Consider the following 55,992-nt stretch of genomic DNA (forward strand, 5'->3'; position numbering starts at 1 on the left):
GGGTTGGTTGCTGCTCCTGTATCTGTCATGGACACGGCACCTTAGGTAAGGATTCTGTTCGTCGGCTGTGTGATCGGCAAAGTGACGGATCGTCAAGTTCCTTGCAGGACAGCGCATATGGCCACTGCCGATACCTGCTTCCCGTCGGCGTGATGGCTCGGGAGAGGATCGCGGGGTGAACGACTTCGACTTCCGCCGCGCCGAACCCGGCGAGTTCCCGCGCCTGGGCGCCGCGCTCGACACGGTCAACCGCGACTTCGCGGCGATCTTCCCGGACCGGGAGCCGCTGGTCCTGATGGTCTGGGGCGGGGACGAGGACCTCGGCGAGCAGGTCTACGTCGCGCTGTCCGACGGCACCTCCCAGGGCAACGGTCTGTCCGAACCCGAGGAGGGCGACGCCGATCCTCTCGTCCATGTCGCGGATGCGGCGCAGGAGACCGTGGTCGAACTGCTCTGGCAGGTCTGGCCGGTGTGCCCGTTCCACAAGCTCGGCACGCATCCGCGTCCCGAGGGGACGACCGCCGACTGGGAGTACGGGGAGAGCTGGGGCCCCGGAGCGGTGTGGTGGTGCCGCGGCCATCGCGGCGATGACTGCCACGACCTCGCGCCGGTGGGCGAACTCGCCGGTGCCCTGCCGGGCAAGCAGCGGCGGGAGGCGCGGCGCAGGGAACGGAAGCGGGGCAGGGCCGGCTGATGCCGCGGCCCCGCTTCACCCCCACGTCAGGGAGCCAGGCGGCGTTCGGCCGAGACGGAGTAGGCGTGGCGGCGGAAGGTCGCCATGGTGTCGTCGGAGAGGTCCACGCCGGGGGCGAGCCGGGTGGGGTCGAACACCTGCTGCTGCCGGTGGTCCTCGCGGGCCGAGCGGGCCGTGATGTGCAGCTGCCCGGCCGGGATCAGGGGCCGCTGCTCGGGTTGGACCGAGCAGCGGCCCCCTCCGCCCTGTTCGCCGTCGGCCTCAGGCCAGTGAGAGGAAGAGCTTCTCCAGGCGGGCGCGCATCTGCTCGCGGCTCTCGTCGGACGTGGCGTCGCCGTTGGCATCCGTCAGGCACTGCTGGAGACCGGTGGCGATGATGGCGAACCCGGCCCGGTCGAGCGCACGGGAGGCCGCGGACAGCTGTGTCACCACGTCCTCGCAGTCCCGCCCTTCCTCGATCATCCGGATCACCCCGGAGATCTGGCCCTGGGCCCTGCGCAGCCGGTTCAGCACGGACTTCAGCTCCGCGCCCGCGAGTTCCAGATCCACCATCGCTCCTCACCGATACCCCTAGGGGTAATGTAACAAATCCGGCCATCGCGCAGGAGACGGCCGAGGCCGGCCTCAGTCGTGCGAGAAGCGGATCGCGGGCAGCGTCCGGCGCAGCCAGGCCGGGGACCACCAGGCGGCCCGGCCGGTCAGGCGCAGCAGGACCGGCAGCAGGAGAAGCCGGATGAGGAAGGCGTCGAGCAGGACCGCGACGCCGAGGACGATGCCCATTTCCTTGGGCGGCAGCGGATCGGCGAGCGCGAAGGTGAAGAACACGGCGACCATCACCGCGGCCGCCGCGAAGACGACCCGGCCGGAGTGGGTGAGCGCGCCGACGACCGCCTGCTTCGGGTCACCCGTCCTCTCGTAGTGCTCCTTGGCCGAGGAGAGCAGGAAGACCGTGTAGTCCATGGCGATGGCGAAGATCATCGCGAAGAAGAACACCGGCCCCCATCCGTCGAGGAAACCCTGCGGTTCGAAGCCGAGCAGGCCCGAGAGCCGGCCGTCCTGGAAGATCAGCCTGGCGACGCCGAAGGCGGCGGCGGTCGCGAGCAGGTTCGTCAGTACGCCGATGGCGGCGACCAGCGGGGCCTGGAGCGCGACCAGCAGCAGGAGGAAACCGAGCACCAGGATGACTCCGATCACCAGAGGCGCCTTGTCGTCGAGGGCCTGCTTGAGGTCGAGGTTCTCCACGGCCGCGCCGCCGACCAGCGCGTCGGCGGGGAGTTCCGCACGCAGCGTGCCGACGGTCCTCGTCAGCGAGGGGTCGGACGGATCGACGGACGGCATGGCCTGGACGAGACTCCACCCGGATCCGTCGGCCGCCCGCTGGGCGGGCAGGACACCCGCGATGCCGTCGGTGGACTTGAGCGCCGTGAGCGTGGCGGTGACCGACGTGTCGGGTACGGCGACCTGGAGCATGCCCGGCGCACCCTTGCCGAAGCTCTCCTGCACCAGGGCGTAGCCCTGACGTGAACTGTCGTTCGCGGGGACCACCTTGATGGACGGCATCGCGGTCTTCAGCCCGAACACCGGCACGGCCAGCGCGATGAGTACGGCCAGTGCGAGGGCCCCGAAACGCAGCGGCTGCCGCCACAGGCGCACACCCCACGCACCGAACCGCGACGACCGCGTCCGTTCGCCACGGGCACGGGCACGGGCGCGGCTGGGCAGGGCCCACTTGTTGACGTTCGGCCCGAGCTTGGCGAGCACCGCGGGCAGCAGCGTGAGGGTGGCGGCGAGGACGAACAGGACGGAGAGCATGATGCCGACCGCCATGGTCCGCACGGCGGGCGCCGGCACCAGCATGACCGCGGACAGGCTGACCAGCACGGTCAGCCCGGACAGCAGGACCGCCTTGCCCGCCGTGTCCATCGTCTCCTCGACGGCCCGCCGCGGGTCGCGGCTGTGCCCCAGGGCGGCGCGGAACCGGATCACCAGGAACAGCGCGTAGTCGATGCCGAGCGCGAGCGCGAACATCAGGGCGAAGTCCATGGCCCAGATGGAGATCGGCGTGACATGGCTGATGAGGACGAGGGAGCCGACCGAGGCGGCCAGGCCCGCCATGGTGAGCAGCAACGGCAGTCCCGCGGCGATCAGCGAACCGAACGCCACGACCAGGACGGCGAGGGTCACCGGCCAGGACAGGATCTCCGCGTGGATCATCGCCTTGAGGTTGGCGGTGTTGAAGTCGCTCCACATCACCGAGGATCCGGTGGCGCGTACGGTCACGTCGGCGGTCGACAGCTTGCGCAGCGGATCCTTGAGATCCTCCGCGGCCCGCACCATGTCGTCGGTGTCGGCCGCGGCTCCGCCCAGGACGACGGCGGTCCTGCCGTCACGGCTGATGCTCGCGCCGGGCTGCGGCGCCACGACCTCACCGACCCGGTCGTCGGCCTTCAGTTCCTCGGTGACCTCGGCGATGACCCGCCGCACCGAGGCATCGCCGACCTGGTGACTCCTCGACGACACGACCACCTGGATCGCGGAGGAACCGGTCCCGCCGAAGTGCTTCTCGGCCAGCTCCCGGACCTTCACCGACTCCGAACCGTTGCTCTGCCAGCCCGCGCCCGAGAGCGCGGAGGTCACCTGCGGGGCGAACGCTCCGAGGGCGGCGACGACCACCAGCCAGCCGACGAGTACGTGCCTGAAGTGTCCGGCGGTCCAGGCCCCGAGCCGCCCCAGCGGACCCACCCGGCCGGGCGGCGGGGGACCTCCTTCGGCGCTCCTGCCGGTGATGTCGGTGACGGCTGCGGACATGGCTCCTCCTGCGCATTGATACCCCTGGGGGTATAGTTGTGCTCAGGAGAGTACCCCCTGGGGTATCCGGGAGAACAGACCGGTATACCCATAGGGGTATTACGGAAAGGGATTCGCGCCATGCGCTACGACCGCACCGTGCACGTCAGGACCGACTTCGCCACCACGGTGACGGCGGTACGGGAGGCTCTCGCCGAGCAGGGGTTCGGGATCCTCACCGAGATCGACGTCGCCGCCACGCTCAAGGCGAAGCTCGGTCAGGACATGGAGGACTACCTGATCCTCGGCGCCTGCAACCCGCCCCTGGCCCACCGGGCCCTTGAGATCGACCGCACCGTCGGGCTGCTGCTGCCCTGCAACGTCGTCGTGCGCGGAGACGCCGAGGGGACGGTCGTCCAGGCGCTGGATCCCGACACGATGACCGCCTTCACCGGCCTCGAAGCGCTGCGCCCCATGGCCGAGGAGGCGGGACGCCGGCTCGACGCGGCTCTGGAAGCCCTTGAGCGACCCTGAAGGCGGAGAGGCGGGTGCGCTTCGGACGACCCGGTCACCGACACCCGCAGCGGGCCCCGTTGCGGAAGACCGTGTGCGTGGAGGTCGACGTGCCGCGCTGGTTGTCCCGTTTCCAACCAGCCCCACCGGTGCGATGATTGGCCAGTGCTCATAGCCCTGAACGTGCTGCTCTTCGCCGCCGCCTTCTTCTCCCTCGCCGTGGGCATCACGGCCGTCGTGTCGTCCCGGATGCTTCCCTGGCTGGCCCGCAAGGTCGTCAGGCCTCGGCTGTGGGGCGCCGGATACACGCTGTTCGGACTCGTTGTCCTGTACCACGCGGTGGTCGACCTGGTGCATGTCGACCCGGACGTCGAAATGGTGCTGACGGCCGTCACCACGGCGACGGCTCTCGGCGGCCTCGGGATGATGCTGTTCGCGCAGCGGGCCGGCCGGGAACCCCGACCGCTCGCGTAACTCCGGCCGGGGGTCGGAGCCTTCTCCTCACAGGTTCCCGACAAGAACGCTTCAGGTTCGGCGTGGACGCTGATCCCCATGCATGGACACCGACCCCACACCCCCGCATCCGAGCGCAGCCGCCGCTGGTTCATGAACAAGGCGCTGCTCGCCGGCGGAGTCGCCGCCGTGGCGACCATGACGGGATGCTCCAACGACTCGTCGGACACGGCGAGTTCGTCCTCCGCCGCACAGTCCGGCGCCCCGAGCGGTATGCCCTCGGGCGGGCCCGGAGCCGGCGGCGGGGGTGCCGGTGGCGGCATGGGCCCCGGGGTCTCCCAGGTCAAGTACAAGGATCTCAAGGGCGTCACCACCGACGGCACGGTCGTCGACGACCTCTTCACGATCCACTCGACCGGCGTCTCCACGGACGGACTGGTCAAGGCGGCGCAGGCGTTCCTGGACGGGCTCTCCGCGAAGGAGCGCAAGTCCTGCACGTTCGACGTCGACGCCGACGAATGGACGGCCTGGAGCAACGTCGACGGCTACGCCCGCAAGGGCGTCCGCATGGGCGACCTGACCGAGAAGAAGCGCAACCTCGGGTTCGCGCTGCTCGGCGTCGCGCTCTCCGCCGACGGGCTCACCCAGACCCGCAACATCATGAAGCTCAACCAGTTCCTCGGCGACTCCAACGGCGGCAACCAGAAGACCCTGACCGAGGGCCACTACTTCTTCACCTTCATGGGCACCCCGTCGACCACCAAGCCGTGGGGCTTCCAGTACGAGGGCCACCACGTCGCCATCAACTACTTCGTGCTCGGCGACCAGGTCGTGATGACCCCGACCTTCATGGGCTCCGAGCCGACCACGGCCACGTACAAGGGCGAGAAGATCACCCTGTTCCGGCCGGAGACGACGACCGGCCTGGCGATGATCCGCTCGCTCACGAAGGCGCAGCTCGCCAAGGCCGTCTCCTCGCAGGACAACGGCAACGAGGACATGAAGGCCGGCGCCGGCTCGGACAACCTCAAGCTCGCCTACGAGGGTCTGCGCGGCTCCGAACTCACCGCCGCACAGCGGAAGAAGCTGCTGGCCGTGGCCCAGGTGTACATCGGCTACATCAACGAGGGGCACGCCGAGGTCAAGATGACCGAGGTCGAGAAGCACCTCGACGACACGTACTTCTACTGGATGGGCGAGACGAAGGACGACTCCGCCTTCTACTACCGCATCCACAGCCCGGTCGTCCTCATCGAGTACGACGCCCAGGCCCCGCTCTTCTACCACGAGGCGTCCTCGGCCAGCCCGAGCGCCAGTGCCAGTGCGAGCCCGAGCTCGAACGGCGGCGGCCCTCCCGGCGGCGGCATGGGCATGGGCGGCGGCACCCCGTCCCAGGAGCACATCCACACCATCATCCGCACCCCCAACGGCGGCGACTACGGGGTGGACCTGCTGAAGCTGCACCTGGAGAACGACCACTGACGACAACGACCACTGACGACAACGACCACTGACATATGCCCAATTGGGCCTTAAGCGCTATTTAGTCATTATGAATTCCTCACCGCCGCGATCTTGCTGATATGAAACCCCTTGGCCGAAAAAGCAAGATCAGGGGTGTTTGTGGGGAAACGATTCGACTCCGGGACACGGACCGGGGTGGTGATCGTCGGGGCTGGCCCGGCGGGGCTGGTCCTGGGGAACCTGCTCCTGGGCCAGGGCATCGACTGCGTGATCCTGGAACGGCGCGGACGCGAGGCGGTGGAGGGGCGGGCCAGGGCAGGGTTCCTGGCCGCCCACTCCGTCCGCGTACTCGCCCGACACGGCCTCGACACCGGCCTGTTGGCCAGGGGCCGCACCCACCGGACCTGCCTCTTCCGTAGCGAGCAGGGTGAATTCACCCTGGACTACGGTGAGTTGGGGCGCGGCGAGGTCCACACGGTCTACCCCCAGCAGGAGTTGGTACGGGACCTGCTCGCCGAATACCTCCGACGCGGCGGCGAGCTCCGCTTCGGCGCCGAGGTCGAGGAGATCTCCGAGGGCCGGGTCCGGACCCGCGACGGCGCCGAGATCACCGGACGCTACGTCGCCGGCTGCGACGGACACCGGGGAGTGGGCCGCGCCGCCCTCGCGGCACTGGGCACCCGGACCGCCCGCTGGGACCACGGGGTGAGCTGGCTGGCGGTGCTGGCCGAGGCCCCGCCCAGCCTCTCCGCCGTCGGATACGCCCTGCACACCCGCGGATTCGCCGGCCACATGGCCCGAACGGCGACCGTCACCCGCTACTACCTCCAGTGCCCGCGTGGCACGGATGCCGCCGACTGGAGCGAGGACCGGATCTGGACCGAGCTGGAAATCCGGCTCAGGACAGCCGAGTTCGGCCCGCTCAAGGACGGTGCCGTCCTGGAGACGGCGGTCGTCGACCTGCGCTCCGACGTACTGGACCGGCCGGGCACCGGACGACTCTGGCTGGCCGGTGACGCCGCCGGGCTCATCAGCCCCTCCGCCGCCAAGGGCGCCAACCTCGCCGTACTGCAGGCGGAACGTCTTGCCGAGGCGTTCGCGCGGGTGCTCACCCGCGACGACGACAGCGGTCTCGCCCGCTACGCCGCCGACTGCCTGCCCCGCGTCTGGCGGGCCCACGAGTTCTCCCACTGGATGAGCACACTCCTGCACGGCCCGACCGCCGAGGACGCCGAGGCCCGCTACGGCCGCGCGCTCCAGTACGCCCGCCTCGACAGCCTGCGCACCTCCCGCACGCACCAGGACTTCTTCGCCGAGAACTACACCGGCATCTGACCCTCCCCACGATCACCGGGACCCCACATGAACCTCCCCGTCGTACAGGCGCGCCTTGCCGAGGCCGACGTACACCGCATCCGGCGCGCGGCGGCCTACGTCGAGGCCCACGACACGGACACCGTCCTGGCCGAACTCCTCCCCGACCTCACCCCGGCCGAACGGGCCGACGTGGCCCGCCACTTGGTCTTCGACCACACCGCGGTGCTCGTCTTCCCCGACTCCCTCGACGGCCTCTGCGAAGAACTCCGCCGCCAGGGCTTCGAACCCGGCTCCGTCACCCCGAGCGTCGTGGTCCGCGAACGCCTCGCCCGCCGCTACGGCCCCACCCTCGCCGAAACCCCGGTCGCCATCGTGCACGTCACGGTGGGCACCCGCAGCGTGGAGATCTTCGCGCTCCCCGTCCCTCCCGACTCCCCCCTGGAGGCCGTGGCGGCGGACGAACGCGCCGCCGAGCACGAGTCCCATCACGCCTTCGCGGTCACGGCCCCCGGCCCGGTGGTCCCCGCGGGCCTACGGCTCCTCCTCCAGGAGCGGGGCGGCGCGGTCCCCGACGGCGGCGGCTACAACGGCCACGAGAACGTCACCGTCCTCTACCACCGCACCCGGACCCACCGCCGCTTCGAACTCCGCCTCCCCGGCCGCCACACCCCCCTCCCCGACCCCACGACCTCACTCCTCGGCGTGATGACAGGAGCCTGGGCCACCCAAGCGGTCGCCACGATGGCCGAGTTGGGCATCGCGGACCACCTGACCGACCACCCGGGCACGGACGCCGACACCCTGGCCCACCTCACGGCCACCCACCCGGAGGCCCTGCGCCGCCTGCTCCGCTACCTGACGTCGCTGGGCCTGCTCACCTCGTCCGACGGCACGTACCACCTCACCGCCACGGGCCAACCCCTGCGCACGGGAACGGAGTTCAGCCTCCACCCCCTGGCCCGCCTCTACGCGGGCCCGTTCTACGACTCCTTCTCGGGCCTGACCCACTCCGTACGCACCGGCGAGGAATCCTTCGCCCACCGCTACGGCCGGCACCACTTCCCGTACTTCGCCCAACACCCGGAACTCGGCGACCTGTTCCACCGCGCGATGGCGGCCAGCTCCGAGATGTTCGCCCCGGTACCAACGCTCATCGACTTCTCGACCGCACGACGCGTGGTCGACGTAGGCGGCGGAAACGGCGCCCTGCTGTCCCGACTCCTGCGCACCCACGTCCACTTGGAGGGCGTCCTGCTGGAGCGCCCCGAGGCCCTGGAAGCGGCTCGCCCCCAACTCCCCGAACGCTGCACCTTCGTGGCGGGCGACTTCACCGAGTCCGTACCGGCCGACGGCGACATCTACCTCCTGTCCCGAGTCCTCCACGACTGGGACGACGACCGCTGCCTGACCATCCTCGACAACTGCGCCAGGGCAATGCGCCCAGGAGCACAACTGCTGGTCGTGGAACGACTGTTGCCGACTCCGACGGCGGTGGCATGGGACATCCACATGCTGTGCAACGTAGGGGGACGGGAGAGGGACGAGGACCACTACCGCTTGCTACTGGAGAAGACGGGCTTCGAGGTGCAGGCTTGTCATGCGTTGCCGCTAGGGGCCTCGCTACTAAACGCCGTTCGCTGTAGTTAGGGGCGCGGGGAACTGCGCGCCCAGCCACAACGCACCCGCACCCGGCAACGACCCCTCAGCCCGCCTGCCCCATCCCCGCAGCATTGGGCCAACTCTGCGCGTTGGGCCACCCGGTGGCGGGCGCAGGCGCGAGATTCTGCATCCCGTTGGGACTGGTGGCCCCGCGAACCTGTGCAGCCGTAAGCCCGTTACGAGCAGGAACTCCAGTAGGCGTAGGCCCTTGAGGAGCCGCCGCAGGCGTCCCGTACGGCTGCTGCTGGGGCTGCTGCATGACCGGCATCTGCTGCGACACCTGGGCCAACTGCTCCGGCATCTGCGCGACGGGCTGCATCGGCATCTGCGGAGCCTGCGCCGCGGCCACCATCGGCTGGTACTGCGGCTGGGGTTGGGGCTGCGGCACGGGCTGGGGCACAGGCTGCGGCTGAGGCACCGCGGCGGCCGGTGCCTGCATGGGCACGGGCTGCGGCTGCATCTGCGTGATCGCGGCGGGCATCTGCATGCCGGCGCCGTTGGTCGCGCCGACGAGGCGGTCCACGGCCGCCGTACCCGAGCTGTAGCTGGTCCCTGTGCTCAGCTCGGGTACGGCGGCTCCCCTCCTGGTCCCGTAGAGCACCTGTTCCAGGCCGGACACCAGGCGACGCACGTCCACCTGGGGGCGCACCACGAGCCGCAGGAAGCGGCTGGACGAACCGATCTTGTTGCCGCACTCGCGGACCAGGATGCGGTGCTCGGTGAGCATCCGGTCCCGGACCACGGTCCCCTCGGCGCCGACGGGAAGGCGTACGAAGAGGAAGTTGCCCTGCGACGGATAGACCGTCAGGCCGGGCAGCGCGGAGAGATGGCTCGCCATGTCGAGCCGGTCGCGGCGCACCTGCTGGAGGCTCTGCGCGTACTCCGCGCCGTGCTCCTTGAGGATGAACACCACGTGTTCGGCGAAGGCGTTGAGGTTCCACTTGGGCAGCATCGAGCGGATGCGCCCGGCGAGGGCGGGGTTGGCGACGAGGTAGCCGAACCGTATGCCGTGCAGACCGAAGTTCTTGCCGAGGCTGCGCAGGACGACCACGTTGGGGCGGATCATCGCCTCTTGTACGACGCTGGGTTCGACCTCGGCGTCGGCGAACTCCAGGAACGACTCGTCGATGACGATGAGGTCGAGGTCGGCCATCGCGTCCATGAACTGGACGAGCGCCTGCTTGTGCTGGAAGCCGCCGTCGGGGTTGTTCGGGTTGCAGATGACGGCGACCTTGGTGTTGCGCTTGCGGATGAACTCGGCGTACTGCGCGAGGTCCAGGGCGAAGCCGTTGGACTCCTGGAGCGGGAACATGTCGACCCGCTTGCCGGTCTCCATGGGCTGGTCGGTCCAGCGGCCGAAGGTGGGGACGGGGATGGCGAGGGACTCGCGGACGAGCAAGTGGTCGATCCAGGTGATCAGTTCGGTGGAACCGTTGCCCATCGCGACGCAGCTCGGCGGGAGTTGGAGCAGATTGCAGAGCTCGGCCGTGATGGTGTCGGCGCTGCTCGGGTAGTACGTGATGATCTCGCGCAGCCGGGCCGCCATCTGGTCGAACATGGCGGGCGTGGGGAAGTACGGGTTGCACGGGATGCAGAAGTCCACGGGGCCGGTGCCGTCGCTCTCACGCGCCAGCGCTGCCATCGACGGGCTGTGCGCCGCCGTACTGCGGAACAGCGAGGTGACGTTGGAGTCGGCCAATGGAACCTCCGTATGAAGGCGGGCCCGGCGGGGACGACCGGGCCCGTCGTCTTGGGTGGCCCGCGCGGGGGAGCACGGGCCGCCCTTGAATACGGAGACGAGTGTGGCGCTGTTCAACGGATGTGAAATTAGTGTGAGTTCGGGAACCCCTGGCCCGAACCTTGCGTCAGGCGCTGAACGTGTGGATCGTCGACGTCCGGTACGTCTGACCCGGCCTCAGCACGGTCGACGGGAAGTTCGCGTGGTTCGGCGAGTCCGGGAAGTGCTGGGTCTCCAGGCACAGTGCGTCGCCCTGGCGGTAGGTGTGGCCGCCGGTGCCGGTCAGGGTGCCGTCGAGGAAGTTGCCGGTGTAGAACTGAAGCCCCGGCTGGTCGGTGGCGATCTTCAGGGTGCGGCCGGAGTGCGGGTCGTGCAGGGTCGCGGCGTGCTCGGGCTTCGCGGTGATGCCCTTGTCGAGTGCCCAGTTGTGGTCAAAGCCCTTGGCCTGCACCTGCTGGACGTGGCCGGCCCGGATGTCGCGCCCGATCGGCTTGGTCTTGCGGAAGTCGAACGGGGTGCCGGAGACCTTGGCCAGTTCGCCCGTGGGGATCAGCCCCGAGTCGGTGGGCGTGTAGCGGGTGGCGGGGATCGTGAGCTCGTGGTTCTCGATCGTGCCGCTGCCCTCGCCGGCGAGGTTCCAGTAGACGTGGCTGGTGAGGTTGACGACCGTGGCCTTGTCGGTGGTGGCCTCGTAGTCGATGCGCCAGTCGCCGTGCCTGTTGAGCGTGTACGTCACCTTCACCTTGAGGGTGCCCGGGTAGCCCATCTCGCCGTCGACGCTGGTGTAGTACAGGTGCAGGCCGACGTCGGAGCCGGCGGTGAAGCCCTCGACGTCCCAGATGTGCTTGTCGAAGCCCTGGGTGCCGCCGTGCAGGCTGTTGACCCCGTCGTTGACGGAGAGCTGGTAGCTCTTGCCGTCGAGGGTGAACTGGCCCTTGGCGATGCGGTTGCCGTAGCGGCCGATCAGCGCGCCGAAGTACGGGGTCTTCGCCACGTAGTCGGCGATGTTGTCGAAGCCGAGCGAGACGTTGGCGTACTTGCCGTGCCGGTCCGGGAGTTCCAGGGACTGGACGACCCCGCCCCACGACAGCACCTTGAGCCGGGTGCCGCCGTTCTCCAGCGACCAGCGGTAGACCTTGCTGCCGTCGGCGAGGGTGCCGAAGAGTTCCTTCACGGGCTTTCTGCCTCCCGAGGCCGCCTGCGCCGTACCTGTACCGAGGGTGCTCGCGGCGATACCGGCGGCTGCCGCGCCTGCAATGACCGTGCGTCTGTTCAGTTCCATCGAGCGGCTCCTGCACATGGAAGGGGCCCCGCCGTGCTGTGCGAATGACAGACGTGCGGGGCCCGGGCTGAAGTTACGAACCGGACTTGCGTTTGTTCCACACGTCGAAGCCGACCGCGGCCAGCAGGGCGAGGCCCTTGATGACCTTCTGCCAGTCGGTGCCGACGCTGAGGAGGTTCATGCCGTTGTTCAGCACGCCGAGGACGAGACCGCCGATGATGGCGCCGAAGACGGTGCCGACACCGCCGCTCATGGACGCACCACCGATGAACGAGGAGGCGATGGCCTCCAGTTCGTAGCCGTCGCCCGCCTTCGGCGAGGCCGCGTTGAGGCGGGCGGTGATCACCAGACCCGCCAGGGCCGCGAGCACGCCCATGTTCAGGAACACCTGGAAGGTGACGCGCTTGTCCTTGACGCCGGACAGCTTCGCGGCCGGCAGATTGCCGCCGATCGCGTAGATGTGGCGGCCGAAGACGGAGTTGCGCATCACATAGCCGTAACCGGCCACCAGGACCGCGAGCACGATCAGGATGATCGGCGCGCCGTTGTAGCTGGCGAGCAGCAGCGTCAGCCAGGCGATCGCGGCGACGATGACGACGAGCTTGAGGAGGAACAGCTTCGTCGGCGCCACGTCGAGCGAGAACTCCTGCTGGCGGCGCCGGTCGCGGAACTCCTGCCACACCACCGCGGCGATCATCACGAGGCCCAGCAGCAGCGTGATGTTGTGGTAGTTGGTGTTCGGGCCGACCGCGGGCAGGAAGCCGTTGCCGAACTTCTGGAGCCCGTTGGGGAAGGGGCCCAGCGTCTGGCCCTGGAGGAGGATCTCGGTGAGGCCGCGGAAGAGCAGCATCCCGGCGAGTGTGACGATGAACGACGGTATGCCCGCGTAGGCGATCAACAGCCCCTGTATCGAGCCCGCCACCGCGCCCATCAGCAGGCACAGCACCAGCGCGATCGGCCACGACACCTGGTGATTGACCATCAGGACCGCGGCGAAGGCGCCCACGAACGCCGTGAGCGAGCCGACCGACAGGTCGATGTGCCCGGCGATGATGACCAGCATCATGCCGATCGCGAGGATCAGGATGTAGCTGTTCTGAAGCACCAGGTTGGAGACGTTGCGCGGCAGCAGCAGGTCCCCGCCGGTCCAGATCTCGAAGAGGACCATGATCAGGCCGAGGGCGATCAGCATGCCGTACTGCCGCATGTTGCGCCGCAGTCCGTCCAGGACCAGCCACAACAGGCCGCCGCCCGCGCCCGATCCGTCCTTGCCCGGCGGTGCCGCGGCCGGGATCTTGTCGGTGACGTCCGTGCTCATCGCGTTACCTCTTTGTCCTTCGTCATCTGGCGCATCAGCACTTCCTGCGTGGCCTCGGCCCGGGGCACCTCACCGGTCAGCCGGCCCGCCGCCATCGTGTAGATGCGGTCGCACATGCCGAGCAGCTCCGGCAGTTCGGAGGAGATGAAGACCACCGCCTTGCCCTCGGCGGCGAGTTGGTCGATGACCGTGTAGATCTCGTACTTGGCGCCCACGTCGATGCCGCGCGTGGGCTCGTCCAGGATCAGCACCTCGGGACCTGCGAAGATCCACTTGCTGAGGACGACCTTCTGCTGGTTGCCGCCGGACAGCTTGCCCACCGGCTCGAAGACCGTCGGCGCCTTGATGTTCATGGACGTGCGGAACCGCTCGGCGACCTGCCGCTCCTCGTGCTCGTCCACCACACCGCGCTTGGCGACCTTGCTCAGGGCGGTCAGCGAGATGTTCCGGTTGATGGTGTCGATGAGGTTCAGGCCGTAGTGCTTACGGTCCTCCGTGACGTAGGCGATGCCGTGCTCGACGGCCTCAGCGACCGACTTGGTGCGGATCTCCTGGCCGTCCTTGAGGACCGTGCCGCCGGCGTACCGGCCGTAGGAGCGCCCGAAGACGCTCATGGCGAGTTCGGTGCGGCCGGCGCCCATGAGTCCGGCGATGCCGACGATCTCGCCCCTGCGCACATTTATCGACACATCGTCAACTACCTTGCGCTGCTGGTCGATCGGGTGGAACACCGTCCAGTCCCGGATCTCCAGCGCGGGTGCCGCCTCGGGTTCGCCCGCGTACGGGGTGCGCTCGGGGAAGCGGTGGTCGAGGTCGCGGCCGACCATGCCGGAGATGATCCGCTCCTCGGTCGTCTCCGGCGCCTTCACGTCGAGGGTCTCGATCGAGCGGCCGTCGCGCAGGATCGTCACCGAGTCGGCGACCCTGCGGATCTCGTTGAGCTTGTGGGAGATGATGATCGAGGTGATGCCCTGGTTCTTCAACTCCAGGATGAGGTCGAGGAGTTTGCCGCTGTCCTCGTCGTTCAAAGCCGCCGTCGGCTCGTCGAGGATGAGCAGCTTCACCTTCTTCGACAGCGCCTTCGCGATCTCCACCAGCTGCTGCTTGCCCACGCCGATGTCGGCGACGCGGGTCTCCGGGTGGTCGCTCAGCCCCACCCGGCGCAGCAGTTCGGTGCCGTGCCGCAGGGTCTCGCTCCAGTTGATGAGCCCGCGCGTGGCGTGCTCGTTGCCGAGGAAGATGTTCTCCGCGATCGACAGGAACGGCACCAGCGCCAGTTCCTGGTGGATGATGACGATGCCTCGGTGCTCGCTTGCCCGGATGTCGCGGAAGCGGCACTCCTCCCCTTCGAAGAGGATGTCGCCCTCGTAACTGCCGTGCGGATGGACGCCGGAGAGCACCTTCATCAAGGTGGACTTCCCGGCGCCGTTCTCACCGCAGATGGCATGGACCTCGCCCTGACGGACCGTCAGTGAGACGTCCGACAGCGCTTTGACACCGGGAAAGGTCTTGACGATCGAGCGCATTTCCAGGACGGGTCCCGCCATGGTCGTGCCTTCCAATCAGGTGTGGGGTGGGGTAACGGGCCGCGGGACTACTTGAGTTGCGCGTCCGTGTAGTACCCGCCCTTGACCAGCACGTCCTCGTAGTTGGACTTGTCCACGCTCACCGGCTGGAGCAGGTAGGCCGGGACGACCTTGGTGCCGTTGTCGTAGGTCTTGGTGTCGTTGGTCTGCGGCGTCTTGCCGTTGAGCACGTCGTCGATCATGGTGTCGGCGACCTTGGCGAGCTCACGGGTGTCCTTGTAGACGGTCTGCGTCTGCTCGCCCGCGATGATCGACTTCACCGACGCCAGCTCGGCGTCCTGGCCGGTGATCACCGGCAGCGGCTTGCTCGCGGAACCGTAGCCGTCCGACTTCAGCGCGGACAGGATGCCGATGGAGATGCCGTCGTAGGGCGAGAGCACCGCGTCGACCCGGCCGGTCTTGTAGGAGCCGGTGAGGATGTCCTCCATGCGGTTCTGCGCGGTGGTGCCGTCCCAGCGCAGCGTGGTCACCTTGTTGAGCGCGGTCTGCCCGGACTTGACGACCAGTTCCTTCTTGTCGATGTACGGCTGGAGCACGCTCATCGCGCCGTTGAAGAAGTACTTGGTGTTGTTGTCGTCGTTCGAGCCGGCGAACAGCTCGATGTTGAACGGGCCCTTCTTGCCGCTGTCCAGACCCAGCTTCTGGATCAGGTAGTTGCCCTGGAGCACGCCGACCTTCGTGTTGTCGAAGGAGGCGTAGTAGTCGACGTTCTTCGTGCCGAGGATCAGGCGGTCGTAGGCGATGACCGGGATCTTCGCGTCGGCCGCCTCCTGGAGCACGTTGTTCAGGGACTTGTTGTCGATCGCCGCGATGATCAGGCCCTTGACGCCCTGGGTGATCATGTTCTCGATCTGGGACACCTGGGTGTCCGGGTCGTCCTCGCCGTAGACCAACTTGGTCTTGTAGCCCTTGGACTTGAGGTCCTTGACCATGTTGTCGCCGTCGGAGATCCAGCGTGCGGAGGACTTCGTCGGCATCGCGATGCCGATCGTGCCGCCCTTGGCGCTGCCCGCCTTCTCCTTGCTGCCGCCCGAGCCACTCTGGCCGCAGGCGGACAGGGTCAGCGCGAGGGTGGCGGCGCCGGCTATGAGGGGAAGGGCGCTTCTGCGGATGCGCATGTGAACTGGCCTCATTCTTCTCGTCGTTGAGAGGTGCAGCGAGTGCGTGGGGGGTGGTTCGGAATGCGGGGAGTGTTTTGTTTCGGGGTGGTGCGGTTGTGTTGTGTGGTGCGGGCCCGGTGGGGGCTGGTCGCGCCCCGCGGCGGAGCCGCAATTCGATACAGCCCCGCGCCCCTACCTACTGGGCCCGGTGTTTACAGGTGCGGGTGATGCCGGGTGCCGTGGAAACTGGGCCGCGTTGACAAGGGGCGCGGGGAACTGCGCGACCAGCCCCCACGCACCCGCGGCCCCCGATGCTCAGGCCGTGGCAGCCTCGACGGGGAAACGGTTCAAAGACCCCGGCAACCTGGAACCCAGCGGAGCCATGTCACCGTCCGCGCCGTGCCGCGCCAGCAGGTCGAGGGCGAGACGGCCCCGGCGGACCCGCTCGCGGGCCGTGTCGAGGGTGACGTCCCGCAGATGGGTGCCCCACGGATAGATACCGGGGGCCTTGGAGAGGCCGAACTTCAGGTACAGAGGGGCCCCGCGGCGGATCAGCTCCGCGACCTCGTACATCCGGATGTAGCCACCGAGGTCGTCCGGCGCCTCGATGTACATGTCCATCGGAGCCGCCGACACCCGCCGGATCTCGGTGAGGTGATCGAGCGTCAGATCGCTGGGCACGTTGAGCGAGTCGGCGCCCAGCTGCTCGTAGACCGCGTACGCGGCCGGGTTGACCGGACCGATCAGCGCCGACACCTTGAGCGTGGTGTCGGCCGGGATGATCCCGGCGATCCGCGCCCGGTGCAGCGTCCACAGCACGCCCTCGTCGGCGACGAGCAGGCACTTGACGCCCAACTCCGTTGCGCGGACGGCGTCTTCGATGCAGCCGGCGACCGCGTCGTGACCCCGGGCGCGCAGACCGCCGCCGCGCGAGTCGGAGCGGACCGAGCCGCCGATGTCCCAGGTCCCGCGCGGACCGGTGAACAGGCAGAGCTCGATGTCGCGTTCGGCCGTCGCCTCGACCATCTCGGTGATCTCGGAGTCGGTCAGCATCCACACGCCGCTGCCCTGGCTGATCCGGTGGATCGGCACGTCGAGGCGCGAGGACTCCTTGAGGATGACCGCCAGCGCCTCGGGACCCTCGCAGGAGGGGATCTCGGTGCGCCAGCGACCGCCGCCGGGGAACGTGTGCGGCGAGGCGTCGGCGGGGTCGAGGGCGGGCGCGCCCAGGCCGAGCGCGGAGAGCGCCTGCTCCCCGGGCCTGCGGGCTGCCGTGGCGGTGTCGGTCACTGGCTGTCCTTCGTGTTCGGTATTTCGGACGCGGTTCGCGGCTCGGGGTAAGAAAAAAACGGTGGTGGTACGTCGGCACGGGGTGGTCAGGACACCCCGTGCCGACGTACGGCTGGGGGTTTCCTACGGCCGCAGCAGCACCTTGCCGACCTTCGGATCGCCGGACCCCACCAGCTCGATGGCCTGCGGGAACTCGGCGAGCGGCAGCTCATGGGTCACCAGGGGAAGCGGATCGAGCAGCCCCGCCCCGAACACCCGCACCGTGTGCGCCCAGGCGTCCGGCGGTGCCCCGAAGACGGTGTGCACCTCCAGCTGCCGTACGACGAGATCGGTCGGGTCGAGACCCTCCGCACCCGGCGCCGGGATACCGGTCAGGACCAGGCGTCCGCCGCGCCGGAGCAGGGAGGCCGCCGTACGGGCCGCGTCCGCCGAGCCGGCGGTCTCGATCACCACGTCGAAGTCGTCCGGGAGCGGTTCGTTCTTGGTACGGAAGTCCGTCGCGCCGAACTGCCGCGACAGGGCCGCGCGGTCGGGGCGGGAGCCCACCACGAGCAGTTCCGCGGGGGAGTTCGCCTTGAGGAACTGGATCGCGAACATGCCGAGGGTTCCGGTGCCGACGACCGCTGTTCTCTCACCCGGCCGTGCGTTCGCCTTCAGTGCCGCCGCCGCGATGCAGGCCGCCGGCTCCAGCAGCGCCGCCGCCGTCAGGTCGGCCTCGTCCGGGAGGACATGGAGCAGCCGGGCGGGGAGCGTGAGCGTGGTGGCCATCGCGCCGGGCTGGGTGAAGCCCGTCTCCTCGTAGCCCGCCGAGCACAGCGTCGTCTCGCCCGCGTGACAGCGGTCGCACACCTGGCAGTTGCGGAAGCCCTCGCCGACCACCTTGCGGCCGACCAGACTTGACGGCACCCCGGCGCCGACCGCCTCCACCGTGCCGGACCACTCGTGGCCCGGCGTCAGCGGGTAACGGACGTAGCCCTCGGGCCTGTTGCCCTGGTACACCTCGCGGTCGCTGCCACAGATGCCGACCGCGTGCACGCGCACGAGCGCCTCGCCCGCGTCCGGCTGCCGGGGCTCGTGCGAGACCAGGCTGTGCTCGCCAGGTCCCGCGATCACGACCGCCGTGCTCACTTCGAGCCCTTCGGCTTGCGCTGCTCCCAGCCGTCCGCCCACAGGTCGAACCGGGCCTGCTGCTGCGGGAATTCGGCCGCCGCGTCGACGTCCAGCTCGACGCCGAGACCGGGCGCGTCGGAGCGGTGGAAGTAGCCGTCGATCACCTGCGGGGCACCCTTGACGACCTTCTTGATCTCCGCATCCGCGAAGTCGTTGAAGTGCTCCAGGATCTTGAAGTTCGGCGTGGAGAAGCCGACTTGGAGCGAGGCCGCGGTCAGCACCGGTCCGCCGACGTTGTGCGGGGCGACCAGGATGTAGTGCGCCTCGGCGGTCGCCGCGAGCTTGCGGGTCTCCCAGATGCCGCCGATGTGACCGACGTCGGGCTGGATGATGTCGACGGCCTGGCTCTCGAACAGCTCGCGGAACTCGACGCGGTCGTGGATGCGTTCACCCGTGGCGACCGGGATGTCCACCTTGGCGGCGACCTTCTCCAGCGCCTTCAGGTTCTCCGGCGGGCAGGGTTCTTCCAGCCAGGCCGGCTTGAAGGGCGCGAGCTCGTGCGCGAGCCGTACCGCGGTGGACGGCGAGAACCGGCCGTGCATCTCCAGCATCAGCTCGGCGTCCGGGCCGATCGCGTCCCGTACGGCCTCGATGAGCGAGACGGCGTACAGGGTCTGCTCGTGGTCGAGCTCGAAGTGCCCGGTCCCGAACGGGTCGATCTTCAGCGCCTTGTAGCCGCGCTCCATGACCCCCTGGGCGGCCTTGTGATAGGCCTCCGGGGTCCGCTCGGTGGTGTACCAGCCGTTGGCGTACGCCTTGACCTTGTCGGTGACCTTGCCGCCGAGCAGCTGCCACACCGGCACACCCAGGGCCTTGCCCTTGATGTCCCAGCAGGCCATCTCGATGACGGCGATGCCGGACATGACGATTTCGCCCGCACGGCCGTAGTCGCCGTACTTCATCCGGCGTACGAGGTCTTCCACGGCGAACGGATCGGATCCGAGAATGTGGTTTGCCTCGGCCTCGCGCAGGTAACCGATCAGCGCGTCGGTGTGGCCCAGCATCCGGGTCTCGCCGACGCCGGTGACGCCCTCGTCGGTGTGCACTTGGACGTACGTCAGATTGCGCCATGGCGTCCCGACCACGTGCGTGCTGATTCCCGTGATGCGCACGGCAGATGCCCCCTGTGCTCTTCGGTGCTGTTCGAAATTTCGGCTCACGTTCGAAATGCTGGGCAGACAGTAAGGACGGCGGGGCTGGGGTGTCAATGGGTCGAACAAGTAACGGTTTCGGCAAGGGGGTCGATCGTCGGGTCGGTCCCGGCCGGGTCCCGATGGGGTCCCGATGGGGTCCTTGTCGGGTTCCGGTCGGTTCGGCGCGCGGTTCCTTGCACAATTTTCACAGCCGTGACTATGAACGTTACCTGTGAGGAACTTAGTCTTCCCGCGTCATGGACTACTGCCACCCCTGCGGCCGGCACCTGAACGGCGCCCTCGCGTGCCCGGGGTGCGGCGCGTCCGCCGAAGTGCCCGTTGTGTCAACTCCTGCCTACGAGGCGGGAGCTGACGTGCGTTCGCAAACGGACGGTGGAGGCGACCGGACTGCCGACACCGGTGAGTCGGACGAGGAGCACGGCGCCGAACACGAGGGGCGTGCCGCACGGCGGAGGAACCGCGGGCGGGGTGACAGCGATGGTGACGGTGACGCCGAGGGCCCGGAGGCGGTGGGCGCGAGTCGTCGCGATCGCAAGGCCGCCGCACATCGCCGGCGGCGGCGCCGGATGCTGCTCGTCACGGCCGGGTTCGTGCTCGCGGCCGGTGGGCTGAGTCTGGCCGAGCTGGGCACCGACGCGCCGTTCTCGACCGCGAAGCCCGCGGCGCCGGGCGACGCGTCCGCGGAGGGCGCGGCGTCCTCGGAGGCGAGCGGTACGGCCGAGCCGCTGGGCGACACGAAGACCGCGGGCGCGGGTGCCGGCTCGGCGTCTCCGGACGCGTCGGCGTCCCGGTCGGCTTCGCCTTCGGAGTCGGAGACGGGGGCGAAGAGTCCCTCCGCGTCGCTGAAGCCGACGACCGCCGCCGGTGACACGTCCCCCACGTCGACGTCCGTGACGGACCCGACGACCACTCCGACCTCGGAGCCGTCGTCCTCGGATCCGAGTCCTACGCCGTCGCCTTCGGAGACGTGCAAACAGATCCTTTGGTGGTGCTCCTGAGCCGTTCGGCTTGGGGGGTCGGGGTCCGGTTCGCGGTGCGGTTCGGGGTCCGGTTCGCGGGCGAACGGTCAGATTTCCAGCATCCGTCGTAGCAGGCCTCGGAGCGCGAGTCTTTCGTCGTCCGACAGTCCGGCGAGCGGTTCTCGGGCGAAGCGCAGTGATTCGCGCAGGCTACGGGCCACCCGGCGCCCCTCGTCCGTCGCCGCCGCCAGCTTCACCCGCCGGTCGGCGGGATCGGGGCGGCGCTCCACCAGGCCTCGCGTCTCCAGCCGGTCCACGATCCCGGTGACGTTCGACGGCTCGCACTTCAGCTTCTGCGCCAGCTTGCGCATCGGCAGCGGTTCCAGGGACAGCAGGCTCAGTAGCCGCGCCTGCGCGCCGGTCAGCGAGTGGTCGCCCGCCGCCTCCTCGTAGTCCTCGTAGAACCGCGCCACGACATCGCCGATCAGCTCGACGACCTCCAGGGTCACGGGGTCGGCGCGGCGCGTCCTGTCGGAGCGCGTCTCGGAGCGCGTCTTTTCGGGTGTGGACATGCGCTCCAGCGTACCCCGTTACTTGACATCATGAAATATTCAGAGGCATGGTTGTTTCAGGTACTGAAGTATTTGAACGCCATGCATTGAGGAAAGGCACTTGTGATGATCAACCGCGAATGGCACCTGCTCAGCCGCCCGGTCGGCTGGCCGAAGCCCGAGGACTTCGCCCTGGTGGAGACCGAGACCCGCACCCCGGGTGAGGGCCAGGTGCTGGTGCGGAACAAGTACCTCTCCGTCGACCCGTACATGCGCGGCCGGATGAGCGCCGCGAAGTCGTACGTCGCCCCGTTCGAGCTCGGCAAGGTCATGCAGGGCGGTGCGGTCGGCGAGGTCGTCGAGTCCAACGCCGAGGGCGTCGCCGTCGGCGACCACCTGCTGCACTTCGGCGGCTGGCGCGAGTACGCGACCATCGACACCAAGGGCACCGTCAAGGTCGACCCCGACCTCGCCCCGCTCTCCACCTACCTCGGCGTCCTCGGCATGACCGGCCTCACCGCCTACGCCGGGCTGCTGCGCACCGCCTCCTTCAAGGAGGGCGACTCGGTCTTCGTCTCCGGTGCGGCTGGCGCCGTGGGCAGCCAGGTCGGGCAGATCGCCAAACTCAAGGGTGCGTCGAGGGTTGTTGGATCCGCTGGGTCCGACGAGAAGGTCAAGCTGCTTGTGGAGGAGTACGGGTTCGACGCCGCCTTCAACTACAAGAACGGGCCGGTGAGTCAGCAGCTGCGTGAGGCTGCTCCGGGTGGTGTCGACGTCTACTTCGACAACGTCGGGGGTGAGCATCTCGAGGCTGCGATCGGTTCGTTGAACGAGCGTGGGCGCATTGCCATTTGCGGGATGATTTCTGTGTACAACAGCACCGAGCCGGCTCCCGGACCGAAGAACCTCGGACGGCTCATCCAGACCCGGGGGCGCATCGAGGGGTTCCTCGTCGGCGACCACTACGACCTTCAGCCGGAGTTCGTCCGGGAGGTCGGGGCCTGGGTGGCTTCCGGTGAGCTGAAGTACCGGGAGACCGTCGTCGAGGGGATCGAGAACAACCTTGAGGCGTTCCTGGGGCAGCTGCGGGGGGACAACACGGGGAAGATGATCGTCAAGCTGTGAGTGGGCGGCGTTGGGTGGGCGCCGTTCGCACCTCTTTTGGTTCGGTCGCCTTCGGGGCGCCTTGAGCCGGTGTCGAGAGGCCCACCGTGCTCAGCCCTTCGGGCCTCCGCGCGCTGGGCCTCTCGACACCGGCGCGCCCCTGCGGCTCCCTCTCGGCCGGTGTCGTGGGGACAGAACAAGTGGGTGGGCCCTCGCCGTTGGGTGAGGGTTTGCGCCGTTGGTTCAGCCGGCCAGTGTTGATTGGTGGGCGGCTTGTACGAAGCGTTGGTTTTCTGGGGCCGGGCCGCCGGGGAGGCGGAAGCGGCGGCGGGTGTAGCCGTAGGTCAGGCCGGTGCGGGGGTCGGCGAAGGCCTGGGAGCCGCCGGCGCCGCTGTGGCCGATCGTGCCGGCGCTCAGGAACGGGTACCAGGTGCTCGCCGTCGCCTGGAAACCGAGGCCGTACGCCCGGTGCATGCCGGTGATCATGTCGTGGCCGACCGAGTGGAGCTGGCCGAACTCCGCGACCGTGTCCGGCTTCAGGAGCGGGGCCCGGTCCTCGACCACGCTGATCGTCGCCGCGTAGAGGCCGGCCAGGCCGCGTGCCGATGCCACTCCGCCGACCGATGCTGGGCCCTTGGCGCGGATGGGTGTCTGGTTGGGGAGCGATACGAGGTCGGTGGGCTGGGCCGCGTGTTCGTTGAAGGCGATGCCGGTGAGGCTGCGGCGGTCATCCGGTTCCGCAGCGACCAGGGCCGGTTCGTCGGGGGAGGGGAGCGGTGGTTGGGTGGTGCGGAAGCGGGGCTCTTGGGTGGTGGGGAGGCCCAGGTGGAAGTCCAGGGCGTAGGGGGCGCGGACTCGTTCCTCGTACACGTCCTGGAGTGAACGGCCTGTCGCTCGTCTCACGATCTCGCCGGTCAGGGCGCCGATCACCAGGGCGTGATAGCCGAAGGCCGTGCCGGGGCGCCAGAACGGGCGCTGGTCGGCGAGGCGTTCGGCGACCGCCCGGTCGTCGGCCAGTTCGTCGAGGGTGAAGCCGGTGTCCGTGCCGATCAGGCCCGCCCGGTGCGCGAGCAACTCGCGTAGAGTCAGCGCGCCTTTGCCCTCGGATGCGAACTCCGGCCAGTAGTAGGTGACTTTGCGGTCCAGTTCGAGGGTGCCGTCCTGGACCAGCAGGGCCACCACGAGGTGGGCCGCGCCCTTGGTGGACGAGAACACGCCGTAGAGGGAGTTGCCGGAGGTGGTGGGTGGTCCGGCCCAGAGGTCTACGACCTGTCGGCCGTGGACGTATGCGCACAACTGGCCTTCGTAGTCCGCGCGTTCCGTCGACACGAACGCGGCGAACTCCTCCCGGACTGTCTCGAAGCCGTCGGCTACGGTGCCGTGGATCTCCTGGGTCATCCGCTCTCCTCAACTGATCCGCTGCTCGCGTGTGCCATGGTGAACAACGCCTGTCCGACCTGCGGGAGTTCCCCCTCGGACCTCCTCCTGGTCCCGGAGATCGGTACGGCGAGGGGCACCTGTTCGACTCAATGGGCCAGGGAAGACGCGGGGAAGGTGTTGGTGTCACCGATGCCCGGATGTCGCATTCAGGGGGGTGGGGAGTGGGCATGCTGAGCACAGGTACCGGGCGGTCGGCGGCGGGCGGCGGGTGCGTGGAGAGGGGTTCCCATGGCGACTATTCCTTCGCTTCCCAGCAGGGACGAGATGTTGCGCATGGCGCGCAGCACCACCGACATCACCGGGCAACTCCTGGACACCGCCGGGAACATCACCAGAATCGCCATCAACACCCTTGATCCACGGGACGGTTCGGGTGCCGAGGCGCTGCGGGTGCTGCGGGAGACCACCGCGGAACTGGCCGAGGCGAGTGCGTCGCCGCAGGCCCAGGAGGCGTTCTATCGGATCGTCGATACCTTGACGCGGCTCGGTACGACCGGTGCGCCGCTGGCCGTGCATCCGGTGAGTCAGCCGGCGCAGGTGTTGTTGGGTGTGCTCGGGGACAGCCTGTTGCCCGTTCTGGACGCGGTGGAGCCGGCGGTCGAGGAGTTCGCCGCCGCGCTCGGCGATCTGGTCGAGGCTGCCTCCCCGTTGCTGCCCGCGGCGGCGGGCGTGGCGGCCGGCGTACTGCTCGCCCTCACCCCGCTGCTCCGCGCGGCGGCCGACGCCCTGGCCGACTCCTCCCCCGAACTCCGGCGCATCGCCGAGGCGTTGACGGCCGCGCTGGCTCCGCTGCTGCCCCCGCAAGTGGCTCTTGTGCAACGGGCCGCGACCGCGGGCGCGAAGGTCCTCCGTGCCGCCCTCCCGCCCCTCGCCGACCTCACGGAGGCCGCGGCGGCGACCACGAAGACGGCCGTGCCGGTGGTGGTCGCGGGCGAGGAGCTGTTCGTCTCCGCCCTGGAGAGGGTTCAGCCGGTCCTGCTGGCCGCTGCCTTTCGTGCGGGGCGGGTGGCCCGGGCGACTGCGGTCCGGGTGACCGCCGCGGTGTCACCTGCGGCGGACCGGGGGGTCGTGGTGGCGGTGTCGACGGCCTAGGGGACAGGCCCGCGCCCCGTCCGACCCGGCCGGCGCCGACCCTGCGTAAAGTTCTCCCCATGCATGATCTTGGGGCGGGATTCGGCTATCTCCTGAAGGGCCAGCGCTGGGTGGCCCGGCACGGGCGGCAGTACGGGTTCGGGCTGGTTCCCGGGCTGATCACGCTGGTTCTGTACGTCGCGGTGCTGGTCGCGCTCGCGGTGTGGGGTGACGACTTCGTCGGCTGGGCCACGCCCTTCGCGGACGACTGGTCGAGCCCGTGGCAGGGGCTGTTCCGCGGCTTCCTCACCGTCGTTCTGTTCGTACTGGCCCTGCTGCTCTCGGTGTTGACCTTCACGGCGGTCACCCTGCTGATAGGGCAGCCCTTCTACGAGACCCTCTCCGAGAGGGTCGACCGGGACGTCTCACCCGACGGCACGGCCCCCGAGTCCGGTCTCCCGCTCTGGCGGGAGGTGTGGATCTCGGCCCGGGACAGCCTGCGTGTTCTCGTGCGTGCGCTGGTGTGGGGCGTTCTGCTCTTCGCGCTGGGGTTCCTGCCGTTCGTCGGGCAGACCGTCGTTCCGGTGATCGGGTTCTTCGTCACCGGGTTCTTCCTCACCGAGGAACTGACGGCCGTCGCCCTCCAGCGGCGAGGCGTCGACCTCCGCGCCCGCCTCGCCCTCCTCCGTGCCCGCAAGCCCCTGATCTGGGGCTTCGGCACCCCCCTCGGCCTCGCCTTCCTGGTCCCGTTCGTCGCCGTCTTCCTGATGCCGGGTGCGGTGGCGGGGGCGACGATGATGGCCCGGGACCTGCTGGGTGAGGAGACCGAGGGGAGCGACGAGGGGGAGGACACGGAGAGCGGGCCTGCGTCAGTCGACGGCTGACGCGTTCATCGCCGCCGTCACCATCGCCCTGACCTGCGCGATGATGTCCAACCGGTTCTGTATGAAGTCAGGGTCGGTGATCGTCCCGGTTGTCGGGTTCGTGTTGCCGGTTCCGAACTGCAGTACCGGTGTGTGGATGTGTCCGCCGGGCAGCGAGTCGTGCAGGCCCAGCCGGTCCCGCAGCAGGGTCGCGCGGTAGGCGATCTCGTTGGAGAGGTAGTTGCCGCCGCCACCGGCGCGGGCCGTGGAGCCGTCGGTCGGGCCGTTCGGCTGTACGACGGGAGTCGTCCCGCCCGCCGGGATCTCGGTGACCTCGGTGTGGTCGTAGACGGGGAAACGCCCGGTGTTCGCGGCCACGATCGCCTTGTACGGCAGGGTCGTCGACGTCCACTGGGGCTGCGAGGCCGGGTCGGTGACCGGGATGGTCTCCGTGCGCGAGACGGTGTCGTTGTCCGGATAGCCGCCCCGCCAGGCCCCGTTGGTCCGCTCGACGTCGAACCGGCCCACCCGGCCCTGGCTCACGGTGGTGAACAGGTCCACCTTCGGGAGGTACGGCCGCAGCGTCCGCTCCACCGTTCCCTCCGCGAAGTCCGCCCAGCGCACGGGGAACATGGCCGTCTCGATGCGGGCCGGACCGTCCGCCGTCTGGATCACCGTGCCGTCGAGCGCGAGCGCGGTGGCCCCGGACGGGTTGGAGATCCTGATGTCCGCGTCCAGCGTGAACGGGTCGAAGCCGGTGACCAGGATCCGCTTGAGCCCCTTGTCGCGGGCCGGGTAGCGGATACTGCTCTGCCCGCGTGACGTCTGCTCCAACTGGCCCAGCAGTGCGGTCCGTTGGGCGGTGCTGATGCCGAACTCCGGTTCCCAGGTCCGGACTTCCCTGGTCATGCCCAACCGCGCCCAGTACAGCGGGCGGTCGTCGTCCCGGCTGAGGTCCCCGCCGGCCGGTCCTCGTCCCTGTGCGCGGTCGACCGCGCGCTGCCACAGGGCGGTTCCTTCGCGTACGACGATGCGGCGGGCCTGCGCGTAGCTGTGCGCCCCTTCGAGGGCTTGGGTGAACTCCGGTGCCACGGTGTCGAATCCGGAGTGTTCGAGGATCTCCTGGGGGACCGCCCTGTCGAGCCGTTGTTCCTCGACGGTCGGGGGGATTGTGGTGTCGGCCGCCGCCGTGCCGGTACCGGGGGCGGAGAAACCGGCCAGCAGGGCCAGTCCGAGGACGCCTGTCCGAACTCGTATGACGTTCAAAGTGGTTGAGGCCTTCCGTCGCAGTGGGGTGCGGTGCCGGACGGCCGCAGTATCGCGTGACGGGAGTGGTCTACGCCACGGGTGCGACCGATGATCCGATCCGTCTCGCCTCCTCGGCGAGCACCCCCAGGAACGCCTTCGTCGCCGGGGGCAGTGACCGGCCCCGTACCGTCGCCGCGTACACCGCCCGCGCCGGTGCCACCTCGTCCAGCACCGGCAGCAGTGCGATGTCCGGGCGCACGGAGTCGGCGGCGAGCGCCGGGACCAGGGCCACGCCGAGGCCCGCGGCGACGTAGCCCTCCTTGGCGGTCCACTCGCCGACGATGTGCGCGATGCGCGGGCTGAAGCCCTCGCGCAGGGCCGCTTCGAGGAGGGTGCCCTCGGGGTGTGCGCTGCCGGATATCCAGTCGCAGTCGGCGAGTTGGGCCAGCCGGACCGGCCCCTGCCCGGAGAGGGGGTGAGCGGTCGGCACGGCTACGTACAGCGACTCGTCGAGGAGGTGGTGGAGTTCGTAGGCTTCGAGCGGTGCTCGTCCGGTGGTCGAGACGATCGCCAGGTCCAGGTGTCCGGACGTCAGTCGCTCCAGGAGGCGTGGGGTGAGGCCCTCCTCGCGGGACAGGCGTATGCCTGGATGGCGGTCGCGGAAGGCGGCGAGGGTGCGGGGGACCAGTGCCGAGTCGGCCGTGGGGAACGCGCCGAACTGCACGTGCCCGCCCACGAGTTCGCGCAGTGCCGCCAGCTCGCGCCTGGCCCCGTGCAGCGATTCCGTGACGGCCTCCGCATGCGGGACGAGGACCCGGCCGGCCTCCGTGAGCCGCACGCCCCTCGGTAGCCGATCGAACAACTGGGCGCCGTCCAGGGCTGATTCGAGCGAGGAGATCTGGCGTGAGACGGCGGACTGGCTCCAGCCGAGCGACCGGGCGGCCACCGTGAACGAACCGTGCCGGGCCACCTCCAGGAACACCCGCAGCCACACGGTGGAGAGGTCCGGGCCGTCGTCATGCGGAATGGGCATGCCTGCCATGCTAGACATTCGCTTGTCGCACCGCAGGGCCGGACCTAGCGTCGACGCCATGCGCATCACCCTGGACAGCCCCGCCTCCGCACCCCAGCCCCTGAGCCCCTACTACTCCCAGGTCGCCCGCGTCGAACACGCCGACGGGAGCGCCCTGTTGTACCTCTCCAGCCAGATCGCGGAGGGCACCACGCTTGCCGAACAGAGTCGGGGTGTCTTCGAGACCATCGCCGCCCTGCTCCGGGCGCACGGCGCGACTCTGGCGGACGTCGTCAACATCCGCACCTACCTGACCGACATCACCGCGCTCGCCGAATACGGCGCCGTACGCAGGAAGTTCCTCACCGGGACCCCGCCCACCAGCATGACCTTCGAGGTGTCGCGGCTGTTCCGGCCGGAGGCCCTGGTCGAGGTCGAAGTCGTCGCCGCCGTGCCCGGGACGGAGTGATCCGCTCCGGGTGATACTGCCGCTCATGACGGCAGTGAAGACAGCGAAGGCAGCGAATCTCGGCGTGCTCTTCGCCATTGAGCTCGGTGCCCTGGTCGCCGTCGCCTACTGGGGGTTCACCCGGGATCTCGCCACCCCGCTGACCTGGCTGTTCGGCCTCGGCGCGCCCGTCGTGCTCGCCGTGCTGTGGGGACTGTGCGGTTCGCCCAAGGCCAGGTACAAGACACGCGGCGCCGGTCGGGTCGCCTTCGAGGTGGTGTGGTTCGGGGCGGGGGTCGCCGCGCTGGTCCTTGCCGGTGCCTACGACTGGGCGGTCGTCTTCGCCCTCGTGTGCGTGGCCGGCAAGACGCTCGCCGTCATCTGGCGGCAGACGTAGGGGAGTTGGACGGGGTCACGTCTCGCCCAGCAGGGTCAGGAAGTCGCGGAACGCCCCGGGCATGTCCACCGACTCCGGGTCCAGCAGCCACTGGTACTGGAGGCCGTCCATCACCGCGACCAGCAGGGGGGCCGTGCGCTCGGGGGTCAGGCCGTTCGGCAGGACGTCGCCGTACTCCGCGCGGAGCACCCCCGCCATGCTCGCCCGCACTCTGGCGTACCGCGCCGTGAAGTAGTCGCGCGCCGGGTGCCCCTCCGTGACGCTCTCGCCGAGGAGTGCGGAGAAGGTCTGGATGATCGCCGGCCGCATCGCGTTGTACTCGACCAGGGACGCGAGCAGGTCGATCCGCCACCGACTGTCCGGGACCGCGTCCCACTGGTCCCGTTCCTCCAGGACGGCGACCAGCAGCGCGTCCTTCGTGGGGAAGTAGTGCAGCAGGCCCTGCTGGGTCAGTCCGACCCGCTCCGCCACCGCCGCCAGGCTCGCGCCCCGGTAGCCGCGCTCGGCGATCACCTCCAGCGCCGCCCGCACGATCTCGGCGCGCCGCTCCGCACTCTTGGCCCTGGCGTTCATGGCGTCACCGTACGACATTCGCCGATCGTGAATATAACGGCAAGGTTACGAAACCTACCGATCTACAGGTAACCGATGCACGATGGAGGCACAGGGCACAGCGCACAGGACGGACTCGGACTCAACGAGGAGGCGCCGCGGTGGCGGATACCCATGAAGCGCGTGAAGCAGTCGTCGAAGCGGCCCTCGGCGCACTCGATCTCGATGCCAAGACCCGGCTGCTGGCCGGTCAGGACATGTGGTCCCTGCCCGCGCTCCCGGAGATCGGCCTGGCGTCCCTGGTGATGTCCGACGGCCCGATCGGCGTCCGGGGGCGGCACTGGACCGCCGACGATCCCTCCGTCGCCCTGCCGTCCCCGACCGCCCTCGCCGCCGCCTGGGACCCCGGACTCGCCCGCCGCGCCGGTGTGCTGCTCGCCCAGGAGGCCCGCCGCAAGGGCGTCCACGTGCTGCTCGCTCCGACCGTCAATCTGCACCGGTCCCCGCTCGGCGGGCGGCACTTCGAGGCGTACAGCGAGGACCCCTACCTCACCGGGCGGATCGGCTCGGGGTACGTGGAGGGCGTTCAGGCGGGCGGCGTGGGCACCACCGTCAAGCACTTCGTCGCCAACGACGCCGAGACCGACCGCTTCACCGTCGACAATCTCATCTCCCAACGCGCGCTGCGCGAGCTGTACTTGGCCCCCTTCGAGCTCATCGTCGAGCAGGCCCGCCCCTGGGGTGTCATGACCGCCTACAACACGGTCAACGGCACGACGATGACCGAACACCGTCGGCTGGTGAACGACATCCTGCGCGGCGAATGGGGCTTCGACGGCTTCAACGTCTCCGACTGGACGGCCGCGCGGTCCACAGTCGGCGCGATTGAGGGTGGTCTCGATGTCGCCATGCCCGGTCCGAAGACCGTGTACGGCGAGGCGCTCGCCCAGGCCGTGCGTGACGGCGAGGTCGCCGAGGCCGCGGTCGACGCCGCCGTACGGAACGTGCTGCGGCTCGCCGCCCGCGTCGGCATCCTGGCCGGCGCCGAACCCGTCGTCGCGGCAGCCGAACTCCCGTCCCCCGTCGACGGCGAGGCCCTCGCCCGCGAGATCGCCCGCCGCTCCTTCGTCCTCGTGCGGAACCAGGGCAACGCCCTTCCGCTGAAGCCGAGTTCGACCGTCGCGCTCATCGGAGCCGCCGCCCGCGACGCCCGCGTCCTCGGCGGCGGCTCCGCCACGGTCTTCCCGTCCCGGATCGTCTCCCCGCTCGGCGGCCTCACCGCCGCCCTCCCCGAGGGCGCCCTGAGCTACGCCGTCGGCGCCGACCCGAACACCGAACTCGCCGTCGCCGAACAGGATTTCACGCTCCGCGCGATCTGCCGGGACGCGGCGGGCCAGGTCATCGCGACCGTCGCCCTGCCCAACGGGCAGATCAAATGGGTGGGTTCGGACCTTCCCGACGGTGTCACCCACGACACCCTCCACACCGTCGAGCTCACCGGCACGTTCACCCCGCGCGCCACCGGACCACACACCTTCGGCATCACGGGAATCGGCGCGTTCACCCTCACCGTCGACGGCACGACGTACTACGACGACGTCCAGCGCCCGGCCAAGGACGACCCGTTCATCTCCTTCTTCGGCGCCCCCGAACCCCGGGCCCTCGTCGAACTCACCGCCGACGCCCCCGTCGACGTCTCCCTGGCCCACACCGTCGCCCGCCCCGTCGGCATCCCCCTCCGGGTCGTCGGCTTCGCGCTCGCCCACCAGGAACCGCAGCGCGACCCCGGCGAACTGATCGCCGAGGCCGTCGAGACGGCCCGCGCCGCCGACACCGCCGTCGTCGTGGTCGCCACCACCGAGCGCGTCGAGTCGGAGGGCTACGACCGTACGGACCTCCGACTCCCCGGCCGTCAGGACGACCTGGTGCACGCCGTGGCCGCCGCCAACCCGAACACCGTCGTGATCGTCAACTCCGGCTCCCCGGTCGAACTGCCCTGGCGCGAGGAGGTCGCCGCCGTGCTGCTCGGCTGGTTCCCCGGCCAAGAGGCCGGCGCCGCCCTCGCCGATGTCCTCACCGGCGCCCACGAACCCGGCGGCCGGCTCCCCACCACCTGGGGTTCACTGGCCGACGCCCCGGTCAGTCAGGTGGTCCCCGAGAACGGCGAACTCCCTTACACCGAGGGCGTGTTCATCGGCTACCGCGCCTGGGAGAAGGCGGGCCGCGTCCCGTCGTACCCCTTCGGGCACGGCCTCGGCTACACCGACTGGACCTACGACGACATCAAGGCCGACGGTTCGTCCGTCACCGTGCGCGTCACCAACTCCGGTGCCCGGCCCGGGCGGGAGGTCGTCCAGGTCTATCTGGCCCCGACGGCGCCCGATCCCGAGCGTCCGGCCCGCTGGCTGGCCGGATTCGCCGGGGTCGAGGCCGGGCCCGGCGAGAGCGTCGAGGTGCGGGTCGAACTACCGCGCCGATCTTTCGAGATCTGGGATGAGACGGCGAACGGCTGGGCAGTTGTAAAGGGTTCGTACGAGATCCAGGCGGGCCGCTCGATCACGGACCGCAGGGTCGCCACGACGATTAACGTCTGACCCGGGACCCGTCTCCCCACAGACAGCCCCGGTCCGGGACCTGACCCCTGGACCGGGGCTCATTTCATGCCCATGCCCGCGTTGGCGCCACGGTCAGCGGGTCGAGAAGCCGTAGACCGTCTCCGAGCGGTACGTCCCGCCCGGGCGCAGTTCCGTGCTCGGGAAGTCCGGGCGGTTCGGGGAGTCCGGGAAGTGCTGGGTCTCCAGGGCGATTCCGGCGCCCGGGGTGAACGGGTCGCTCAGGTAGTCACCGGTGTAGAGCTGGATGCCGGGCTCGGTCGTCGCGATCGTCAGGACCCGGCCGGACGCCGGCTCGTGCAGCTCGGCGATCTCGACGGGGGCCGCGGTCAGGCCCTTGTCGAGCACGAAGTTGTGGTCGTAGCCGGTGCCGGCCTTGCGGGACTCGCGGAAGTCGAAGCGGGTGCCCGACACGTCGTCCAGGGAACCGGTGGGAATCAGGTCCGCGTCGACGGGGGTGAACCGCGAGGCGGCGAGCCGCAGTTCATGACCGCCCGGGTTTCCGCTGCCGCTCAGGTCGAAGTAGCTGTGGTTCGTGAGGTTCACGACGGTCGGCGCGTCCGTCGTCGCCTCGTAGGCGATGTGCAGCGCGCCCGACTCGTCCAGCGTGTACGTCGCCGAGACGTCCAGGCGCCCGGGGAAGCCCTCCTCGCCGTGCCCGCTGACCCGGCTCAGCCGCAGCCCGTGCTCGACCGGCTCGACGTCCCACACCCGCTTGTCGAAGCCGCGCTCGCCGCCGTGCAGGGAGTTGGGCGCGTTGTTCTGCGCGAGGGAGTAGGTCACTCCCTCCAGCGGGAAACGGCCGCCCGCGATGCGGTTCGCGTACCGGCCGACCAGCGCGCCGAGATACGGCTCCGGGTGGTTGAGATAGCCGTCCAGGTCGGCGAACCCGAGCACCACGTCCGCCACCTGGCCCGCCCGGTCCGGCACCTCCACCGACTGCACGATCCCGCCGTACGACAGCGCCCGCACCCGTACGCCCGCCCGCTCCAGGGTCCAGCGGTGCACGGGAGTGCCGTCGGGAAGGGTGCCGAAAAGTTCGCTCATGAGGGAAACCCTAGGTCACGGGTTCGCTTGCGGTGATCCGCTGGTAGGCCATCGCCGCGAGCCGCGCCTGGCCGTCCTTGCTCGGGTGGAACCAGTCCCAGTGGCTCAACTGGTCCGTGCCGAAGCGGTAGTCGTAGACCGCGCCCCCGTCGAAACGGCAGCGCACGTCCGTCGCGCACACCTGCTCCAGGACCTTGTTGTACTCCTCCACCCGGTCCTGCACCGTGTCGCGCCGCTCGGTCGCCGCCGAGTCCAGGGAGTCCGCGTCGGCCAGCATCGAGGGGCAGATGCCCAGCTTCCACACCGCCTTGCCCAGCGGGTTGGTCCGCCCCTGCGACCAGAGGCGCTTGAGATTCGGCACGCTCGCGACGTAGACCTGCGTCTTCGGCAGCGCCCTGCGCAGGGACTTGAGGGAGTTCTCGAACTCGGTGCGGAAGTCGGCCACGGAGGTCATCGCCGAGGTGGAGGCCCGGCAGGCGTCGTTGGCGCCCACCATCACCGTGACCAACTGCGGTTTGCGGGCGACCGCCTGGGTGATCTGGCCGGACAGGTCGGCCATCCGCGCGCCGGTCTCCGCGTAGTTCCAACTGCGCTCGGCCGCCCCCGTCTTGCCCAGCAGCCGTACGGCGAGACTGTCGACCGAGGCCTCGGAGCCCGTCGCCCAGGACACCTCGGGGCAGTCCGACAGGACCGTACAGGCGTCGAAACCACGGGTGATGGAGTCGCCGACCGCCGCGACCGAGGACGGACTGCGGTCCCAGACCGGGGTGGGGGAGGGCTTCGCCTTGGCCGCCGTACCGCTCTTGCTGTGGGTGCCCAAGGACGCGCCGCCGCCCGAGTCGCAGCCGGCCGCGCCCAGCACTGCCGCTGTCACGAGGGCGAGCGCGGCCCGTGAACGAGTACGTCGCATGCGCATGTTGAGACCCATCCCCTCCATAACGGTCTCAACCCATAACAACGCGCCATGGTTCCCGTTGCGCCCCGATGCAACGGCTCACCCCCGTACAAGCGTCCCCCTGGGTGAATGGCAGGGTTTCCTGGCACCGGGAGGGACGGTACGTCACACTCCGCGCGTCGCCGCACGGTAGCCTCGCCCTCAACGTGGCTGCCCCGCCACAGCCGTTTGCCAGTCAGCAAGATGCCCCGCTCTGTCCGGAGGTCCCGGTGACGACACGTGGAGTTCTGTACGTGCACTCCGCGCCGCGCGCGCTGTGCCCGCACGTCGAGTGGGCCGTCGCCGGGGTGCTCGGCACACGCGTCAGCCTCGACTGGATCCGGCAGCCCGCCGCGCCCGGAACGTGGCGCTCCGAATTCTCCTGGCAGGCGGAGCCGGGCACGGCCTCCAAGCTGGCCTCCGCCCTCCGCGGCTGGCACCTCCTCCGCTTCGAGGTCACCGCCGAGCCCTGCCCCACCGCCGAGGGCGAGCGCTACAGCTGCACCCCCGACCTCGGCATCTTCCACGCCGTCACCGGCATCCACGGCGACATCCTCATCCCCGAGGACCGCCTCCGCGCCGCCCTCACGAGGTCCCAACAGGGCGAGACCGACCTGGAAGCCGACATCGCCAAACTCCTCGGCAAGCCCTGGGACGACGAGTTGGAGCCGTTCAGGTACGCGGGCGAGGGTGCGCCGGTGCGCTGGCTGCACCAGGTGGTCTGACGTCTCGTTCCGTACACGCCGAGGGCCCCCACCGGTTGGTGGGGGCCCTCGGCGTCGTACAGGAAGTTCTCAGACCGTACGGAACGCCAGCACCACGTTGTGCCCACCGAAGCCGAACGAGTCGTTCAGCGCGGCGATACGGCCCTCGACCGGCAGCTTGCGGGCCTCGCCGCGGACGACGTCCGCGTTGGCCTCCGCCTCCGGGTCGAGGTTGTCGACGTTGATGGTCGGCGGGGCGATGCGGTTGTAGAGCGCGAGGACGGTCGCGACCGACTCGACGCCGCCCGCGCCACCCAGCAGGTGACCGGTCATCGACTTGGTCGCCGAGACCGCCATGTGGTCGGCGTCGTCGCCGAAAACCTTGCGCAGCGCCTTCAGTTCGGCCACGTCACCGGCCGGCGTCGAGGTCGCGTGCGCGTTCACGTGCACGATCTCCGCCGGGTCCAGGTCGGTGCTGTCGAGCAGGTGCTTCAGGGCCTGCGAGATACCGCGGCCCTCCGGCTCCGGCTGCACGATGTCGTGGCCGTCGGCCGAGATGCCCTGCCCGACCGCCTCCGCGTACACCCGGGCACCGCGCTTGGCGGCGTGCTCGGCGGACTCCAGGACCAGGACACCGGCGCCCTCGCCGAGGACGAAGCCGTCACGGGCGGTGTCGTAGGGACGCGAGGCGCCCTGCGGGTCGTCGTTGTTCTTGGACATCGCCATCATGTTGCCGAACGCGGCGATGGGCAGCGGGTGGATGGCCGCCTCCGTGCCACCCGCGACGACGACGTCGGCGCGGCCGGTGCGGATCATCTCGATGGCGTAGCCGATGGCCTCGGCGCCGGACGCGCACGCGGAGACCGGCGTGTGCACACCCGCGCGGGCGCCCACGAGCAGACCCACGTTGGCGGACGGGCCGTTCGGCATCAGCATGGGGACGGTGTGCGGGGAGACGCGGCGGACGCCCTTCTCCTTGAGCACGTCGTACTGGTCGAGGAGGGTCGTCACACCGCCGATGCCGGAGGCGATGACGGTGCCCAGGCGGTCGGGGTCGACGGCGGTGTCCTCACCGGCCTTGTCGGTGAAGCCGGCGTCGGCCCACGCCTCCTTGGCCGCGATCAGCGCGAACTGCGCCGAGCGGTCCAGCCGGCGGGCCTGCGGACGCGGGATCACCTCGGAGGGGTCCACGGCGGCCGGCGCGGCGATGCGGACCGCCTGCTCGGCGGCCCACTCCTGCTCCAGGGCCTTCACACCGGACTTGCCGGCGATCAGACCCTCCCAGGTCGAGGCTGCGTCGCCACCCAGCGGTGTGGTTGCGCCGATACCGGTGACGACCACGGTGCGATTGGTCGGGCTCACGGGAATTCTCTCTCCAACGGTACGAGGATTAAGCGGCGCCACCGCCGGGTGGCGGGGCCATGCAGCCGTGCCTAGGGGGTGGCTCGGGCCTGGTGGTGGTCCGGGCCTAGGGGGTGGCTCAGGCCTGGTTCTTGAGGATGTAGTCGGTCGCGTCGCCGACCGTCTTGAGGTTCTTGACGTCCTCGTCGGGGATCTTGACGTCGAAGCGCTCTTCGGCGGCGACGACGACCTCGACCATGGACAGCGAGTCGACGTCCAGGTCGTCGGTGAAGGACTTGTCCAGCTGGACGTCCTCAACCGGGATGCCGGCGATCTCGTTCACGATGTCGGCGAGACCGGCGACGATCTCTTCCTGAGTGGCGGCCATGTCAGGCGCTCCTTCTTTGTGATCCAGAGGGTGTGGCGGTGCTTCCCGCACCGGATCCGATGATGATCCGGCACGGAGTGCCTAGGGGAGGGTAACGACCGTCGCGGCGTACACGAGACCCGCCCCGAAGCCGATGACGAGCGCGGTGTCGCCGCTCTTCGCCTCGCCGGTCGCCAGAAGCCGCTCCATAGCGAGCGGAATCGAGGCGGCCGAGGTGTTGCCGGTGGTGCGTACGTCACGCGCGACCGTGACGTGCTCCGGCAGTTTCAGCGTCTTCACCATCGAGTCGATGATCCGCTCGTTGGCCTGGTGGGGAATGAAGACATCCAGGTCGTCCGGGGTGATCCCGGCCGCGTCCAGCGCCTGCTGCGCGACCTTCGCCATCTCGAACACGGCCCAGCGGAACACCGCCTGGCCCTCCTGCGTGATCGCAGGGAACTTGCCCGTGGAGTCGTACTCGTTCCACGGCACGGTCTGCTTGATGGTGTCGGACTTGTCGCCCTCCGAACCCCACACGGTCGGGCCGATCGCCGGCTCCTTGGCGGGGCCGACCACGACCGCGCCCGCGCCGTCGCCGAACAGGAAGGCCGTCGCGCGGTCCTCCAGGTCGGTCAGATCGGACAGCCGCTCCACGCCGATGACGAGCACGTACTCCGCACTGCCCTCGACGATCATGCCCTTGGCGAGGGTCAGGCCGTAGCCGAAGCCCGCGCAGCCCGCCGAGATGTCGAACGCGGCGGCCTTGTTCGTGCCCAGCTTGTCGGCGATCTCCGTCGCCACGGCCGGGGTCTGCTTGAAGTGCGAGACCGTCGACACGATCACGCCGCCGATCTGCTCGGCGGTGATCCCCGCGTCGGCGATCGCCTTGCCGGACGCCTCGACGGACATCGCGGCGACGGTCTCCTCGTCGTTCGCCCAGTGCCGGGTCTCGATGCCGGAACGCGAGCGGATCCACTCGTCGGACGAGTCGATCGTCTCCAGGATCACCTCGTTCGGCACGACCCGGACCGGCCGGTAGCCGCCCACGCCGAGAATGCGCGCGTACGGTGCGCCCTTGCTCGGCTTGATCTTCGTCGACATGTTCCTACGGCTCCTTCTTCAGGCGTTGGCGTGCTCAGTGATGAGCTCGCGGGCCGCGTCGAGGTCGTCGGGGGTCTTCAGGGCCAGCGTCTGCACGCCCGGCAGGGCGCGCTTGGCGAGGCCGGTCAGGGTGCCGCCGGGGCACACCTCCAGGAGCGCGGTGACGCCGAGCTCCTTGAAGGTCTCCATGCACAGGTCCCAGCGGACCGGGTTGGCGACCTGGCCGACGAGGCGGTCCAGCACCTCGGCGCCGGTGGCGACCGCCTTGCCGTCCTTGTTCGAGATGTACGTCGACTGCGGGTCGGCGGGCGTCAGTTCACGCGCCGCCCCGGCGAGCGCGTCGACCGCCGGGCCCATGTGCTCGGTGTGGAAAGCGCCGGCCACCTTCAGTGCCACGACCCGGCGCACGCCCTCGGGCTTGTCGGCCTCCAGGGCGGCGAGCTGCTCCAGCGTGCCGGCGGCCACGATCTGGCCCGCGCCGTTCACGTTGGCCGGGGTCAGGCCGAGCTTCCTCAGGTGCGGGATCGTGGTCTCCGGGTCCCCGCCGAGCAGTGCCGACATACCCGTCGCGGTGATCGCGGCGGCCTCGGCCATCGCCAGACCGCGCTTGCGTACGAGGGTCAGGGCGGCCGTGTCGTCGAGGACGCCGGCGAGGACGGCGGCGGTGATCTCGCCGACGCTGTGACCGGCGACGGCACCCGGGGACACCTCGCCGAGCGCGGTCGCGGAGACCAGCCCGGCGGCGACCAGCAGCGGCTGGGCGACGGCGGTGTCACGGATCTCGTCCGCGTCGGCCTTCGTGCCGTAGTGCACCAGATCGAGGTCGACGGCGGCCGAGAGGGCACGCAGACGGTCCTCGACACCGGGGAGGTCGAGCCAGGGGGTCAGGAAGCCGGGCGTCTGGGCGCCCTGGCCGGGAGCGACGAGTACGAGCACTCTCACACTCTCTCTTGGGGACGGGCACGGCCGCCCGTGGGGACAGGGACGAAGAACACGAGGGGGTTTTGTGGGGCCCCGACAAAAACCTAGGTCTGGAGATCTCCATCGGCCAGACGCCCCAGGATCAGCGCGATCCGCAGCGTGAACGCGGAACGTACATCGGACGGCGACCAGCCGGTGACGTCAGTCACACGTCGAAGCCGGTAGCGCACGGTGTTGGGATGGACGAACAGCATGCGTGCCGCACCTTCGAGACTACTCGCCTGCTCCAGATAGACGCTGAGCGTCTCCAGGAGCGCGGACCCGGCCTCCTCCAGTGGTCTGTAGATCTCCTCCACCAACTGGTCACGCGCACTGGGGTCACCGGCCATCGCGCGTTCCGGAAGCAGGTCGTCCGCCAGTACCGGGCGCGGTGCGTCCTGCCAGGCGGAGCAGGCCTTGAGCCCGGCGGCGGCGGCCTGCGCGGACCGGGTCGCGGCCAGCAGATCGGGCACGATCGGCCCGGCCACGACGGGTCCGGCCGCATACGGGCCGATCAGCGACTTGGCGACCGCGAGGGGGTTGTCGCTGCCGCCCGCGATCACCACGAGCCGGTCGCCGAGTACCCCGGTCAGCACCTGGAGCTTGGCGTGCCGGGCGGCGCGGCGGATCGCCTCGACGGTCAGCTCGCTGTCGCCGTCGGGCGCGGTGCCGAGGACGACACACACGTGCTCGGGCGAGTTCCACCCGAGCGCGGCGGCCCGGGAGACGGCCCCTTCGTCGGCCTCACCGCTCAGCACGGCGTTCACGACCAGCGACTCCAGCCGCGCGTCCCACGCGCCGCGCGCCTCGGCGGCCTGCGCGTACACCTGGGCGGTGGCGAAGGCGATCTCCCGGGCGTACACGAGCAGTGCCTCGCGGAGGACGGACTCGTCGCCGGGGGCCGCCACCTCGTCGATGGCCGACTCCATGACCTCGATCGTCGTCCGCACCATCTCCACGGTCTGGCGGAGCGTGATCGCCCGGGTCAGCTCGCGGGGCGCCGTACCGAAGACATCGGTGGAGATGGCCTGCGGCGCGTCGGGATGCCGGAACCACTCGGTGAACGCGGCGATACCGGCCTGCGCGACCAGCCCGATCCAGGAACGGTTCTCCGGGGGCATCGCCCGGTACCACGGCAGCGACTCGTCCATGCGCGCGATGGCCTGGGCGGCGAGACTCCCGGACGACTGCTCCAGCCGCTTGAGGGTCGCCGGGTGCGAGTGGGCTCGGGGCAGGGGGGCTGCGGGTCTGGTGGTTTCGGGTTCGGGCACGGAACAAGACTGCACCATCTTTTGGTTCGGTCGCCTTCGGGGCGCCTTGAGCCGGTGGCGTGAGGACAGTGGGAGTGGGTGGGCCCGCAACGTCGGCCGGACTACCGTGGTGGGCGTGATGGACGTACGGCGCTCCGTCGAGCGCTACCCAGGGGGTGACCCGGAGGCCGGGATCCAGTCGTGGCACGCCTTCTCGTTCGGGCCGCACTACGACCCCGACAATCTCCGCTTCGGCGCCGTCATCGCGTGCAACGAGGAACGGCTCGCCCCGGGTGCCGGGTTCGGTGAACACCCGCACAGTCACACGGAGATCGTCACGTGGGTGGTGGAGGGGGAGCTGAGCCACCGCGACTCCACCGGCCACCTCACCCGCGTCCGGCCCGGTGACGTGCAGCGGCTCAGCTCGGCGGCCGGGGTGCGGCACGTCGAGCGCAACGACGGCGACTCGCCCCTGACCTTCGTGCAGATGTGGCTGGCGCCGCTGGAGCCCGGTGGCGAACCGTCGTACGAGATCGTCCACGGCATCGCCGACTCCACCCCGTACGCGGTGCCGGAGGCCGGCGCGATGCTGCATGTGCGGCGGCTGGTGCCGGGCGAGCGGACGGCCGTACCGGATGCCGTGCATGTGTATGTGCATGTGGTGCGGGGTGAAGTGCGGCTGGGGGAAGAGGAGTTGGGGCCCGGGGACGCCGCGCGCATCACGGACGCGCGGGATCTGGTGGTGGAGGCGGGGAGCGGGGCCGAGCTGCTGATGTGGGAGATGCTTTAGGGGGTGGGGAGTTCGGCCAGTACCGCGTCCGTGAACGGCGGCCAGGCCTCCACCGCCCAGGGGCCGAACGCGCGGTCCGTCAGGGCCACGCAGGCCGCGCCCGCCGCCGGGTCCACCCACAGGAACGTACCGGACTGGCCGAAGTGGCCGAAGGTGCGCGGAGAGGACGAACTGCCCGTCCAGTGCGGGGACTTGGAGTCGCGGATCTCGAAGCCGAGGCCCCAGTCGTTGGGGTTCTGGTGGCCGTAGCCCGGCAACACGCCCTTGGTGCCCGGGTATTGGACCGTCATCGCCTCGGCGACCGTGCGGGGGTCCAAGAGGCGTGGCGCCTGGACTTCGGCGGCGAAGAGGAGCAGGTCCTCGACCGTCGAGACACCGTCCTTCGCCGGGGAGCCGTTCAGGGAGGTCGAGTTCATGCCCAGGGGGGCCAGGACCGCCTGGTGCAGGTACTCGGCGAACTCGATCTCCGTCGCCTTCGCGATGTGGTCGCCGAGCTGCTCGAAGCCCGCGTTCGAGTACAGGCGGCGCTCTCCGGGCGGGGCCGTCACGCGGTGTTCGTCGAAGGCCAGGCCCGAGGTGTGGGCGAGGAGATGGCGGACGGTGGAGCCGGGCGGGCCCGCCGGTTCGTCCAGTTCGACTGCGCCCTCCTCGTACGCGACGAGGGCGGCGTAGGCCGCGAGCGGCTTGGTGACCGAGGCGAGCGGGAAGGGACGGGTGGTCGGGCCGTGGGTCCCGAGGACGGTTCCGTCGGCCCGTACGACGCCCGCCGCCGCGGTCGGTACCGGCCAGTTCTCGATCAGCGCGAGGTTGTGCAAGGACATGGCGTCGAGCCTAAGGGCTCGGTCTCGGGCCTCCTGCCGATTTCTTACGGGTTCCGCTTGCTTCGAGTGCACTCCAAGGCCATAGCGTGGTGGTCATGACGGTGATGGAGACCACGGGTACCAGGACCGACAGCTGCGGAGGCCCGCCGCAGGCCGAACGGCGTCCCGACGGCGCGGACAGCTACACGATCAGCGAGGTCGTCGCCTTCACCGGCCTGACGGCACACACCCTGCGCTGGTACGAGCGCATCGGGCTGATGCAGCACATCGACCGCTCGCACACCGGCCAGCGCCGCTACAACAACCGCGACCTCGACTGGCTCGACCTCGTCGGCAAGCTCCGCCTGACCGGCATGCCGGTCGCCGACATGGTCCGCTACGCCGAACTCGTGCGCGAGGGCGACCACACCTACGGCGACCGCTTCGAACTCCTCGAAGCCACCCGCCGGGACGTGCTGGCCAGGATCGCCGAACTGCACGACACCCTCGCCGTACTCGACCGCAAGATCGCCTTCTACGGCGAGGCCCACGCCTACGAGAAGGAGAAGGCCGGATGACCGACCCCACGATCCCGACCGCACGGCTCGGCGCGGACGGCCCCGAGATCGGCGTCCAGGGGCTCGGCTGCATGGGCATCAACGCCGCCTACGGCCCCTCCGACGCGCGGGAGGCGCGGGCCACCCTGGAGCGGGCACTGGAACTGGGCGTGACCCTGTACGACACGGCCGACGCGTACGGCTCGGGAGACAACGAGCGGTTCCTCGCGCCGTTCCTCGACGCGCACCGCGACGAGGTCGTCATCGCGACGAAGTTCGCCTTCTCGGTCCCGCCGGCCGACCTCACCCGGCGGGTCATCCGCAACGACCGGCCCTACATCCGCCAGGCCGTCGAGGCGAGCCTGGAGCGGCTGGGCGTCGACGTCATCGACCTCTACTACATGCACCGGCGCGACCCGGCCGTCCCCATCGAGGAGACCGTCGGCGCGATGGCGGAACTGGTGCGCGAGGGCAAGGTCGGGCACCTAGGGCTGAGCGAGGTCACCGGCGCGGAGCTGCGGGCCGCGCACACCGTGCACCCGATCGCCGCCGTGCAGTCGGAGTGGTCGCTGTTCAGCCGGGACGTCGAGATCAGCATGGTCGGCGCGGCGGCCGAGCTGGGAGTGGCCGTCGTGCCGTACTCGCCGCTCGGCCGCGGCTTCCTCACCGGCTTCTTCGCCAACGCCGAACAGGACCTGACGGAGGGCGACTTCCGCCGTTCGCAGCCCCGCTTCACCGGCGAGAACGCGGCGGCCAACGCGGCCCTCCTGGAACCCGTCCGCACCGTCGCCGCCGCCCACGACGCCTCCCTCGGTCAGATCGCTCTGGCCTGGGTACAGCAGCGCGCCCAGGTCCACGGCCTCCCGGTGATCCCGATCCCCGGCACGACCAAGCGCAGGCGGGTGGAGGAGAACACGGCGGCGACGAGGATCGTCCTGACCGACGACGAGCTGAGCCTGCTGGAGCCGATCGCGGGCAAGGTGGCGGGCGACCGGTACGCGGACATGACCTTCGCTTCTACCAGCAGGGAGTAGGGGTTCCTACAGTTCCGCGAGGAGTTCCGCCTTCTTCACGCTGAACTCCTCATCCGTCACCAACCCCGCCGCATGCAACTCCCCAAGATGCCGAATCCGCTCGGCGATGTCCGCGGGGTCACGTCGAGCGGCCGGGATCACGGCAGTAGGACGCGCGGAGCGAACGGCGGCAAGCACCGCCGCCGCGAACGGCAGGGACTCGTGCACGGGCCCGTATCCCAGCCCGAACACCACGGCCGCCGGATCCTGATCCACCGGCACGGGCGGCGCGGTCCCCCGCAGCAGCCGTAGATGACCCTCGAAGACCTCGGGGGAGCGCCACTCCACGCCGCCCAGGTCGGCGACCGGGAAGGTCTGGTCGCCGGCCTTCCACTTCGCCGAGGACGCGCCGGTCCAGAACCAGCGGAAGGAGACCGTCTTGCCGTCGAAGGTCGCCTTTCCGTCGTACGCCTTGAAGCGCAGCGGCACTTCGGGCGCGGCCACCAGGAAGCGTTCGGCCGGGCCGCGGTCGCGCTTCAGCTGGGCGCGCAGCTCGTCGGCGTAGTACTCGGCGAGGGTCTCGCGCTCGGCGGGCAGGACCAGTTGATAGGGGTCGCCGCCCTCCTTGAGCTGGCCGGCCGCCGCCTCCATGAGGGGGTCGGCGCCGGCGCGCGGCACGAGGCGCAGGACGACGGTGCCGCGCTTGCCGGGGCCGAGGGTCACGGTGTCGATCGCCTCGAAGGGGATCCGGCGTTCACCGAGTGCCTGGAAGAGCTTGGGGGTTCGAATGCCCCGCTCGTAGCGGATACGCACGAAGTCGGACTCGAACTCCCAAGCGGCATGAAATCCGGCCAGTACGTCACCCATGCGGCTCATCGTAGGCGGCACATGTCCTCCGTCCCATCCCCGCGCAGACCGCAGTTCCTGCTGTTTCTACGCGCGTCCGGCCTCTGCGGCGTCGGACAGACCCTGTCGGCAGGTGTCGGTGTCGTGCGCGCACGACACCGCGTCGTACGCGCCCACGCCGATGTCGGCGAAATTGGCGAGGCTGTCGGTGCCCGCCGCGAAGTAGCCGGTGTGACCCTTGGCGTCCTTCGCGGCCAGCACCCGCGCGCCGAACGCGTTGGACACCGGGTCCTCGCCGTGCCCGAGACCGCCGACCTCCATGTACGGCACGTCCTGGATCCAGTCGTCGGCGTCCCGCATCGCCCACACCCGGGCGAGGGTGTGCAGGTGGGCGGCGTTCGAGGCGCGCATGCCGGGGCTGCCGGCCACCGCGATGTCGGTCACCCGGGGCGGCAGTTCGTGCGCGGCGACCCCGCACACCACCGAGCCGTAGCTGTGGCAGAAGAGGGCGATCTCCGAGGTGCCGGGCAGTGCGCGCAGCAGTGCGTTCAGCCGTACGGCGCCCGCTTCGGCGCGGCCCGCGGTGGCCGAGTCGATGCCGAGGCCGCCGGGCGCGGTGTAGTCGGCCCAGGCGATGACGGCCGTGCGGGTGCCGGTGTCGGTCGCGGACTTCGCGCTGTTCTCGGCGGCGTACAGGTTCTGCGCCATGCCGACCGGCGCCGAGTAGCTCTTGTTCGTCTTCTGGAAGGTGAGCAGGTCGGTGTCGACACCGGGGACGATGATCGACACGCGCTGCGCGGTGTCCAGGTCGCCGAAGACCTCGGCGATGCGGCCCGAACCCTCGGGGTCGAAGGCCAGGATGTGTCGGTTCCCGCTCATCAGCGCCTCGAAGCGGTGCATGAGGCGGCCCGCCTCCTGCTTGCCGTAGGGCGTGAGGCGGCTGTCGTGCATGCGCTTCCTCTCGACCTTGCGGGCCTGGTCGAGGGCGATGTGGTTGGCGCGGTAGCGCAGCTGGACCGGGGCGCCGTTCATGTTGCCGACCGCGAGCGGGTAGCGGTGCGCGAGGCGGGTGCGCTGCTGTGCGGTGAGCGAGGCGAAGAAGCGGGCCAGCCGGGTCGGGGAGGCGTCCGGGTCGGGCAGCTCGCGCCCGTTCATATGGCCGTGCTCCCAGGCGGAGAGGGAGGTCTGAAGCGCCGTTTTCCCGGGATGGCTGCGCACCGCGGTCCAGCCGGTGGTCGCCAGCATCACGAACACCACGGCCAGCGCGAGCAGCGCGCGCCAGGCGTTCAGCGTGGGGGAGGAGTCGAAGGAAGTCACTGGGAGGACACACTAGGAGAACGAGAGGGTCTCGCGTTAACCGAGTGACGGGGATCACGTTTCAGCGGTACGTGATGAGGAACTCAGTACGACTCGCTCGCGCGCCAGTTCCCCGCGAGGGCCGGGCCCACCCCGTCGAGGTGGGCGGCCGTCAGCTCCCGCATCGCCTCGATGCTGAGGTCGTCCCCCGCGATCCACATCCGCTCCACCACCCGCATCACCCCGCCGAACACCGCCACCACCAGCCGCGGCCGGGGATCCGCGTCCATCGCCAGCCCCTCGCGCACGGCGATGATCTGCGCGAGTTCCTCCTCCAGTTCCATCGAGCGCCGCAGATGCGCGGCGAGCAGTCCCGGCGTCGACTCGATGACCCGGTAGGTGCGCATGTGCAGTTCCAGCGGTACGACCTGCTGGATCGCCTCGTTGATGGTGTCCCAGCTCTCCAGCACGGCCCGGCGCAGCGCCTCCAGCGGGGCCTCGTGCGGCGGGCGGGCGCGGACGGCCTCGACGAAGTGCGTCTCGGTGAGCCGGGGCACGAAGAAGGCGGCCTCCTCCTTGCTCGCGAAGTAGCGGAAGAAGGTGCGCTGCGAGACGTCGACGGCCTCGGCGATCTCGTCGACGGTGGTCTGTTCGTAGCCCTTGGCCGTGAACAGTTCGAGGGCGGCACGCAGCAGCGCGTCCCGCGTGCGGGCCTTCTTGCGCTCGCGCAAAGTCTCCATGCCGTTCTCCTCGCAATTGTTGACAGCCGCCGACATCTGAATCTGTTTGTCAACTGTCAGCGGCTGACACTAGCCTCGAACGCATGACTAGTCAGACCACCATCAGCGCGACGGGGTCGGGGGACAAGGCGGCAGCCGCCCCGTCCGGCCCGACGCCCTCCACGGGGCTGCGCGGCCACCCGTGGTTCACCCTCATAACCGTCGCCGTCGGCGTCATGATGGTGGCCCTCGACGGCACCATCGTCGCCATCGCCAACCCGGCCATCCAGAAGGACCTCGGCGCCAGCTTCGCCGACGTCCAGTGGATCACCAACGGCTACTTCCTCGCCCTCGCGGTCTCCCTCATCACCGCAGGCAAGCTCGGCGACCGCTTCGGCCACCGCCAGACCTTCCTGATCGGCGTCACCGGCTTCGCCGCCGCGTCCGGTGCCATCGGCCTCTCCCACAGCATCGCGTTCGTCGTCACCTTCCGCGTGCTCCAGGGCCTCTTCGGCGCCCTGCTGATGCCGGCCGCGCTCGGCCTGCTGCGGGCCACCTTCCCGGCCGAGAAGCTCAACATGGCCATCGGCCTGTGGGGCATGGTCATCGGCGCCTCCACCGCGGGCGGCCCGATCCTCGGCGGCGTCCTCGTCGAGCACGTCAACTGGCAGTCGGTGTTCTTCATCAACGTCCCGGTCGGCGCCATCGCGCTGATCCTCGGCCTGCTGATCCTGAAGGACCACCGCGCAGAGAACGCGCCCCGCTCCTTCGACATCCTCGGCATCGTGCTGCTCTCCGGCGCGATGTTCTGCCTGGTCTGGGCCCTCATCAAGGCGCCCACCTGGGGCTGGGGCTCCGGCACGACCTGGGCGTTCCTCGCCGCGTCCGTCCTGGGCTTCGCCCTGTTCGCCTTCTGGGAGCAGCGGGTCAAGGAACCCCTCGTCCCGCTGGGCCTGTTCCGCTCGGTCCCGCTCTCCGCGGGCGTCGTGCTGATGGTCCTGATGGCGATCGCCTTCATGGGCGGCCTGTTCTTCGTGACGTTCTATCTGCAGAACGTGCACGGTATGAGCCCCATCGACGCCGGTCTCCACCTCCTCCCGCTCACCGGGATGATGATCGTCGGCTCCCCGCTGGCCGGCGCCGCGATCACCAGGCTCGGCCCGCGCATCCCGCTGGCCGGCGGCATGGCGGCCACCGCGATCGCGATGTACGGCATGTCCACCCTGGAGTCGGACACCAGCAGCGCGGTCATGTCCATCTGGTTCGCCCTGCTCGGCTTCGGCCTCGCCCCCGTGATGGTCGGCGCCACCGAGGTCATCGTGGGCAACGCGCCCATGGAGCTCTCCGGTGTCGCCGGCGGTCTCCAGCAGGCCGCGATGCAGATCGGCGGCAGCCTCGGTACGGCAGTCCTGGGTGCCGTGATGGCCTCCCGCGTCGACAGCGACCTGCCCGGCAACTGGACGGACGCGGGCCTGCCCAAGCTCACCCAGCCCCAACTGGACGCGACCGCCGAAGCGGTCCAGGTCGGAGTCGCCCCCATCGCCCCGGGCACCCCGGAGGCGGTCGCCGCGAAGATCACGCAGGTCGCCCACGACACGTTCATCTCCGGCATGAGCCTCGCCTGCCTGGTCGCCGCCGGCGTAGCGGTGGTCGCGGTGTTCGTCGCCCTGCTGACCAAGCGCGGCGAGAACGCGGAGGCGGGCGCGGGAGCGGCCCACATCTGACGGCACATCCAACCCTTTTCCAGGGCGAGTTCGCCTATCAGGGTGACTGCGCTAAAGATTCCTGGCGTTCGGTGCGCGCCGCAGGTCACAGTAAGTCAAGTCCTCCGCAGGGCAGGGGGGGACGGGTGGTCTGCGGCGCGCTGCCGGAGGGGGGGCAGCGCGCAGGCAGGCTTTTTTCACGCGTACGGGGGTAACCGTCGTAGGACGGAACTGGCGTGAACATCCAGGGAGTTGACGATGACGGGCTCAGGACGCGGCACACGCATCGGGTCGGACCGCGCGACCCTCGCCATCGTCGGACTGGTCTGTGCGATCGCGGGTTTCTTCCTCGCGGGCAACCTGGGCATCGTCCTCGGCCCGATCGCGGTGATCTGCGGCTGGCTGGCCATGGGCCGCAGGTGGGCGGGCTCGCGCCGGGTGATGGCGTTGGTGGCCCTCGTCCTGGGCGCGATCGACACGGTGGCGGCGGTTCTATGGACGTTCTTCTGAGCCGGGGCTGACCAGGCTCGGCACCCCCGACAGGGCCGCCACCTCCGCCCGCAGCGCCCGCACTTCCTCCGTGAGTGCCTCGATGGCCTCGGTCTGCCGCCGTTCCTCCACGTCGTCCTTCTCGAACCTGGCGATGAACCAGGTGGCGATGTTCGCGGTGACGACACCGAGCAGCGCGATCCCGGACAGCATCAGCCCGACGGCGATCATCCGCCCGAGACCGGTGGTCGGCGCGTGGTCCCCGTACCCCACCGTCGTCATGGTCGTGAACGACCACCACACGGCGTCACCCAGCGTCCGGATGTTCCCGTTGGGCGAGTCCCGTTCCACGGACAGCACCGCGAGCGAGCCGAACATCAGCAGCCCGACCACCGCGCCGGCGACATACGTCGTCAGCTGGATCTGCGAGGCCATCCGGGCGCGCCGCCCGACGAGTATGAGCGTCGACACCATGCGCAGCAGCCGCAGCGGCTGGAGTATCGGCAGCACGACCGCGCACAGGTCCATCCAGTGCGTCCGCACGAACCGCCGCCGGTCCCGGGACATCGCGAGCCGCATCAGATAGTCGGCGGCGAACGCCGCCCACACCACCCACTCGACCCCCGTGCACACCGCCGTCAGCGAATGGCCGGCGGTGGTGTCCACGATCGGCACGGCATAGGCCACGGCAAACGCAACGGCGAGCGCCAGCAACGGCCGCTGAGTCCGCTGCTCCCAACGGGCTTGCGCCGATTGTTGCTTCATGACGGCATCGTAGGGCGGCGGAATGCCTCCTAAAGGCGCCCCGAAGGGGCTTGCCTTTAGGGGCGCGGGGAACTGCGCGACCAGCCCCCACGCACCCGCAGACGAAAAACGACTACGCGTCCCCTCCGGCCACACCCGGATTAGCCGAGGCGACATCCAGCAACTGATACCGATCGATCGCCTGCTTCAACACAGACCGGTCAACCTTCCCCTCCCGGGCCAACTCCGTCAGCACAGCCACCACGATCGACTCGGCGTCGATGTGGAAGAACCGCCGAGCAGCCCCGCGAGTGTCAGCGAACCCGAACCCGTCAGCCCCCAGGGACTGGTACGTCCCCGGCACCCACCGAGCGATCTGATCAGGAACCGACCGCATCCAGTCGGAAACCGCCACGAACGGCCCCTCCGCCCCGCTCAACTTCCGCGTGACATAAGGAACCTGCTGCTCCTCCTCGGGATGCAGCAAGTTGTGCCGCTCGACCTCGACCGCCTCGCGCCGCAGCTCGTTCCAGGAGGTCGCCGACCAGACATCGGCCCGTACGTTCCAGTCCTCGGCGAGAATCCGCTGCGCCTCGATGGCCCACGGCACCGCGACCCCCGACGCCATGATCTGCGCCGGAACCGTGCCGGAGGCACCGCGGCTGATGCGGTGAACACCCTTGAGGATGCCCTCGACGTCGACATCGGAAGGCTCCGCCGGGTGCTGGATCGGCTCGTTGTAGACGGTGAGGTAGTAGAAGACGTCCTCACTGTCCGGCCCGTACATCCGCCGCAGCCCGTCCTGCACGATGTAGGCGATCTCGTACGAGTACGCCGGGTCGTAGGCGACACACCCCGGGTTGGTCGAGGCCAGCAACTGCGAGTGTCCGTCCGCGTGTTGCAGACCCTCACCGGTCAGAGTCGTACGTCCCGCGGTCGCACCCAGGACGAAACCGCGCGCCAACTGGTCGGCCATCTGCCAGAACTGGTCACCGGTGCGCTGGAAACCGAACATCGAGTAGAAGACGTAGACCGGGATGAGCGGCTCGCCGTGCGTCGCGTACGCCGAACCCGCCGCGATCAGCGAAGCGGTGCAGCCCGCCTCGGAGATGCCGTCGTGCAGCATCTGCCCGGTCGGCGACTCCTTGTACGCGAGCAGCAGATCGCGGTCGACCGACTCGTACTGCTGGCCCAGCGGGTTGTAGATCTTCGCGCTCGGGAAGAAGGAGTCCATCCCGAACGTGCGGTACTCGTCCGGCGCGATCAGCACGAACCGCTTGCCGATCTCCTTGTCCCGCATGAGGTCCTTGAGCAGCCGTACGAACGCCATGGTCGTGGCGATCGACTGCTGGCCCGAACCCTTCTTCACGCTCGCGTACGTCTTGTCCTCGGGGAGGGCGAGCGGCTTGGAGCGGACGACACGCGTCGGGACGTAGCCGCCCAGCGCGTTGCGCCGGTCGTGCATGTACTGGATCTCCTCCGAGTTCCGGCCCGGGTGGTAGTACGGCGGCGCGCCGGACTCCAGCTCCTGGTCGGTGATCGGGAGGTGCAGGCGGTCGCGGAAGCCCTTGAGGTCGGCGACCGTCAGCTTCTTCATCTGGTGCGTGGCGTTGCGGCCCTCGAAGTTGGGGCCCAGCGTCCAGCCCTTGACCGTCTGCGCGAGCACGACGGTCGGCTGGCCCTTGTGCTCCTTGGCCGCCTCGAAGGCAGCGAACACCTTCCGGTGGTCGTGCCCGCCGCGCCCCAGGTGCAGGATCTGGTCGTCCGTCATGTTCTCGACCATCGCGCGCAGCCGGTGGTCGTGCCCGAAGAAGTGCTCGCGGATGTACGCGCCGGTCTCCGTGGCGTACGTCTGGAACTGGCCGTCCGGCGTGGTGTTGAGCTGGTTGACCAGCACGCCGTCGCGGTCCTGGGCCAGCAGCGGGTCCCAGGTGCGGTCCCAGACCAGCTTGATGACGTTCCAGCCGGCGCCCCGGAACTGCGACTCCAGCTCCTGGATGATCTTGCCGTTGCCGCGCACCGGGCCGTCGAGCCGCTGGAGGTTGCAGTTGACGACGAAGGTCAGGTTGTCCAGGCCCTCGCGCGCGGCGATCGACAGCTGGCCCAGCGACTCCGGCTCGTCCATCTCGCCGTCGCCGAGGAACGCCCACACGTGCGACCTGGAGGTGTCCGCGATCCCGCGCGCCTCCATGTAGCGGTTCATCCGCGCCTGGAAGATCGCGCCGAGCGGGCCGAGGCCCATGGACACGGTCGGGAACTCCCAGAAGTCCGGCATCGACCGCGGGTGCGGGTACGAGGACAGCCCGTACGGCGCCTTCGACTTCTCCTGGCGGAACGCGTCGAGCTGCTGCTCGCTGAGCCGGTCCAGGAGGAACGCGCGGGCGTAGATGCCCGGCGAGGCGTGCCCCTGGAAGAAGATCTGGTCGCCGCCGTCGCCCTGGTCCTTGCCCCGGAAGAAGTGGTTGAAGCCCACGTCGTAGAGGGAGGCGGAGGACGCGAAGGTGGCGATGTGGCCGCCGACCCCGATGCCGGGACGCTGCGCCCTGGACACCATCACCGCGGCGTTCCAGCGGGTGGCGTTCAGGATCCTGCGCTCGATCTCCTCGTTGCCGGGGAAGAACGGCTCGTCCTTGGTGGCGATGGTGTTGACGTAGTCCGTGCTGCGCATCTCGGGCACGGCCACGCGCTTCTCGCGGGCCCGCTCGATCAGCCGGAGCATCAGGTAGCGGGCCCGCTCACGGCCGCGCTGGTCCACGGCGGCGTCGAGCGAGTCGAGCCACTCCTGGGTCTCTTCGGGATCGAAGTCAGGAACCTGACTCGGAAGGCCGCCAATGATGATCGGATTGCGATCGGATCCGGAAGCCACGCTGTTCCTTACTTGTCAGAGGGAGCTGGGTGAGGGGGCTGCACCGTTCCCCATGGTCTACCGCGGGGCGGCAATCGTCATCTCTACCGTGAGGTAACCGTGACTCGTTTAGCAAAGTCATTCGAGTCGCGTACCCTCGGAGGGTTCTCAAACGTGCAAACCGGGCAGAACGCTGTGGTGTACGTCACCAGTGGCCGCGATAGCGTGCCTGGAGTTGCGGCGACACGGCCAGGATCGTCACCGTTTCGGCGTTCCGAATCGCCGGGTACTTGCGCGATCCGGCCCGTCCGTGTGGACTACGGCCAATGCTTCGCGCACGCGCGTGGCTGGACATTCATCAAGACATGATCAGGAGGCAACCCGTGAGCGCGACCGCGGACCACGCGGAGGAGCGGACGAACCCTGCCGCAAGGCTGGGGTTCCAGCCCGAGCAGGTGGTCCAGGAGATCGGCTACGACGACGACGTAGACCAGGAACTCCGCGAGGCCATTGAAGAAGTCATCGGCAGCGACCTGGTGGACGAGGACTACGACGACGTCGCCGATGCCGTGGTGCTGTGGTTCCGCGACGAGGACGGCGACCTGACCGACGTGCTGGTGGACGCCATCTCGTACGTCGAGGAGGGCGGCTCCATCCTGCTGCTGACGCCGAAGACGGGCCGTGACGGCTACGTCGAGCCGAGCGACATCTCGGAAGCCGCCACGACCGCGGGACTCTCCGCGGCCAAGAGCGTCAGCGTGGGCAAGGACTGGAGTGGCAGCCGGCTGGTGACGCCCAAGGCGGCCAAGTCCAAGAGGTAGTCCACGGAGGTACCTCGATCGTCGAACCCCGGACGGGCCGGCCACGCCGGCCCGTCCGTCCGCATGCCGTGATCGCTGCGTAGGGTGGTGGACCCAGGGTGCTCTCACCCGAACAGCCCCACCGAAGGGATGCAGGACGAGATGGCGATCCAGGTCGGCGAAAAGGCCCCCGATTTCGAGCTCAAGGACAACCACGGCGCCACCGTGAGGCTCTCCGACTTCCGCGGCGACAAGAACGTGGTGCTGCTCTTCTACCCCTTCGCCTTCACCGGCGTCTGCACCGGCGAACTGTGCTCCCTGCGCGACAACCTGCCGCAGTTCACCGACCGCGACACCCAACTCCTCGCGGTCTCCAACGACTCCATCCACACCCTGCGCGTCTTCGCCGAGCAGGAGGGTCTGGAGTACCCGCTGCTCTCCGACTTCTGGCCGCACGGCAACACTTCGCGCGCGTACGGCGTCTTCGACGAGGACAAGGGGTGCGCGCTGCGCGGCACCTTCATCATCGACAAGGAGGGCGTCGTGCGCTGGACGGTCGTCAACGGTCTTCCGGACGCGCGGGACCTGGGCGAGTACGTGAAGGCGCTCGACACCCTGTGATTGCCCGACACCCTGTGATTATTGGGTTCCAGGGCCTGCGAGGGCCGGGAACCCGTCACTAGGATCGAGACGTTGATCCGATACCGACGCACTACGGGGCATCCCCGCCCCTGGACACCAATGGAGGACTCGTGGGAGTCAGCCTCAGCAAGGGCGGCAACGTTTCACTGACCAAGGAGGCCCCGGGCCTGACCGCGGTCATCGTCGGTCTGGGGTGGGACGTCCGCACCACCACCGGTACCGACTTCGACCTCGACGCCAGCGCACTGCTGCTGAACAGCGCGGGCAAGGTCGCGAGCGACGCCAACTTCGTCTTCTTCAACAACCTCAAGAGCCCCGACGGCTCCGTCGAGCACACCGGTGACAACACCACCGGTGAGGGCGAGGGCGACGACGAGGCGATCAAGGTCAACCTGGCGGCGGTCCCGGCAGACGTCGACAAGATCACCTTCCCGGTCTCGATCTACGACGCCGAGAACCGCCAGCAGTCCTTCGGCCAGGTCCGCAACGCGTTCATCCGCGTGGTGAACCAGGCCGGCGGCGCCGAGATCGCCCGCTACGACCTCTCCGAGGACGCCTCGACCGAGACGGCCATGGTCTTCGGCGAGCTGTACCGCAACGGCGCGGAGTGGAAGTTCCGCGCCATCGGCCAGGGCTACGCCTCGGGCCTGCGCGGTATCGCCCAGGACTTCGGCGTCAACGTCTGACGTCCGCAGGTTTCACCGCCCGGCGCCGCACGGTTCGCGTGCGGCGCCGGGGGGTTCCCCTCCGGGGGAGCGCAGGACAACTCACACAGCAGCATCGCCTCGGGGAGGACCAGCACTATGGGCGTCACACTCGCCAAGGGGGGCAACGTCTCCCTGTCCAAGGCCGCACCGAACCTCACGAACGTACTGATCGGGCTCGGCTGGGACGCGCGTTCCACCACCGGAGCCGACTTCGACCTGGACGCCAGCGCGCTGCTGTGCAACGGCGGCCGGGTGCTCGGGGACGAGTGGTTCATCTTCTACAACCAGCTCAAGAGCCCGGACGGCTCGGTGGAGCACACCGGCGACAACCTCACCGGTGAGGGCGAGGGCGACGACGAGTCGATCCTGGTCGACCTCTCCAAGGTCCCGGCCAATGTCGACAAGGTCGTCTTCCCGGTCTCCATCCACGACGCCGACAACCGAGGCCAGACCTTCGGCCAGGTCAGCAACGCCTTCATCCGCGTCGTCAACCAGGCCGACGGCCAGGAACTCGCCCGCTACGACCTCTCCGAGGACGCCTCCACCGAGACGGCCATGATCTTCGGCGAGCTCTACCGCTACCAGGGCGAGTGGAAGTTCCGCGCGGTGGGACAGGGATATGCCTCCGGCCTGCGCGGCATCGCACTGGACTTCGGGGTCAACGTCTCGTAAAGGGCCTTGGTCCCGACCGGCTGTCCCGGTCCGGGGAGTCTCCCTCTAGACTCAGTGCTCGACGTCAAATTTTAAGTAAAGCCGAGTGCGGCGCGGGGGAGACCCGTACACACAGGGATTGGGTAGCCAGTGCTTCTGAAAACCTTCGGCTGGTCGTTCGCGGTCACCGCGCTCGGCCTGGTCGCGGCGGCGTTCTACGGGGGGTGGGAAGCCTTCGGAATCGTGGCGATCCTGGCCGTCCTGGAGATCTCGCTGTCCTTCGACAACGCGGTGGTCAACGCCGGGATCCTGAAGAAGATGTCCGCCTTCTGGCAGAAGATCTTCCTCACGGTCGGCGTCCTGATCGCCGTCTTCGGCATGCGGCTGGTGTTCCCCGTCGTCATCGTCGCCGTCACCGCGAAGATCGGCCCGATCGACGCGGTCGACCTCGCGCTCAACAACAAGGACCACTACCAGCAGCTGGTCACCGACGCCCACCCGGCGATCGCGGCCTTCGGCGGCATGTTCCTCCTGATGATCTTCCTCGACTTCATCTTCGAGGACCGGGACATCCAGTGGCTGCGCTGGATCGAGCGCCCGCTCGCCAAGCTCGGCAAGGTCGACATGCTGGCGGTCTGCATCGCGCTGATCGTCCTGCTCATCACCTCCTTCACCTTCGCGGCCCACGCCCACCAGCACGGCGGCGCGCACACCGACAAGGCGCAGACGGTCCTGATCGCCGGCATCTCCGGCCTGATCACCTACATGATCGTCGGCGGCCTCTCCGGCTACTTCGAGGACAAGCTCGAAGAAGAGGAGGAGCGGGAGCACGAGGAGGAGGAAGAGGCCGCGCGCACCGGCAAGCAGCGCTCGGCGGTGGTCCTCGCCGGCCAGGCCGCGTTCTTCATGTTCCTCTACCTCGAGGTCCTGGACGCGTCCTTCTCCTTCGACGGCGTGATCGGCGCCTTCGCCATCACCAACGACATCGTCCTCATGGCGCTGGGCCTCGGTATCGGAGCGATGTACGTCCGCTCGCTGACGGTCTACCTGGTCCGCCAGGGCACCCTCGACGACTACGTCTACCTGGAGCACGGCGCCCACTACGCGATCGGCGCCCTCGCCGTGATCCTCATGGTCACCATCCAGTACCAGATCAACGAGGTCATCACCGGCCTGGTCGGCGTGGTCCTGATCGGCTGGTCCTTCTGGTCCTCGGTCCGCCGCAACAACGCACTCGCGGCAGCCGAGGGAAAAGCCGGCTCGGACGAGAAGACTGAGGTCTCGTCCGGGGTGTGACAAGCTCCCTGGTAAGGGAACGCTCTGTTCGGGGCGGCAGACAGAGGACATGCCCTCGGTCCGCCGCCCCGACAGCTTTGTCGTGAGCGATGTGGACGTGGGGGCGGGAATGGGCTTCTTCGACGGAATCTGGCGGCGCGAGATCGACTTCGACTCGGGCAGCGCGGCCAGCAACGCGATCGAACTGACCAAACGGCACCACCAGGTCTCGCTCACCAAACAGGGCGCGGCCACCGGCAACCTGCGCGTCAACCTGACCTGGCGGATGCGCACCTCCGACATCGGCGGCCTCCAGCGGGACAGCCTGCTGCGCCACCCCTTCAAGGCCCTCAAGCCACCCGAGGTCATGGGCCACAGCCAGAGCATGGTCAACGTCGACCTCGACCTGGGCTGCCTCTACGAACTCATGGACGGCACCAAGGGCGTGGTCCAGCCCCTCGGCGGCCTCCTCGGCGACGTCAACTCACCCCCGTACGTGAAGCTCAGCGGCGACGACCGCTTCGGCTCCGCGTCCGGCGAGACGATGTACGTCAACCTCGACCACCGCGACCAGATCAAGCGCCTCCTGGTCTTCGTCTACATCTACGACCAGACCCCCGCCTTCGACC

Annotated in this window: 54 protein-coding genes (2 of these 54 running past the window's edge); 25 read left to right on the forward strand and 29 right to left on the reverse strand. The window is 69.4% G+C overall.

The features are described from left to right. Nucleotides 1-29: the 5' end (the start) of an intradiol ring-cleavage dioxygenase gene (locus ACQHII_RS32965; protein ID WP_427922685.1), read on the reverse strand. The gene continues 727 nt to the left of window position 1, outside the view; only the first 29 of its 756 coding nucleotides appear in the window; it begins with the start codon at nt 27-29; its stop codon lies beyond the left edge, outside the window. Nucleotides 30-175: 146 nt separating this feature from the next. Here ACQHII_RS32965 and ACQHII_RS32970 point away from each other — a divergent pair, with 146 nt between their 5' ends. Beyond that, nucleotides 176-694 carry a hypothetical protein gene (locus ACQHII_RS32970; RefSeq protein WP_427922686.1) on the forward strand — a complete coding sequence of 173 codons (519 nt, stop codon included), beginning with the start codon at nt 176-178 and terminating at the stop codon, nt 692-694. 261 nt (nt 695-955) lie between these two features. On the opposite strand, the gene ACQHII_RS32975 is transcribed toward ACQHII_RS32970, so the two are convergent. Together ACQHII_RS32975 and ACQHII_RS32980 are read right to left on the reverse strand one after the other, a co-directional pair. Further along, complete coding sequence (locus ACQHII_RS32975; protein WP_026178287.1) at nt 956-1,243, reverse strand: metal-sensitive transcriptional regulator; 288 nt, start codon at nt 1,241-1,243, stop codon at nt 956-958. 75 nt (nt 1,244-1,318) lie between these two features. Continuing rightward, nucleotides 1,319-3,502 carry an MMPL family transporter gene (locus ACQHII_RS32980; RefSeq protein ID WP_427922687.1) on the reverse strand — a complete coding sequence of 728 codons (2,184 nt, stop codon included), beginning with the start codon at nt 3,500-3,502 and terminating at the stop codon, nt 1,319-1,321. A gap of 120 nt (nt 3,503-3,622) precedes the next feature. Between ACQHII_RS32980 and ACQHII_RS32985 the strand changes: the two genes are divergently transcribed. The 5 genes from ACQHII_RS32985 to ACQHII_RS33005 all read left to right on the forward strand — a co-directional run bounded on the left by ACQHII_RS32985 (nt 3,623) and on the right by ACQHII_RS33005 (nt 8,875). Beyond that, nucleotides 3,623-4,015, forward strand: a complete 393-nt coding sequence (locus ACQHII_RS32985; RefSeq protein WP_427922688.1) for a DUF302 domain-containing protein — start codon at nt 3,623-3,625, stop codon at nt 4,013-4,015. 144 nt (nt 4,016-4,159) lie between these two features. After that, on the forward strand, nt 4,160-4,468 hold the full coding sequence (locus ACQHII_RS32990; protein ID WP_427922689.1) for a hypothetical protein: 309 nt from the start codon (nt 4,160-4,162) through the stop codon (nt 4,466-4,468). Nucleotides 4,469-4,546: 78 nt separating this feature from the next. Beyond that, nucleotides 4,547-5,929, forward strand: coding sequence for a DUF3500 domain-containing protein (locus ACQHII_RS32995; protein ID WP_427922690.1), 1,383 nt, complete (start codon nt 4,547-4,549; stop codon nt 5,927-5,929). Nucleotides 5,930-6,106: 177 nt separating this feature from the next. Then, on the forward strand, nt 6,107-7,246 hold the full coding sequence (locus ACQHII_RS33000) for a 4-hydroxybenzoate 3-monooxygenase (protein ID WP_427925465.1): 1,140 nt from the start codon (nt 6,107-6,109) through the stop codon (nt 7,244-7,246). 27 nt (nt 7,247-7,273) lie between these two features. After that, nucleotides 7,274-8,875 (forward strand): methyltransferase, encoded by a 1,602-nt coding sequence (locus tag ACQHII_RS33005; RefSeq protein WP_427922691.1) that lies wholly within the window; start codon nt 7,274-7,276, stop codon nt 8,873-8,875. Between the two features lie 55 nt (nt 8,876-8,930). Here the strand turns inward: ACQHII_RS33005 and ACQHII_RS33010 are convergent, their stop codons facing one another. The 8 genes from ACQHII_RS33010 to ACQHII_RS33045 form a co-directional block, all read right to left on the reverse strand. Next, entirely contained in the window at nt 8,931-10,586 is a 1,656-nt protein-coding gene (locus ACQHII_RS33010; protein WP_427922692.1) for a pyridoxal phosphate-dependent aminotransferase, read from the reverse strand. 166 nt (nt 10,587-10,752) lie between these two features. Then, nucleotides 10,753-11,907, reverse strand: coding sequence for an aldose epimerase family protein (locus tag ACQHII_RS33015; RefSeq protein WP_427922693.1), 1,155 nt, complete (start codon nt 11,905-11,907; stop codon nt 10,753-10,755). Between the two features lie 73 nt (nt 11,908-11,980). Continuing rightward, complete coding sequence (mmsB, locus tag ACQHII_RS33020; RefSeq protein ID WP_427922694.1) at nt 11,981-13,225, reverse strand: multiple monosaccharide ABC transporter permease; 1,245 nt, start codon at nt 13,223-13,225, stop codon at nt 11,981-11,983. Continuing rightward, a complete protein-coding gene (gene mmsA, locus ACQHII_RS33025; protein ID WP_427922695.1) occupies nt 13,222-14,772 on the reverse strand; it encodes a multiple monosaccharide ABC transporter ATP-binding protein in 1,551 nt (516 codons plus the stop codon). Before mmsA ends, mmsB begins: the two co-directional genes overlap by 4 nt. Nucleotides 14,773-14,819: 47 nt before the next feature. Next, complete coding sequence (gene chvE, locus ACQHII_RS33030; RefSeq protein ID WP_427922696.1) at nt 14,820-15,929, reverse strand: multiple monosaccharide ABC transporter substrate-binding protein; 1,110 nt, start codon at nt 15,927-15,929, stop codon at nt 14,820-14,822. A 297-nt stretch (nt 15,930-16,226) separates the two neighbouring features. Continuing rightward, on the reverse strand, nt 16,227-17,201 hold the full coding sequence (locus tag ACQHII_RS33035; RefSeq protein ID WP_427922697.1) for a hypothetical protein: 975 nt from the start codon (nt 17,199-17,201) through the stop codon (nt 16,227-16,229). A 123-nt stretch (nt 17,202-17,324) separates the two neighbouring features. Beyond that, on the reverse strand, nt 17,325-18,329 hold the full coding sequence (locus ACQHII_RS33040; protein ID WP_427922698.1) for a zinc-dependent alcohol dehydrogenase: 1,005 nt from the start codon (nt 18,327-18,329) through the stop codon (nt 17,325-17,327). Continuing rightward, on the reverse strand, nt 18,326-19,483 hold the full coding sequence (locus ACQHII_RS33045; protein ID WP_427922699.1) for a mandelate racemase/muconate lactonizing enzyme family protein: 1,158 nt from the start codon (nt 19,481-19,483) through the stop codon (nt 18,326-18,328). Before ACQHII_RS33045 ends, ACQHII_RS33040 begins: the two co-directional genes overlap by 4 nt. Before the next feature lie 278 nt (nt 19,484-19,761). Between ACQHII_RS33045 and ACQHII_RS33050 the strand changes: the two genes are divergently transcribed. Beyond that, on the forward strand, nt 19,762-20,523 hold the full coding sequence (locus ACQHII_RS33050) for an SCO2400 family protein (RefSeq protein ID WP_427922700.1): 762 nt from the start codon (nt 19,762-19,764) through the stop codon (nt 20,521-20,523). A gap of 68 nt (nt 20,524-20,591) precedes the next feature. On the opposite strand, the gene ACQHII_RS33055 is transcribed toward ACQHII_RS33050, so the two are convergent. Then, nucleotides 20,592-21,056 (reverse strand): MarR family winged helix-turn-helix transcriptional regulator, encoded by a 465-nt coding sequence (locus tag ACQHII_RS33055; RefSeq protein WP_427922701.1) that lies wholly within the window; start codon nt 21,054-21,056, stop codon nt 20,592-20,594. 105 nt (nt 21,057-21,161) lie between these two features. Here ACQHII_RS33055 and ACQHII_RS33060 point away from each other — a divergent pair, with 105 nt between their 5' ends. Beyond that, nucleotides 21,162-22,160, forward strand: coding sequence for an NADP-dependent oxidoreductase (locus ACQHII_RS33060; RefSeq protein WP_427922702.1), 999 nt, complete (start codon nt 21,162-21,164; stop codon nt 22,158-22,160). Between the two features lie 222 nt (nt 22,161-22,382). Here ACQHII_RS33060 and ACQHII_RS33065 read toward each other — a convergent pair whose 3' ends face one another. Beyond that, the gene (locus ACQHII_RS33065) at nt 22,383-23,537 is read right to left on the reverse strand and encodes a serine hydrolase domain-containing protein (protein WP_427922703.1); all 1,155 of its coding nucleotides are present in this window, start codon (nt 23,535-23,537) and stop codon (nt 22,383-22,385) included. Nucleotides 23,538-23,852: 315 nt separating this feature from the next. Between ACQHII_RS33065 and ACQHII_RS33070 the strand changes: the two genes are divergently transcribed. Further along, entirely contained in the window at nt 23,853-24,671 is an 819-nt protein-coding gene (locus ACQHII_RS33070; RefSeq protein WP_427922704.1) for a hypothetical protein, read from the forward strand. 59 nt (nt 24,672-24,730) lie between these two features. Next, the gene (locus ACQHII_RS33075) at nt 24,731-25,534 is read left to right on the forward strand and encodes an EI24 domain-containing protein (protein ID WP_427922705.1); all 804 of its coding nucleotides are present in this window, start codon (nt 24,731-24,733) and stop codon (nt 25,532-25,534) included. Here the strand turns inward: ACQHII_RS33075 and ACQHII_RS33080 are convergent. Both ACQHII_RS33080 and ACQHII_RS33085 read right to left on the reverse strand, forming a co-directional pair. Further along, nucleotides 25,520-26,779 (reverse strand): pyroglutamyl peptidase, encoded by a 1,260-nt coding sequence (locus ACQHII_RS33080; RefSeq protein ID WP_427922706.1) that lies wholly within the window; start codon nt 26,777-26,779, stop codon nt 25,520-25,522. The two genes, ACQHII_RS33075 and ACQHII_RS33080, sit on opposite strands and share 15 nt — an antisense overlap. A gap of 70 nt (nt 26,780-26,849) precedes the next feature. Then, nucleotides 26,850-27,803: a LysR family transcriptional regulator gene (locus ACQHII_RS33085; protein ID WP_427922707.1), complete on the reverse strand. Its 954-nt coding sequence runs from the start codon at nt 27,801-27,803 to the stop codon at nt 26,850-26,852. A 49-nt stretch (nt 27,804-27,852) separates the two neighbouring features. Between ACQHII_RS33085 and ACQHII_RS33090 the strand changes: the two genes are divergently transcribed. Beyond that, complete coding sequence (locus ACQHII_RS33090; protein WP_427922708.1) at nt 27,853-28,242, forward strand: RidA family protein; 390 nt, start codon at nt 27,853-27,855, stop codon at nt 28,240-28,242. 25 nt (nt 28,243-28,267) lie between these two features. Next, nucleotides 28,268-28,618 (forward strand): YrdB family protein, encoded by a 351-nt coding sequence (locus tag ACQHII_RS33095; RefSeq protein ID WP_427922709.1) that lies wholly within the window; start codon nt 28,268-28,270, stop codon nt 28,616-28,618. 15 nt (nt 28,619-28,633) lie between these two features. Here ACQHII_RS33095 and ACQHII_RS33100 read toward each other — a convergent pair whose 3' ends face one another. Next, a complete protein-coding gene (locus ACQHII_RS33100) occupies nt 28,634-29,209 on the reverse strand; it encodes a TetR/AcrR family transcriptional regulator (RefSeq protein WP_427922710.1) in 576 nt (191 codons plus the stop codon). Between the two features lie 122 nt (nt 29,210-29,331). Here ACQHII_RS33100 and ACQHII_RS33105 point away from each other — a divergent pair, with 122 nt between their 5' ends. Further along, entirely contained in the window at nt 29,332-31,764 is a 2,433-nt protein-coding gene (locus tag ACQHII_RS33105) for a beta-glucosidase family protein (RefSeq protein ID WP_427922711.1), read from the forward strand. Between the two features lie 93 nt (nt 31,765-31,857). Here ACQHII_RS33105 and ACQHII_RS33110 read toward each other — a convergent pair whose 3' ends face one another. Together ACQHII_RS33110 and ACQHII_RS33115 are read right to left on the reverse strand one after the other, a co-directional pair. Continuing rightward, nucleotides 31,858-32,829 (reverse strand): aldose epimerase family protein, encoded by a 972-nt coding sequence (locus tag ACQHII_RS33110; RefSeq protein ID WP_427922712.1) that lies wholly within the window; start codon nt 32,827-32,829, stop codon nt 31,858-31,860. Nucleotides 32,830-32,839: 10 nt separating this feature from the next. Then, nucleotides 32,840-33,745, reverse strand: coding sequence for an SGNH/GDSL hydrolase family protein (locus ACQHII_RS33115; RefSeq protein ID WP_427922713.1), 906 nt, complete (start codon nt 33,743-33,745; stop codon nt 32,840-32,842). Nucleotides 33,746-33,993: 248 nt separating this feature from the next. Between ACQHII_RS33115 and ACQHII_RS33120 the strand changes: the two genes are divergently transcribed. Continuing rightward, entirely contained in the window at nt 33,994-34,488 is a 495-nt protein-coding gene (locus tag ACQHII_RS33120) for a DUF3145 domain-containing protein (RefSeq protein ID WP_427922714.1), read from the forward strand. A gap of 69 nt (nt 34,489-34,557) precedes the next feature. On the opposite strand, the gene fabF is transcribed toward ACQHII_RS33120, so the two are convergent. The 5 genes from fabF to fasR form a co-directional block, all read right to left on the reverse strand. After that, nucleotides 34,558-35,829: a beta-ketoacyl-ACP synthase II gene (gene fabF, locus ACQHII_RS33125; RefSeq protein WP_427922715.1), complete on the reverse strand. Its 1,272-nt coding sequence runs from the start codon at nt 35,827-35,829 to the stop codon at nt 34,558-34,560. Nucleotides 35,830-35,947: 118 nt separating this feature from the next. Then, nucleotides 35,948-36,196 carry an acyl carrier protein gene (locus tag ACQHII_RS33130; protein ID WP_200715295.1) on the reverse strand — a complete coding sequence of 83 codons (249 nt, stop codon included), beginning with the start codon at nt 36,194-36,196 and terminating at the stop codon, nt 35,948-35,950. Between the two features lie 81 nt (nt 36,197-36,277). Then, nucleotides 36,278-37,276: a ketoacyl-ACP synthase III gene (locus tag ACQHII_RS33135; protein ID WP_427922716.1), complete on the reverse strand. Its 999-nt coding sequence runs from the start codon at nt 37,274-37,276 to the stop codon at nt 36,278-36,280. A gap of 18 nt (nt 37,277-37,294) precedes the next feature. Next, nucleotides 37,295-38,212 (reverse strand): ACP S-malonyltransferase, encoded by a 918-nt coding sequence (locus ACQHII_RS33140; RefSeq protein WP_427922717.1) that lies wholly within the window; start codon nt 38,210-38,212, stop codon nt 37,295-37,297. 89 nt (nt 38,213-38,301) lie between these two features. Beyond that, nucleotides 38,302-39,507 carry a fatty acid biosynthesis transcriptional regulator FasR gene (gene fasR, locus ACQHII_RS33145; protein WP_019067094.1) on the reverse strand — a complete coding sequence of 402 codons (1,206 nt, stop codon included), beginning with the start codon at nt 39,505-39,507 and terminating at the stop codon, nt 38,302-38,304. A gap of 118 nt (nt 39,508-39,625) precedes the next feature. Between fasR and ACQHII_RS33150 the strand changes: the two genes are divergently transcribed. Next, nucleotides 39,626-40,276, forward strand: coding sequence for a pirin family protein (locus tag ACQHII_RS33150; protein ID WP_427925466.1), 651 nt, complete (start codon nt 39,626-39,628; stop codon nt 40,274-40,276). Here the strand turns inward: ACQHII_RS33150 and ACQHII_RS33155 are convergent. Beyond that, the gene (locus ACQHII_RS33155) at nt 40,273-41,097 is read right to left on the reverse strand and encodes a serine hydrolase domain-containing protein (protein ID WP_427922718.1); all 825 of its coding nucleotides are present in this window, start codon (nt 41,095-41,097) and stop codon (nt 40,273-40,275) included. The two genes, ACQHII_RS33150 and ACQHII_RS33155, sit on opposite strands and share 4 nt — an antisense overlap. Before the next feature lie 95 nt (nt 41,098-41,192). Here ACQHII_RS33155 and ACQHII_RS33160 point away from each other — a divergent pair, with 95 nt between their 5' ends. Next, nucleotides 41,193-41,654 (forward strand): MerR family transcriptional regulator, encoded by a 462-nt coding sequence (locus ACQHII_RS33160; RefSeq protein WP_427922719.1) that lies wholly within the window; start codon nt 41,193-41,195, stop codon nt 41,652-41,654. After that, a complete protein-coding gene (locus ACQHII_RS33165) occupies nt 41,651-42,667 on the forward strand; it encodes an aldo/keto reductase (RefSeq protein WP_427922720.1) in 1,017 nt (338 codons plus the stop codon). The genes ACQHII_RS33160 and ACQHII_RS33165 overlap by 4 nt, the downstream gene beginning before the upstream one ends. 6 nt (nt 42,668-42,673) lie before the next feature. On the opposite strand, the gene ACQHII_RS33170 is transcribed toward ACQHII_RS33165, so the two are convergent. The 3 genes from ACQHII_RS33170 to ACQHII_RS33180 all read right to left on the reverse strand — a co-directional run bounded on the left by ACQHII_RS33170 (nt 42,674) and on the right by ACQHII_RS33180 (nt 45,528). Beyond that, nucleotides 42,674-43,522, reverse strand: a complete 849-nt coding sequence (locus ACQHII_RS33170) for a DUF4429 domain-containing protein (RefSeq protein ID WP_427922721.1) — start codon at nt 43,520-43,522, stop codon at nt 42,674-42,676. A gap of 57 nt (nt 43,523-43,579) precedes the next feature. Further along, complete coding sequence (locus ACQHII_RS33175; protein ID WP_427922722.1) at nt 43,580-44,809, reverse strand: alpha/beta hydrolase; 1,230 nt, start codon at nt 44,807-44,809, stop codon at nt 43,580-43,582. An 83-nt stretch (nt 44,810-44,892) separates the two neighbouring features. Continuing rightward, the gene (locus ACQHII_RS33180) at nt 44,893-45,528 is read right to left on the reverse strand and encodes a TetR family transcriptional regulator (RefSeq protein ID WP_427922723.1); all 636 of its coding nucleotides are present in this window, start codon (nt 45,526-45,528) and stop codon (nt 44,893-44,895) included. Nucleotides 45,529-45,611: 83 nt separating this feature from the next. On the opposite strand from ACQHII_RS33180, the gene ACQHII_RS33185 reads away from it, so the two are divergent. Next, complete coding sequence (locus ACQHII_RS33185) at nt 45,612-47,231, forward strand: MFS transporter (RefSeq protein WP_427922724.1); 1,620 nt, start codon at nt 45,612-45,614, stop codon at nt 47,229-47,231. A gap of 237 nt (nt 47,232-47,468) precedes the next feature. Next, entirely contained in the window at nt 47,469-47,720 is a 252-nt protein-coding gene (locus tag ACQHII_RS33190) for a hypothetical protein (protein ID WP_406460156.1), read from the forward strand. Here ACQHII_RS33190 and ACQHII_RS33195 read toward each other — a convergent pair. Continuing rightward, the gene (locus ACQHII_RS33195) at nt 47,703-48,464 is read right to left on the reverse strand and encodes a potassium channel family protein (RefSeq protein ID WP_427922725.1); all 762 of its coding nucleotides are present in this window, start codon (nt 48,462-48,464) and stop codon (nt 47,703-47,705) included. The two genes, ACQHII_RS33190 and ACQHII_RS33195, sit on opposite strands and share 18 nt — an antisense overlap. 112 nt (nt 48,465-48,576) lie before the next feature. Beyond that, nucleotides 48,577-51,309 (reverse strand): pyruvate dehydrogenase (acetyl-transferring), homodimeric type, encoded by a 2,733-nt coding sequence (gene aceE / locus ACQHII_RS33200; protein WP_427922726.1) that lies wholly within the window; start codon nt 51,307-51,309, stop codon nt 48,577-48,579. Nucleotides 51,310-51,671: 362 nt separating this feature from the next. Here aceE and ACQHII_RS33205 point away from each other — a divergent pair, with 362 nt between their 5' ends. The 6 genes from ACQHII_RS33205 to ACQHII_RS33230 all read left to right on the forward strand — a co-directional run. Then, on the forward strand, nt 51,672-52,109 hold the full coding sequence (locus ACQHII_RS33205) for a DUF3052 domain-containing protein (RefSeq protein ID WP_019067106.1): 438 nt from the start codon (nt 51,672-51,674) through the stop codon (nt 52,107-52,109). A 141-nt stretch (nt 52,110-52,250) separates the two neighbouring features. After that, complete coding sequence (locus ACQHII_RS33210) at nt 52,251-52,709, forward strand: peroxiredoxin (RefSeq protein WP_427922727.1); 459 nt, start codon at nt 52,251-52,253, stop codon at nt 52,707-52,709. 131 nt (nt 52,710-52,840) lie between these two features. Further along, nucleotides 52,841-53,416 carry a TerD family protein gene (locus ACQHII_RS33215; RefSeq protein WP_019060360.1) on the forward strand — a complete coding sequence of 192 codons (576 nt, stop codon included), beginning with the start codon at nt 52,841-52,843 and terminating at the stop codon, nt 53,414-53,416. A 117-nt stretch (nt 53,417-53,533) separates the two neighbouring features. Further along, a complete protein-coding gene (locus ACQHII_RS33220) occupies nt 53,534-54,109 on the forward strand; it encodes a TerD family protein (protein ID WP_019067108.1) in 576 nt (191 codons plus the stop codon). Nucleotides 54,110-54,238: 129 nt separating this feature from the next. Next, nucleotides 54,239-55,384: a DUF475 domain-containing protein gene (locus tag ACQHII_RS33225; protein WP_427922728.1), complete on the forward strand. Its 1,146-nt coding sequence runs from the start codon at nt 54,239-54,241 to the stop codon at nt 55,382-55,384. A 109-nt stretch (nt 55,385-55,493) separates the two neighbouring features. After that, nucleotides 55,494-55,992: the 5' portion of a TerD family protein gene (locus ACQHII_RS33230; protein WP_019067110.1), read on the forward strand. 236 nt of this gene lie beyond the right edge of the window; only the first 499 of its 735 coding nucleotides appear in the window; its start codon is at nt 55,494-55,496; the stop codon falls past the right edge of the window.

Source organism: Streptomyces sp. cg40 (assembly GCF_050320165.1).
In the GTDB taxonomy this organism is placed as follows: domain Bacteria; phylum Actinomycetota; class Actinomycetes; order Streptomycetales; family Streptomycetaceae; genus Streptomyces; species Streptomyces hokutonensis.

What these genes read in the sequence shown, in the direction of transcription:
- ACQHII_RS32980 (WP_427922687.1), bottom strand. Translation starts at nt 3,502, where the DNA reads ATGTCCGCAGCCGTCACCGACATCACCGGCAGGAGCGCCGAAGGAGGT.
- ACQHII_RS32985 (WP_427922688.1), top strand. Translation starts at nt 3,623, where the DNA reads ATGCGCTACGACCGCACCGTGCACGTCAGGACCGACTTCGCCACCACG.
- ACQHII_RS32995 (WP_427922690.1), top strand. Translation starts at nt 4,547, where the DNA reads ATGCATGGACACCGACCCCACACCCCCGCATCCGAGCGCAGCCGCCGC.
- ACQHII_RS33005 (WP_427922691.1), top strand. Translation starts at nt 7,274, where the DNA reads ATGAACCTCCCCGTCGTACAGGCGCGCCTTGCCGAGGCCGACGTACAC.
- ACQHII_RS33015 (WP_427922693.1), bottom strand. Translation starts at nt 11,907, where the DNA reads ATGGAACTGAACAGACGCACGGTCATTGCAGGCGCGGCAGCCGCCGGT.
- mmsB (WP_427922694.1), bottom strand. Translation starts at nt 13,225, where the DNA reads ATGAGCACGGACGTCACCGACAAGATCCCGGCCGCGGCACCGCCGGGC.
- mmsA (WP_427922695.1), bottom strand. Translation starts at nt 14,772, where the DNA reads ATGGCGGGACCCGTCCTGGAAATGCGCTCGATCGTCAAGACCTTTCCC.
- chvE (WP_427922696.1), bottom strand. Translation starts at nt 15,929, where the DNA reads ATGCGCATCCGCAGAAGCGCCCTTCCCCTCATAGCCGGCGCCGCCACC.
- ACQHII_RS33050 (WP_427922700.1), top strand. Translation starts at nt 19,762, where the DNA reads ATGGACTACTGCCACCCCTGCGGCCGGCACCTGAACGGCGCCCTCGCG.
- ACQHII_RS33055 (WP_427922701.1), bottom strand. Translation starts at nt 21,056, where the DNA reads ATGTCCACACCCGAAAAGACGCGCTCCGAGACGCGCTCCGACAGGACG.
- ACQHII_RS33060 (WP_427922702.1), top strand. Translation starts at nt 21,162, where the DNA reads ATGATCAACCGCGAATGGCACCTGCTCAGCCGCCCGGTCGGCTGGCCG.
- ACQHII_RS33065 (WP_427922703.1), bottom strand. Translation starts at nt 23,537, where the DNA reads ATGACCCAGGAGATCCACGGCACCGTAGCCGACGGCTTCGAGACAGTC.
- ACQHII_RS33070 (WP_427922704.1), top strand. Translation starts at nt 23,853, where the DNA reads ATGGCGCGCAGCACCACCGACATCACCGGGCAACTCCTGGACACCGCC.
- ACQHII_RS33075 (WP_427922705.1), top strand. Translation starts at nt 24,731, where the DNA reads ATGCATGATCTTGGGGCGGGATTCGGCTATCTCCTGAAGGGCCAGCGC.
- ACQHII_RS33085 (WP_427922707.1), bottom strand. Translation starts at nt 27,803, where the DNA reads ATGGCAGGCATGCCCATTCCGCATGACGACGGCCCGGACCTCTCCACC.
- ACQHII_RS33090 (WP_427922708.1), top strand. Translation starts at nt 27,853, where the DNA reads ATGCGCATCACCCTGGACAGCCCCGCCTCCGCACCCCAGCCCCTGAGC.
- ACQHII_RS33095 (WP_427922709.1), top strand. Translation starts at nt 28,268, where the DNA reads ATGACGGCAGTGAAGACAGCGAAGGCAGCGAATCTCGGCGTGCTCTTC.
- ACQHII_RS33100 (WP_427922710.1), bottom strand. Translation starts at nt 29,209, where the DNA reads ATGTCGTACGGTGACGCCATGAACGCCAGGGCCAAGAGTGCGGAGCGG.
- ACQHII_RS33110 (WP_427922712.1), bottom strand. Translation starts at nt 32,829, where the DNA reads ATGAGCGAACTTTTCGGCACCCTTCCCGACGGCACTCCCGTGCACCGC.
- ACQHII_RS33115 (WP_427922713.1), bottom strand. Translation starts at nt 33,745, where the DNA reads ATGCGCATGCGACGTACTCGTTCACGGGCCGCGCTCGCCCTCGTGACA.
- ACQHII_RS33130 (WP_200715295.1), bottom strand. Translation starts at nt 36,196, where the DNA reads ATGGCCGCCACTCAGGAAGAGATCGTCGCCGGTCTCGCCGACATCGTG.
- ACQHII_RS33135 (WP_427922716.1), bottom strand. Translation starts at nt 37,276, where the DNA reads ATGTCGACGAAGATCAAGCCGAGCAAGGGCGCACCGTACGCGCGCATT.
- ACQHII_RS33150 (WP_427925466.1), top strand. Translation starts at nt 39,626, where the DNA reads ATGGACGTACGGCGCTCCGTCGAGCGCTACCCAGGGGGTGACCCGGAG.
- ACQHII_RS33155 (WP_427922718.1), bottom strand. Translation starts at nt 41,097, where the DNA reads ATGTCCTTGCACAACCTCGCGCTGATCGAGAACTGGCCGGTACCGACC.
- ACQHII_RS33160 (WP_427922719.1), top strand. Translation starts at nt 41,193, where the DNA reads ATGACGGTGATGGAGACCACGGGTACCAGGACCGACAGCTGCGGAGGC.
- ACQHII_RS33165 (WP_427922720.1), top strand. Translation starts at nt 41,651, where the DNA reads ATGACCGACCCCACGATCCCGACCGCACGGCTCGGCGCGGACGGCCCC.
- ACQHII_RS33170 (WP_427922721.1), bottom strand. Translation starts at nt 43,522, where the DNA reads ATGAGCCGCATGGGTGACGTACTGGCCGGATTTCATGCCGCTTGGGAG.
- ACQHII_RS33180 (WP_427922723.1), bottom strand. Translation starts at nt 45,528, where the DNA reads ATGGAGACTTTGCGCGAGCGCAAGAAGGCCCGCACGCGGGACGCGCTG.
- ACQHII_RS33185 (WP_427922724.1), top strand. Translation starts at nt 45,612, where the DNA reads ATGACTAGTCAGACCACCATCAGCGCGACGGGGTCGGGGGACAAGGCG.
- ACQHII_RS33190 (WP_406460156.1), top strand. Translation starts at nt 47,469, where the DNA reads ATGACGGGCTCAGGACGCGGCACACGCATCGGGTCGGACCGCGCGACC.
- ACQHII_RS33195 (WP_427922725.1), bottom strand. Translation starts at nt 48,464, where the DNA reads ATGAAGCAACAATCGGCGCAAGCCCGTTGGGAGCAGCGGACTCAGCGG.
- ACQHII_RS33210 (WP_427922727.1), top strand. Translation starts at nt 52,251, where the DNA reads ATGGCGATCCAGGTCGGCGAAAAGGCCCCCGATTTCGAGCTCAAGGAC.
- ACQHII_RS33220 (WP_019067108.1), top strand. Translation starts at nt 53,534, where the DNA reads ATGGGCGTCACACTCGCCAAGGGGGGCAACGTCTCCCTGTCCAAGGCC.